Annotated in this window: 38 protein-coding genes and 2 pseudogenes; 17 read left to right on the top strand and 23 right to left on the bottom strand. The window is 54.5% G+C overall.

From position 1 onward, the window contains the following. The 3 genes and pseudogenes from VI25_RS15020 to VI25_RS15010 form a co-directional block, all read right to left on the bottom strand. Window positions 1–867, bottom strand: a pseudogene (locus tag VI25_RS15020) (hypothetical protein); the annotation flags it as partial. Between the two features lie 191 nt (window positions 868–1,058). Beyond that, window positions 1,059–1,928: an aldo/keto reductase gene (locus tag VI25_RS15015; RefSeq protein WP_045690112.1), complete on the bottom strand. Its 870-nt coding sequence runs from the start codon at window positions 1,926–1,928 to the stop codon at window positions 1,059–1,061. A 91-nt stretch (window positions 1,929–2,019) separates the two neighbouring features. Further along, complete coding sequence (locus VI25_RS15010) at window positions 2,020–2,871, bottom strand: helix-turn-helix domain-containing protein (protein ID WP_055562625.1); 852 nt, start codon at window positions 2,869–2,871, stop codon at window positions 2,020–2,022. A gap of 261 nt (window positions 2,872–3,132) precedes the next feature. Here VI25_RS15010 and hxlB point away from each other — a divergent pair, with 261 nt between their 5' ends. The 3 genes from hxlB to VI25_RS25945 are packed head-to-tail and all read left to right on the top strand — an operon-like array spanning window position 3,133 to window position 4,398. After that, on the top strand, window positions 3,133–3,717 hold the full coding sequence (gene hxlB, locus VI25_RS15005; RefSeq protein WP_045690113.1) for a 6-phospho-3-hexuloisomerase: 585 nt from the start codon (window positions 3,133–3,135) through the stop codon (window positions 3,715–3,717). Window positions 3,718–3,766: 49 nt separating this feature from the next. Beyond that, the gene (locus tag VI25_RS25950; RefSeq protein ID WP_201783316.1) at window positions 3,767–4,093 is read left to right on the top strand and encodes an orotidine 5'-phosphate decarboxylase / HUMPS family protein; all 327 of its coding nucleotides are present in this window, start codon (window positions 3,767–3,769) and stop codon (window positions 4,091–4,093) included. Then, window positions 4,084–4,398 carry a hypothetical protein gene (locus VI25_RS25945; protein WP_201783315.1) on the top strand — a complete coding sequence of 105 codons (315 nt, stop codon included), beginning with the start codon at window positions 4,084–4,086 and terminating at the stop codon, window positions 4,396–4,398. Before VI25_RS25950 ends, VI25_RS25945 begins: the two co-directional genes overlap by 10 nt. A 191-nt stretch (window positions 4,399–4,589) precedes the next feature. Here the strand turns inward: VI25_RS25945 and VI25_RS14995 are convergent, their stop codons facing one another. Continuing rightward, window positions 4,590–6,416, bottom strand: a complete 1,827-nt coding sequence (locus VI25_RS14995) for a peptidoglycan D,D-transpeptidase FtsI family protein (protein ID WP_052695533.1) — start codon at window positions 6,414–6,416, stop codon at window positions 4,590–4,592. Window positions 6,417–6,693: 277 nt separating this feature from the next. Here VI25_RS14995 and VI25_RS14990 point away from each other — a divergent pair, with 277 nt between their 5' ends. The 3 genes from VI25_RS14990 to VI25_RS14980 all read left to right on the top strand — a co-directional run bounded on the left by VI25_RS14990 (window position 6,694) and on the right by VI25_RS14980 (window position 8,663). After that, window positions 6,694–7,038, top strand: coding sequence for a hypothetical protein (locus tag VI25_RS14990; protein ID WP_045690114.1), 345 nt, complete (start codon window positions 6,694–6,696; stop codon window positions 7,036–7,038). Then, on the top strand, window positions 7,011–7,559 hold the full coding sequence (locus tag VI25_RS14985) for a helix-turn-helix transcriptional regulator (RefSeq protein WP_152981644.1): 549 nt from the start codon (window positions 7,011–7,013) through the stop codon (window positions 7,557–7,559). Before VI25_RS14990 ends, VI25_RS14985 begins: the two co-directional genes overlap by 28 nt. Before the next feature lie 129 nt (window positions 7,560–7,688). After that, window positions 7,689–8,663: an alpha/beta fold hydrolase gene (locus VI25_RS14980; protein ID WP_082455573.1), complete on the top strand. Its 975-nt coding sequence runs from the start codon at window positions 7,689–7,691 to the stop codon at window positions 8,661–8,663. A 55-nt stretch (window positions 8,664–8,718) separates the two neighbouring features. On the opposite strand, the gene VI25_RS14975 is transcribed toward VI25_RS14980, so the two are convergent. From VI25_RS14975 to VI25_RS24775, 4 genes are all read right to left on the bottom strand, one after another. Further along, window positions 8,719–10,152, bottom strand: a complete 1,434-nt coding sequence (locus VI25_RS14975; RefSeq protein ID WP_161806953.1) for an APC family permease — start codon at window positions 10,150–10,152, stop codon at window positions 8,719–8,721. A gap of 111 nt (window positions 10,153–10,263) precedes the next feature. Then, complete coding sequence (locus VI25_RS14970; protein WP_045690123.1) at window positions 10,264–10,728, bottom strand: DUF1572 family protein; 465 nt, start codon at window positions 10,726–10,728, stop codon at window positions 10,264–10,266. 144 nt (window positions 10,729–10,872) lie between these two features. Then, window positions 10,873–12,342 carry a peptidoglycan D,D-transpeptidase FtsI family protein gene (locus VI25_RS14965; RefSeq protein ID WP_410503436.1) on the bottom strand — a complete coding sequence of 490 codons (1,470 nt, stop codon included), beginning with the start codon at window positions 12,340–12,342 and terminating at the stop codon, window positions 10,873–10,875. Continuing rightward, window positions 12,293–12,670, bottom strand: a complete 378-nt coding sequence (locus VI25_RS24775) for a hypothetical protein (protein ID WP_152981643.1) — start codon at window positions 12,668–12,670, stop codon at window positions 12,293–12,295. Before VI25_RS24775 ends, VI25_RS14965 begins: the two co-directional genes overlap by 50 nt. A 704-nt stretch (window positions 12,671–13,374) precedes the next feature. Here VI25_RS24775 and VI25_RS14955 point away from each other — a divergent pair. Beyond that, window positions 13,375–13,863 (top strand): ferritin-like domain-containing protein, encoded by a 489-nt coding sequence (locus VI25_RS14955; RefSeq protein ID WP_045690118.1) that lies wholly within the window; start codon window positions 13,375–13,377, stop codon window positions 13,861–13,863. A gap of 161 nt (window positions 13,864–14,024) precedes the next feature. Here VI25_RS14955 and VI25_RS24770 read toward each other — a convergent pair whose 3' ends face one another. The 8 genes and pseudogenes from VI25_RS24770 to VI25_RS14920 form a co-directional block, all read right to left on the bottom strand. Continuing rightward, window positions 14,025–14,717 carry an MAE_28990/MAE_18760 family HEPN-like nuclease gene (locus VI25_RS24770; RefSeq protein ID WP_152981642.1) on the bottom strand — a complete coding sequence of 231 codons (693 nt, stop codon included), beginning with the start codon at window positions 14,715–14,717 and terminating at the stop codon, window positions 14,025–14,027. After that, on the bottom strand, window positions 14,714–15,763 hold the full coding sequence (locus tag VI25_RS14945; RefSeq protein WP_045690120.1) for a DUF262 domain-containing protein: 1,050 nt from the start codon (window positions 15,761–15,763) through the stop codon (window positions 14,714–14,716). The genes VI25_RS24770 and VI25_RS14945 overlap by 4 nt, the downstream gene beginning before the upstream one ends. Before the next feature lie 51 nt (window positions 15,764–15,814). Next, entirely contained in the window at window positions 15,815–18,640 is a 2,826-nt protein-coding gene (locus VI25_RS14940) for a methylmalonyl-CoA mutase family protein (protein WP_410503435.1), read from the bottom strand. Window positions 18,641–18,752: 112 nt separating this feature from the next. Further along, window positions 18,753–19,293 (bottom strand): annotated as a pseudogene (locus tag VI25_RS28925) (cobalamin B12-binding domain-containing protein); the annotation flags it as partial. 384 nt (window positions 19,294–19,677) lie between these two features. Further along, window positions 19,678–20,526 (bottom strand): carboxypeptidase-like regulatory domain-containing protein, encoded by an 849-nt coding sequence (locus tag VI25_RS14935; RefSeq protein ID WP_045688579.1) that lies wholly within the window; start codon window positions 20,524–20,526, stop codon window positions 19,678–19,680. A gap of 157 nt (window positions 20,527–20,683) precedes the next feature. Beyond that, window positions 20,684–21,037: a hypothetical protein gene (locus VI25_RS14930; RefSeq protein WP_045688580.1), complete on the bottom strand. Its 354-nt coding sequence runs from the start codon at window positions 21,035–21,037 to the stop codon at window positions 20,684–20,686. 129 nt (window positions 21,038–21,166) lie between these two features. Continuing rightward, window positions 21,167–22,012 (bottom strand): carboxypeptidase-like regulatory domain-containing protein, encoded by an 846-nt coding sequence (locus VI25_RS14925; RefSeq protein WP_161806952.1) that lies wholly within the window; start codon window positions 22,010–22,012, stop codon window positions 21,167–21,169. Between the two features lie 258 nt (window positions 22,013–22,270). Further along, entirely contained in the window at window positions 22,271–24,118 is a 1,848-nt protein-coding gene (locus VI25_RS14920) for a glycoside hydrolase family 15 protein (RefSeq protein ID WP_045688582.1), read from the bottom strand. Window positions 24,119–24,358: 240 nt separating this feature from the next. Here VI25_RS14920 and lepA point away from each other — a divergent pair, with 240 nt between their 5' ends. The 7 genes from lepA (at window position 24,359) to VI25_RS14880 (ending at window position 31,475) form a co-directional block, all read left to right on the top strand. Further along, window positions 24,359–26,146, top strand: coding sequence for a translation elongation factor 4 (gene lepA, locus VI25_RS14915; protein ID WP_045688583.1), 1,788 nt, complete (start codon window positions 24,359–24,361; stop codon window positions 26,144–26,146). 109 nt (window positions 26,147–26,255) lie between these two features. Further along, window positions 26,256–26,444 (top strand): hypothetical protein, encoded by a 189-nt coding sequence (locus VI25_RS14910; protein WP_045688584.1) that lies wholly within the window; start codon window positions 26,256–26,258, stop codon window positions 26,442–26,444. Window positions 26,445–26,456: 12 nt separating this feature from the next. Further along, complete coding sequence (locus VI25_RS14905) at window positions 26,457–27,371, top strand: bifunctional 5,10-methylenetetrahydrofolate dehydrogenase/5,10-methenyltetrahydrofolate cyclohydrolase (RefSeq protein ID WP_055562622.1); 915 nt, start codon at window positions 26,457–26,459, stop codon at window positions 27,369–27,371. A 284-nt stretch (window positions 27,372–27,655) separates the two neighbouring features. After that, a complete protein-coding gene (locus VI25_RS14900; protein WP_045688585.1) occupies window positions 27,656–28,237 on the top strand; it encodes a 7-carboxy-7-deazaguanine synthase QueE in 582 nt (193 codons plus the stop codon). Window positions 28,238–28,259: 22 nt separating this feature from the next. Beyond that, on the top strand, window positions 28,260–30,209 hold the full coding sequence (locus VI25_RS14895; protein ID WP_045688586.1) for an OmpA family protein: 1,950 nt from the start codon (window positions 28,260–28,262) through the stop codon (window positions 30,207–30,209). A gap of 244 nt (window positions 30,210–30,453) precedes the next feature. Next, complete coding sequence (locus VI25_RS14890; RefSeq protein ID WP_045688587.1) at window positions 30,454–30,888, top strand: hypothetical protein; 435 nt, start codon at window positions 30,454–30,456, stop codon at window positions 30,886–30,888. Window positions 30,889–31,115: 227 nt separating this feature from the next. Continuing rightward, complete coding sequence (locus tag VI25_RS14880; protein WP_045688588.1) at window positions 31,116–31,475, top strand: hypothetical protein; 360 nt, start codon at window positions 31,116–31,118, stop codon at window positions 31,473–31,475. Window positions 31,476–31,569: 94 nt separating this feature from the next. On the opposite strand, the gene VI25_RS14875 is transcribed toward VI25_RS14880, so the two are convergent. From VI25_RS14875 to VI25_RS14850, 5 genes are all read right to left on the bottom strand, one after another. After that, entirely contained in the window at window positions 31,570–32,856 is a 1,287-nt protein-coding gene (locus tag VI25_RS14875) for a citrate synthase (RefSeq protein WP_045688589.1), read from the bottom strand. Window positions 32,857–33,093: 237 nt separating this feature from the next. Next, the gene (gene mnmE, locus VI25_RS14870; protein ID WP_082455569.1) at window positions 33,094–34,485 is read right to left on the bottom strand and encodes a tRNA uridine-5-carboxymethylaminomethyl(34) synthesis GTPase MnmE; all 1,392 of its coding nucleotides are present in this window, start codon (window positions 34,483–34,485) and stop codon (window positions 33,094–33,096) included. Between the two features lie 135 nt (window positions 34,486–34,620). Continuing rightward, window positions 34,621–35,280, bottom strand: coding sequence for a metal-dependent transcriptional regulator (locus VI25_RS14865; protein ID WP_045688590.1), 660 nt, complete (start codon window positions 35,278–35,280; stop codon window positions 34,621–34,623). Window positions 35,281–35,390: 110 nt separating this feature from the next. Beyond that, window positions 35,391–36,404, bottom strand: a complete 1,014-nt coding sequence (locus VI25_RS14860) for a 3-oxoacyl-ACP synthase III family protein (protein ID WP_045688591.1) — start codon at window positions 36,402–36,404, stop codon at window positions 35,391–35,393. Between the two features lie 325 nt (window positions 36,405–36,729). After that, window positions 36,730–37,653, bottom strand: coding sequence for a glycosyltransferase (locus VI25_RS14850; RefSeq protein WP_152981641.1), 924 nt, complete (start codon window positions 37,651–37,653; stop codon window positions 36,730–36,732). A 76-nt stretch (window positions 37,654–37,729) separates the two neighbouring features. Between VI25_RS14850 and VI25_RS14845 the strand changes: the two genes are divergently transcribed. Together VI25_RS14845 and VI25_RS14840 are read left to right on the top strand one after the other, a co-directional pair. Then, on the top strand, window positions 37,730–38,554 hold the full coding sequence (locus tag VI25_RS14845) for a 2,3,4,5-tetrahydropyridine-2,6-dicarboxylate N-succinyltransferase (RefSeq protein WP_045688594.1): 825 nt from the start codon (window positions 37,730–37,732) through the stop codon (window positions 38,552–38,554). A 20-nt stretch (window positions 38,555–38,574) separates the two neighbouring features. After that, on the top strand, window positions 38,575–39,384 hold the full coding sequence (locus tag VI25_RS14840; RefSeq protein WP_045688595.1) for a hypothetical protein: 810 nt from the start codon (window positions 38,575–38,577) through the stop codon (window positions 39,382–39,384). Window positions 39,385–39,463: 79 nt separating this feature from the next. On the opposite strand, the gene msrA is transcribed toward VI25_RS14840, so the two are convergent. Beyond that, on the bottom strand, window positions 39,464–40,009 hold the full coding sequence (gene msrA, locus VI25_RS14835) for a peptide-methionine (S)-S-oxide reductase MsrA (RefSeq protein WP_052695209.1): 546 nt from the start codon (window positions 40,007–40,009) through the stop codon (window positions 39,464–39,466). 256 nt (window positions 40,010–40,265) lie between these two features. Then, window positions 40,266–41,156 carry a 3-hydroxyacyl-CoA dehydrogenase family protein gene (locus tag VI25_RS14830; RefSeq protein ID WP_045688597.1) on the bottom strand — a complete coding sequence of 297 codons (891 nt, stop codon included), beginning with the start codon at window positions 41,154–41,156 and terminating at the stop codon, window positions 40,266–40,268. Between the two features lie 347 nt (window positions 41,157–41,503). On the opposite strand from VI25_RS14830, the gene VI25_RS24765 reads away from it, so the two are divergent. Beyond that, the gene (locus VI25_RS24765; protein ID WP_143436961.1) at window positions 41,504–41,674 is read left to right on the top strand and encodes a lmo0937 family membrane protein; all 171 of its coding nucleotides are present in this window, start codon (window positions 41,504–41,506) and stop codon (window positions 41,672–41,674) included. The last annotated feature ends 78 nt before the right edge of the window (window positions 41,675–41,752 follow it).

Raw genomic sequence — 41,752 nt, 5'->3', positions numbered from 1 at the left:
CGTCGCTAGCTGGTTGAGGGCGGGGCGGCTTTCAGGCAGCAGATCGGCCTTGCCCTGGTGGAACAACACGGTTGGCAGTACTACCGGCGTGGGCACCACTAGGGGAGCTGGGTTGCGGCGCACAGTATCCAAGCGGGCTGTATCTGGCGGGGTGGGCAGTGGCACCTGGCGCGGCGGCACGGGCGCGGCTGGTTTGGGCGCCGCGCCGGCCCCCGTTACGTTAATTGTAATGGGCGTGACGGCCCGCTGTCGGGTGGGGTAGTAGCCCTGGGTGAGGTAATAGGTCGTAGTGGCGCGCAGCTTAGTGGCGTAGGAATTGCCGGTAGCTAGGGGCTTCTTTAGCTCGGCATCGGCATACCAGCGCACATCTCGCCCCGATACCCGAATAGTAGTGGCTGCGTTGGCGCGCACCGTAGCCGCCGACTGCAGCTTGACGCGGTAAAACGTAAACGAACCAATGTCGCAGTCGCCCACTGGCTGGTAGGTTGCCTGGCCGGTTAGCTTTTCCAGTTTGGGGTCGTAGGTGAAGCTGATGGAGCCCTCACACCAGTAGCTAACGGGGCTGCGGCCCGTTTCTGTGAGCTTGCGCACGTGGTCTAGGCGCATGCCGGCGGCTGTGCGCGTAGCCTCCACCTGAAACGTGACAGATATGTTGGGTTGCTCACCCACTTCTTGGTAGAGGATGCCGAACAGGTCCGCATCCTTGCCCTTCTGTACCCGCATCTCCGACGGCCAAGTTTGTCCCGGTTCGCGGCTGTCGGTTTCCACGCCTTGCCAAATACCCGCCAAGGATTGCGCCTGGCCTGGTTTCACAAGCAATACCCCCAGAAAGACCACTAGTATTCTATACCACGTGCTGTTCTTCATTGCCACCAAGTACTCCTCAAGTTGAAGTCGAATGATACAAACCAATCTGCTAATAACACAAGGTACTGCGTCATAGTCTGGCTCTGATCTTTCACGTAGTGAGGTGCCTCTGGTTTGACTCCGCTGGAGAAGCTTATGTGCTCAAAGCTCCTGTTCTCAATCAGCTACGCAACCAACCCAGGGGTTACTTACTAACCGAGGTACGCCATATCTGCCGCCGTTAGCTTGATGCTGGCTGCCGCCAGGTTCTCGCGCAGATGGGCCAATGACGAAGTACCCGGGATTGGCAGAATCCAAGGCGACTTGTGCAGTAGCCAGGCCAGGTTGATTTGGGCGGGCGTAGCATGGTATTGACGAGCTACCTCGGCAATTTTGTCAAGCTGTTTGGGCAAGGCGTGGAGCAGGGAGAAGAAAGGAATGAGGGGAATGCCGTGTTGTTCACAGAGGTCCAGCACTTCCTCCCCGCCTGGGTTGGCGCCGTGGGGTAGCGATACGGTGGTACGCTGGGCATAGCTGTACATGTTCTCTACCGTTGCAATGGGCCCCAACTGCAAGCCGGCTTCCAGCTCGGCCCGCGTTACGTTGCTCAAGCCCACGTGCAGGATTTTTCCCTCCCGCTGCATCTCAAATAGGGCGCCTAGCTGCTCTGCCAGTGGCACCGGGCCGGGCCCCATCAGGCGCAGGTGTACCAACTGAATTTGCTCCTGCCGCAGGGTCCGCAAGTTGTTCTCAATGCTGGTGCGCAGGTTTTCGGGTGTGTTGAAGGGCACCCAACTTTTATCGGGTCGGCGGGTGGCGCCTACCTTGGTGCAAATAACTAAGTCAGCGGGGTAGGGATGTAGGGCTTCTGCTAGCAAGCGGTTCGTGACATCCTCTCCGTAGTAATCGGCGGTGTCCAGAAAGTTAACACCCGATTGCACCGCCGTGCGCAAGATTTCCAGGGCCTCAGCGCGGTTAGCTGGCTCGCCCCACACTTCTGGGCCCGTTAGGCGCATGGTGCCGTAGCCGAAACGGTTTACAGTAAGCGGGTGGGCTGAATGTTGGGCAATAGTAATCGTCATGGGTGGTAAGGAAAGAGGTGAAAACGACCGTGGGTTGGGGTTGGGTAGCGTAGGCGGTAGGTTAGCGCATTTGCCGCCTAAGGGTAGTAACTCAGTCTACCAGCGTATTGAACCTGGAATTGATATGCTGCCGCGCTTGCTTCTGAAACTCCTCGGGCGTTTGAGTGGTGTGCTGCTTGAAAAAACGACTGAAATACGGACGATCCTTAAAGCCTAGCAAGTAGGCTATTTCCTTGATGGTGTGCTCACTATGGATGATCTGCCGCTTTGCTTCCAGAATAATACGGTCATGAATAAGCTGCATACCGGTTTTGTCCAGCTTCTCTTTTAGTATCTGGTTTAGGCGTTTGGAGCTGATGCTGAGCTTGGCGGCGTAAAAATCGGTGTTCCGAATGTGCTGGTAGTTCATTTCCAGCAGCACCATGAAATCATAAACGCGTTTCTGGTTGACATCCTGCGTGGTGAATTCCTGCTCCTTCACCCGCACCAGGGTTAGGAGTAGTACTTTTAGTAACGACTTAAGAATCAGAAGACTGCTGTCGGGCTGTTCGTATTCTGAATCAATGAGTTCGTAGATTTTGTGTAGCTGGGTGGCCGTTGAAGCGTCAATAGGTAGGCACGAAAACTCTCCTTGGATATTGAAAATCTTGAAAACGTCGAGCAGGAATTCTTTCACGTCCTCGTCCAGCACTTCGCGACGAAAGGAAATCAGCACGCCCCGTTTACCGGCCTTATTAAGCTGGTGCACCCGGTAGGGCGGTATCAGGTACATCCAGTCGCCCTTCAATGCGTGCGTGGCGTCTTTCAGGGTGTGCAGGGCATTCTCGTTCTGAAGCCAGACAATTTCGAAGAACTCCCGCCGCACGGGGTCATCAAGGTAGCTGCCTGGGCAATTAGCCAAGTTCGTAACGTAGATCAGTGTGTCGTTTAGGGTGAAGGGCATAGGATACCTAGGTAAGGACGCCAAGCGGAGAGAAGCGGCTGTAAGCGAGGAGCAACGGGCAGGGAGTTTCTACTTCATGGCACTATCACTATTCTGAAATTACTACCTATTGCTGAGAAAAAATAGCTACTAGGCATTGTAGCGTTTCCAAATAGTCCCATATGATGCGCTGATTGTATAACCTGTTCCGCACCAGTACCCGGTACCTTTGCCAGCACTTTCACCCCGGGAGTACCTGCTGTCCATTTCACCGCTACCCTGATGCCGAGCCCAACCCAACAAACGCCTGCTGCTGCTGTGCACCGCAACCTGGAACTGGTTGTGCGCGAAAATCAGGCGCTACTAGAAAAAATCAACTTTGAGCAAGTGGCTGCGCTTCTGCCGCTGATTCAACAGGCCAATCGGATTTTTGTTGTGGGCGCCGGGCGTACAGGGTTGGCCCTGAAGGCCACTGCCATGCGACTTATGCATTTGGGCCTCAGTGTATTCGTGGTTGGTGAAACCACCACGCCCGCCATTGGAGCCGGCGACTTATTGTTGGCAGGCTCCGGCTCCGGCACTACAAGCAGCATTGTGAAGGCCGCCGAAAAAACGGTAGCCGCCCAAGGGCAGGTAGTAGCACTTTCTACTACTGCTGAGTCGCCCTTGGCCAAACTCGCCACCCAGGTAGTTGTGCTGCCGGCGGCACAAAAGCAGGATCATGGGGGCACCATTTCCCAGCAGTATGCCGGGAGCCTGTTCGAGCAAGCGGTGCTGCTTCTCGGTGATGCCCTGTTCCAGACTTTGTGGGCCCAAGACGGTACACCGGCCGAAGAACTTTGGAAAAGACACGCCAACCTGGAGTAACAATCAGGTTGTAGTTAATTGATTAACAGTAGATTAAAATTTGAATAACATGGCAAAGCTGCAAGTTGCAATTGACCTTCTGACCACCAAAGATGCCCTGGAACTCGCCGGGAAAGTGGCGCCTTACATTGATATCATTGAGCTGGGTACCCCGCTGATTAAGAGCGAAGGCTTGGCGGTTATCACCGCTATGAAGCAGGCTTTCCCTGATAAGCTGGTGTTTGCTGACTTCAAGACGGCCGATGCGGGCGAACTAGAGGCTGATATGGCCTTCAAGGCAGGCGCCGACTACATCACAATTCTGGGCGCTACGGGCAATGCTACCATTGAGGGAGCGGTGAAAGCCGCCAAAGCGCACGGCAGAGCGTGGTGGTAGACACTATTGGGGTTGCCGACCGTGTAAAGCGGGCGCAGGAAGTAACCGCCCTGGGCGTTGAGTTTGTGGAATTGCACGCTGGCCTCGACGAGCAGGCGCAGCCCGGCTACTCCATTCAGGTACTCATCGACGAAGCGGCTCGGGCTGGGGTACCAGTATCTATTGCTGGTGGCGTAAACGTAAAAACTATTGCCGCCGTGAAGCAGTCGGGCGTAGTAGTGGCCGTAGCTGGTGCCGCTATTTACGGAGCCGCTGACCCTGCTGCCGCTGCTAAGGAGCTGCGCGAGGCGCTGGATGCTGCGTAGAGCTGTGCTTCTACCTTAGTAGGTATAAAGAAAAGGCTGCCTCACACACGTGAGGCAGCCTTTTTTATGGTATAGCTAGCAAAGCTCACCTGGTAGTTTCTAGTTGGTTTATACGGCTTACTACTGGCTATCCTTGCTACCGAAAGCCGCTTTGCAGCGGAAGCGTTGGTATGGGACCCGGTTAGTAATTTCTAGTACCCGTTTCGGGCGCGGCGCTGAATGCGCGCCTCCCAACGTTTGCGTTTGGGAGCAATGCTGCCGCGTAGGTATTTCTCCATTACTAGTACAGCACACGGCGCCGCGGCCGTAGCCCCGAAGCCGGCATTTTCGAGGTACACTGCCACGGCTATCTTGGGGTTGTTGGCGGGGGCAAACCCAACGAAAGCCGCGTGGTCGTCGCCTTCATCATTTTGCACGGTGCCGGTTTTGCCAGCTACTGTAATGCCCACATCGGCCAAGCTGGAGGCGTCGGCGGTGCCGCCGCGCTGCATAACGGCTACCATACCGGGCACTAGCGCGGCAAAGTGGGCGCTGTCGATAAGGGTGCGGTGCTTTTCGGTAAAGCGCGGCAGTGGCCCACCCATTCCAACCTGGCGTACCAAGTGAGGTGTGTAGTACCAGCCGCGGTTGGCAATGATGGCGGCCATGTTGGCCATTTGCAGGCCCGTCAGGTTAATTTCGCCTTGTCCAATGCTGAGTGAGTAAATAGAGCGGTACGTCCAGCGAGTAGTACGGCGGGCCTTATCATAATACGCGGCGGTAGGTAGAAAGCCAGGCGCTTCGCGGGGCACATCCACGCCCAGCACCGAATCTAACCCAAACGACCGGACATAGCGCCGCCACAGTTCTAAGTTGGCGTGGCGGGTAGCCACCGTATCCACCGCAAGGCTGTCGGGCATACGGTTAATAAGGCTCTGCATTGTTTGGTAGAAGTACGGGTTACAGCTATACTTCAGCCCTAAAGTCAGGTTATTGGCCTGGGGGTGGCGGTGCACACAGCTCACCAGCGACTGGTCGCAGCGGAAGGCCGTGGCCGGCGTGATGGCGCCAAGCTGCAACGCCACGGCAGCATTTACTAGCTTAAACACGGAGCCGGGCGGGTTGGCCAGCATGGCGGGCCGGTTCAGCAAGGGCATATCTTCGTGCCCCAGCAGCGTAGCCCGCACCCCGGCCTGGTCGGGTGCGGTGATGGTAGCCGGGTCATACACGGGCGCCGATACGTAAGCCAAAATTTCCCCGGTTAGCGGATCTAGGGCCACGAGGTAGCCCCGGCGGCCGCCCAGCAATTTCTCGGCATAGGCCTGCAGCTTCACGTCAATAGTCAGGTGGAGATCCTGGCCTTGCTGAAAGGTAGTGTCTTTGGCCCAGGTGCCGTGCTGCTGACCCTTCGCGTCTACTAAAGGGTGCAAGTAGCCGTGGCGGCCGTTGAGCAGGCCGTTGTAGTACGTTTCAACCCCACCACTGCGTAAGCGGTAGAAGCGCCCCCGCCGGTAGCGCTTCGCTTGGCGGTAGAAGGCCTGTGCCTCCGCCCCTAAGTAGCCCAGCACGGGGGCACCCGCGCTAGTTGTGTACACGCGCTGTCGGCGTTCGGTTAGAAGGAGGTTGGGCCAGTTGGCGCTGTCGCGGCGTACGCGCTTGGCCTGGGCCGCGGTAATGCGAAGCTGAACCGGGTAGCCAGCCGGCATTCCTTCGTAGGGGAGGGCATCGGCAATGCGCCGCCGGACGGTCACGGAGTCCCAGCCGAGCAATAGGCCCAGGGCCAGCGTATCGAGTGGGGGGCGGCGTGGCAGCTTCAGCAGGTATTGTAGGCGGGTGTCTACTAGCACCGAGTCGTTGCGGTCAAGCACGCGGCCCCGGATGAGCGAGTCGGAAATCACTACGCGGCGCCGAGTGTATACCTCGCCGGTTTCGGGGTCCTGTGTTGGGGTATTCGTTTTTTGTTCGGGGGACGAGCAGGATGCTAGTCCTAGCACTAGAGCTAGCAAAATATTCTCCCACCGCTTAAAAGACGTGCGCATGGGGTAAAGCTAGCCAATTGCCGGAAGTCGGTTCTGCGCTTTTCGGTGAACAGATCTAATCAGTGCTTAAACCATGATACAACTGCTGTAGGTAGCACCCGTTTGTTTCACAGAACTGCCCGTTGGACTGTTACCTTACGGCCCGGCTCATCGTTGGGCATGTTGCTGGCAAGCGGTAGCATGCGGTTGCAGAGGAGACATCCAAACCAATTAGAGCAGCGCAAAAGCAGAACATACAGCTAGTGCCAGGGTTACTCGGAACACAGACTCCATTTGCATGAACTACTCTACCTACACTTCTGAGTTGTATGATCAGCCAGCGGTGGAAACCAGCGCGGCGCAGCCGTGGCCCGGGCTGCGGGTTGAACGCTATCAGTTGGCGGCGGGGGGAGTACCGGCGCATTTTCATGCCCAACACCTGTTGCTCATTCATCAGGCAGAGCAGGCGGTGCCCTCTCACCGCTCGAGTGGGAACCGGGTTGAGGAAGGGTTGTTCCGGGCCGGCGACGCAGGGTTGTATCCTGCCGGGGAGTACGGGCCTTCTGCCTGGAACGGCCCAGCCAACATCATCAATGTACATATCGACCTGCGTGGTTGGAAAATAAAGCCCGTCAAAGTCTAGACTTGGTGCGCTTCAGCCTGCGCGAACGGTTTCGGTTTGAGGATGGCCTGCTGTCTTACCTAGGAAGTCAATTACTGGCGGCGGCCGGGCGTGAGCATGCGCTTGGTCAACTCTACGCGGAGTCGCTGGTAAACACGCTGGGGTATCATCTCATCGAGCATCATGCTTCTTTTGAGCGGCGCATTGTGGGCGTTGGCATGCGGCTGCCAGCGGCGGTACTGGCGCGCATAGATAATTACGTGGAAGCCCATGCTGAACAGACTATCACGCTAGCGGCGCTGGCTGATTTAGCTAATCTAAGCGTCTTTCACTTCGCCCGGCGTTTTAAGCTGACTACCGGACGCTCGCCGTATCAATACGTGCTGGACTGGAAAATCAAGCGGGCTCAACAGTTGCTGCACGCTGGAGAGCTGCCTGTTGCCGCCATCAGCGACGCGCTTGGCTTTGCCTCGCCTGCCCACTTTTCGGCCGCGTTCAAGCGGGCTGTGGGCCAGAACCCACGCGCGTTTCAGCACCGCTAGTCTAGTGGGTAAAGGGAGCAAGAATTTGTAAGAAGTAAGCAGTAATCAGGCAGTGCGCCGGAGTGGTTACGGGGAAATTTGCAGCATGCAACAGGCAGTTACCCGCTGCTTTTACCCCACATCATTCCTATGTATACTCCAATTGCAGTAGACAATGGCATCCTGGGTGCCCAACCCAGCGCCCCAACGCCAGCAGAAGCCTTAGGCCTCTACTCAGACGAAGAGCTGGTGAAGAAGCTACCCGGCTTCACCAATCATTACGTCACCGTCAATGACATCCACCTCCACTATGTGGAAGGGGGGAGCGGCGAGCCGCTGATTTGCCTGCCGGGCTGGCCCCAAACCTGGTGGTCCTATCACCCGGTAGCGGCTCAGCTGGCCGCGCACTACCGCGTTATCATCCTGGATATCCGGGGCATGGGTACCTCCGAGAAGCCTGCCGCGGGCTACGACAAAAAGACCATGGCCCAGGACGTGTACGCCCTGACACAACTGCTCGGCCTGTCGAGAGTAGCATTGCTGGGCCATGACATCGGGGGAATGGTAGCCCTCAGCTTTGCCTTCAACTACCCAGATGCCACAGACAAGGTAATTTTGTTAGACGGCAGTCACCCCACCGAAGGCATGCGCTACATGACTATGCTGCCCGCCCCCGGCACCTTCGAGGCCAAGATGAATGGCGACAACCCCTACATGTGGTGGATGGCGTTCAACCAGACCAAGGAGCTGCCCGAACAGCTGCTGGCCGGCCGCTTCCGCTACCTGCTCGACTGGCTCTTTGGGTACGTGATGATTGACGAGCGCCACATGACGGAATTTGACCGGGAGGTGTACGCCGCCTCTTACAACCACCCCGACAGCATCCGGGCTGCCACTGGCTGGTACCAAGCCTTTAACCAGGACATTGCCGATGCCAATACCTACTCCCGCCTGACCATGCCCGTGCTGGGCATTGCGAGCTACGTGGCCTACAACCACATGAGTATGGGCCTGCCCCACATAGCCGAAAATGTGCAGGTTATTGGGCTCCAGGATAGTGGACACTACATGTTCGAGGAAAAGCCAGCCCAGGTACTAGAGGCGGTGTTCAACTTTCTGCAGTAACCCGAGCGCGCCAACTGGCCCGCACTACCGCTACGCCCCCGCATTGTTGCATGGCCTAGGCCTCTACACTGACACTACTGGCCGATTGCATCCGGGCTTGCCGCCGGAAGTACACGAAAAACGGAAGCCCTGTCAGAATGAGGCCTAGGCCTAGCAGCGACTGAGTCGGTTGCGTAATGAGCGTGTGCCCGGTGAACGTAAGGGCGAACAGGATGAGTAGAAGCTGCACAAAGGGGTAGCCCGGCACCGGACCTGGTATGCGGCCCTGGCGCTTCATTTTTACCACGGCCACCGCCAGCAGGCCATAAAACAGGAAGGTGGCAAAAATGACCAGGTCCGTCAGCCGCTCAAAGGTGCCGGAGATAATTAGCAGGCTGCTCCAGGCAAATGTGTAGGCCAGTGCGCGGTAGGGTGTGCGGAAGCGGGGGTGCACTGCCGCCGCTGATGGAAAGAAATACCCTTCCTGGGCCATGCGGAAATGCACACGGGTGTGCGAGAGCAGCACCGAGTTGAGCGTGCCAAATACGCTCACCAGTATCAAGACCGTAACACCTGTCTTGCCCCACTTGCCCAGCAAGGCCTCCGCTACCACTGCCGCCCCAATTTCGTTTGGGCCCACGGCCGCCAACTGGCCTAGAGGCAAGGTGCGCAGGTACACGTAGTTGATCAGTACGTACAGCACAATGGCTATGCTTACGCCACCGATGATGGCGCGGGGTACGTTGCGCCGTGGGTTTTTGATTTCGCCCGTGACAAAGGAAAGGTCTACCCAGCCATCATAGGCCCAGAACACGCTAAGCAGGGCCCCAAAAAATGCACTACCCAACGACACCTCCCGTATGGGTACTACTGCCGCCGTGGTGCCGCTCGTGTCAGGAGAGGCCAGAAACAAGCCCGCGAGGATGAGCAGGAGAATGCCCCCAATTTTGGCCGCTGTAAAGACGTTGCTGAGCCGCCCGCTTTCACTCACCCCGCGGTAGTTTACCCAGGTAAGCGCGGCCGTGGTAGTAATAGCCAAGAGCTTAATGCCAGAGTCAGCAAATGGGTAAATGAGCCCGCCGATGGAGAAGTGGGCCCAGGCTTGGGCCGGGTTGGGCAGGGGTAGCAGGGCGTTAACGGATTGAGCGAAAATGAAAGCCAGAGCCGCCACCGAAGCGGAGCCAATGATGGCGAAATCTGTCCACCCAAACAGAAACGAAGCAAAATTGCCAAACGACAGCCGTAGGTACTCGTACACCCCGCCCGATTCTTCCGTGAGCGAGGCCATGCCCGACAGGTTCAGGGCCCCACAAATAGTCACTAGGCCCGCCACCACCCAAGCGGCCAAGATCCATTCCGCGCTTAGGCCACTCTGCGCCAGCGGTACAATCTTCTTGAACACGCCGGACCCAATCACAATGCCCGCTACCAGCAACGTGCCGCTTACTACCCCAAAGGCTCGAACCAAAGTAACAGGGGCGGCAACGGGTGGCTTTTCTGGATCTTTCATTTTATCAAGGTAAACGGGTTTGCTACTGAGCAGCCCGATGCTGGTTTGCAACATAGATAGCAAAGGAGGACAGCACAGGCCCCAAGTCTTAACTCCTACCTATGCGTGTAGCTAAACAGGCTGCTGCTGCCCGGAGTCGAGTAAGCGCCGGTGGTAATTAATCTGGCCCAAGTGATAGGCCAGATGAGTGGCCAGATGCACCAGGAAATATTCGGTCGATGTCTTCTGGTCAAATACCAGGATGGGGTATTCCCGCGTCAATATGTCGGGGTTTACTTGCTCTAGTGATACATCTACTTTGCAGCTGGTGTCCTGTAGCATTTCCAGCAGCTCCAGCCGAGGAATATTTTTTAGCGAAAATTCCAATTCGCGGTGCCGGGTATACGCTATACCGCCAAGTTCAGCCCCGATATAGGTGTTCAGATTGCCGACCAAATGCAGACATAGGTTGCCGGCCGAATTAGCTATACCTTTTTCAACGCGCCAGATTAGATGCTCGTCGTTGTACAAGGTGAGTTCTTGCTGCACCCGATTTAGGTCACGTTGAAACAACTGGCGGAGAGTATCAATGAGCATATATAGGGGGCGTTTGCTTGGATCAGCGCTTAGTTTTACTTCGGTAAATGGTTTAAAGGGCACACAAAGAGTGTATCTCAGCACTAACTATTTTACTTCGGTAAATGGTTTAAAGGGCACACAAAGAGTGTATCTCAGCACTAACTAGTATCCATGCCGGGCACGGCTCTGAATACGCGCTTCCCAACGTTTGCGCTTGGGGGCAATATTACCGCGTAGGTACTTCTCCATAACTAAGGCGGCGCAGGGCGCGGCAGCATCCGCTCCAAAGCCCCCATTTTCTATATACACCGCTACGGCAATCTGGGGGTTATCGGCGGGGGCAAAGCCCACGAAAGCGGCATGGTCGTCGCCTTCGTCGTTTTGCACGGTGCCGGTTTTTCCAGCCACCGTAATACCTACGTCCTCTAGGCTAGAGGCATCGGCCGTGCCGCCCTTCTGCATTACGGCTATCATGCCGGGTATGAGGGCGGCGAAATGGGCGCTATCCACTAGGGTATAACGCTTCTCGGTGAAGCGTGGCAACGGTCCATCATCGCCCACGCTTCGCACCAGGTGCGGAGGGTAATACCAGCCGCGGTTGGCAATGATGGCGGCCATGTTGGCCATTTGTAGGCCCGTCATATTGATTTCGCCCTGGCCAATGCTGAGCGAGTAGATGGAGCGGTACCGCCACCGGGTGGTGCCCCGGGCCTTATCGTAGTACTCGGGGGTAGGAAGGAAACCCGGTGCCTCGCGCGGTATGTCTACGCCCAGCACCGAGTCTAGGCCAAACGAGCGGACGTAGCGGCGCCACTCGGCTAGGTTGACGTGGCGGGCAGCTACAGTGTCCTGCACTAAACTATCGGGTACGTAGTTGATGAGTTTCCCCATTACCTGATAGAAGTAGGGGTTGCAACTGTACTTGAGCCCGGCGGTAAGGTTGCTCGGCGCCGGGTGCTTATGCACGCAGCTGACGAGTTTCTGGTCGCAACGAAAGCTGGTAGAGAGGGTGATGGCGCCCAATTGCAACGCCACGGCGGCATTCACTAGCTTGAACACGGAGCCGGGCGGATTAAAGCGCATAGCCGGCCGGTTCAGCAGCGGCATGCCTTCCTGTTGCAGCAGCTTGGCGCGTACCCCAGCCAAATCGGGAGCGGTAATGGTGGCGGGCTTGTAGATGGGCGCCGACACGTAGGCCAGTATTTCCCCGGTACGTGGGTCCAGCGCTACCAGGTACCCTTTACGGCGACCCAGGAGTTGCTCCGCGTAGGCTTGTAGCTTTATATCAAGGGTCAGGTGCAAATCCTGGCCTTGCTGAAAGGTAGTGTCGGGTGCCCAGCTGCCCTGCGTCTGGCCTTGCTCATCCACCAAGGGATGCAGCGTGCCCCGGCGCCCGTTAAGAATGCCATTATAGTAGCCTTCTATACCACTGTTGCGCAGTTGGTAGAAACGGCCCCGGCGGTAGCGCTGAGCTTGGTTATAAAATGCCTCCGCCTCGGCTGCCATGTAGCCTAGCGCATGGGCGCCCACGCTGGTGGTATAGGTGCGCTGGCGGCTTTCGGTCAGGGTGAGGATAGGCCAGTCACGGCTTTTGCGGCGTACCCGTGCCGCTTCGGCTGCGGTGAGGCGCAGCTGTACCGGGTACCCCGCAGGGGCTTCCTCGTACGGCAGGGCATCGGCAATGCGCCTGCGGATGGTAGTGGCCCCAACCCAGTAACTGGCCTAGCGCCAGCGTATCAAGCGGCGGTCGGCGCGGGAGTTTTAAGAGGTATTGCGGACGAGTGGCTACCAGTACCGAATCGTGGCGGTCCAGAATACGGCCGCGCTGCGGCACTTCGGGCAGCACGATGCGCCGCTTGGTATAAACAATGCTCGTATCAGGAGCCTGAGGTGGGATGTCAGTTTGTTGTTGAAATGAGGAACAGGTGACCAGCACCAAAAACGCAGTAAGTAAACTCATTCTCCAAGTTGCAAACAGGTAAAGCCACGGATACCCGGGGTACTCTACGCAGTTGCCGAGTTCCTAGATGTGTCGCCCAAACTAGGGAGTGCGGGTTACCTGCTGCCAATACTGAGAGGACCGCCGCCAGGCTCTCCGTAGCTTCTACTTCGCTCAGAGCTCTGTCGCAAGATCAAGCGAAACGTACCTGCTTCACTTTCAAGACGTAGATGCTTTGCTGTCGCAGAGTCACCTACAGGATCTTGTCATTTTCAGCTTACTCACTCTGGTTTGCTAGGCCTCAAAGGTGAGTTAACCAACTCTTAACACTTCTCTTTTGGCTTATCCCTAAGTGGAAGGAGAGTATTATTAAAGTGCGATTTGCATGTGAAGGCACAGCATTCTGACTCAAACTACATGCCTTTTGAAACTGATTGTATAATGCTGACAATCAGTTATATGATTGTAATAGCAGTCATGTAATAGTAGGCCAGCCTTTAGATAGAAATCGTAATTGTATTTAGGGAATAACAAGCGGTGAGTACACTACTTCGCTGCTGGCCTAAACAAGTACCCTGCCCGTGTAAAATGTTGATAATAAGTCTGTAAGGTCAAACAAATGTGCGGTGTTTGTTGATGACATCGGTGGCCAACTAACTGAGATAGAGTCCGTTGGAATAGACGAGCAAGCAAACCTTGCTCTTGACCCTTTATCCTTCTGAGCTATGAACACAGACGACCTGAAACAACTCATCAAAGACGGCCTCTCGGCCCAACGGGCCGGCAGCCAAGTGGCAGCCCAAGCCACCGACGAAATCCTCAACGATGCCAAGCACCCCGAGCTGAAAGCCGCCCTGCAGGAAGGCAACGAAACCTCCAAGAAGTGGGCCCAGCGTATTGAGGATGCCATTTCTGAAGTAGGCGGTGCCGAAAACCAGAACAACGAAATCCTGGAGGCCCACTACCGCGTGAGCAAGGAAATCCGGGCCAAAGCCACTTCCGACACCACGCGCGACCTGGGCATCATTGCCAGCGGCCAGCTGGCCCTGCACTACTGGATTGCTTCCTTCGGCACGGTAGCCTCGTATGCCTCCTCCGCCGGCCTCACCCAAACCGAGCAGAATCTGAAAGCCTGCGTGCAAGAAGCCAAGCAAGCCGACGACAAGCACACCGACATCGCCCAGCGGATTCTCGCCGAGCAAGGCCAGGAATAGGGGCAACCCTCTCTATAGCAGTCCTGCTGACCGTAACGCAACCGCGCCGCTTGGATAGCTCCAGGCGGCGCGGTTTTGCTTTGTTATTAAGGTACTAGTGGGTACTCGGCCCCGTGTGATAGTTGATCAGGTATTCTAAACTTGTGCTACATACCTAATAACTATGTTAGAGAATAATGCTTTTTTGCATATGGCTTTAGAAAAAGCTTTTTATTATAATATAACTCGAATACATCAATTAATTGATTTGAAAATTGAACAATAGATGCATGCCTTCCTCTTAAAACATCAGTCCTGAATCTCTCTCCAACAACAGATGCACTTTCTCTGCCATGCGCTACAGCATTTCTCCTTTCAACTAACTCATCAATAATAGTTCTTGTTATCGGATCTATTGTGAAATTCTTAATTCCAAAAACGTTAATAACCTCAAGTATGGTCTTTGTCCATACGTTCTGAAGATTGGAGGAAAAGATAGTTTCACTAATGGTGAGTGTGCTTTCACTCTCCATTTCGCTAAAGACTTCTGCTGATTTTGAAAGAAAATTTTCATATTTACAATCTCTTAACGCTTTTAATTTATTTATATGAGATATTGATCTAAAGGTGTTTGCATAATGAAGACTCTTAATATTATTAGAACTTATGTAAGAAAGAGTGTTTTCAATTAACTCATTCACTGTTTTTTCTAACGCAGCATAAAGATGGACTTGAAATAGTCCACGCATGATTTTTACTTCAATTGAAGTAAGATCCATTGTGTTATTCGGTTCAAGTGAGGCAATGTAATTCAGATATGTTAATGCTTCGCTAAATCGGCCTCTTGCCTTTGTTCTTACGTTTGTAAAACTCATGATATTAATTTTTCTTTAACATAATTTATTCGTTGTGTAAGTTTGCTTCTAGAGTTAGTAGCGCCAGTTGTTAATCGATTAAGCTCTTCATCATCTAGTAAAGGAATAAGCTTGCTGGCATCAATCTTTTGCTTGCTGTTTATCGCATCAGCAATACCAACAACTATAGCTTCATATAAGACTAAGGGAGTTATATTTTTTCTGGTACCTCTAACAATGCCATTTGGCAAAGAGTCATTAGCAAATTTAAATGTTTTATTAAATAATGTCTTAAGCTCATTCTTGTTCTTAAATGAAGAGGTTTTGAATGACATATAATCATTTAAAAAACCTTTTACACTATGTGTAAAAGCTTCTCTATTTTCATAATACGCAAAAAATTTCAAAACGAGTTCCTCTAGATTTCCTGTTCGCTCAGCTTTTTCCGTTAATTTTACAACGGATTTAAAATCTGTGTTCTCAGAACATGATTTGATGAAATCATTAAAATCGCCGAGATAAACACAGTTTCTTATTTCTTGTGGATGAAGTATGATTCCGCCAGTATTGAGACGCTCAAATAAATCATATCTTAAATTAAAATCACTTCTATCATTAAGAACAGTTACGCGAATAGGACGAGTTAGAAACGTAAGTTGAAATGATTTTGGCAAGTCATTATACTGTATGCCATTTAAAGTGTTTAATTTGTCTAATCCAGTTATTTTTAATTTATGACAATTCTTATTTACTTTCTTGATGGTTTCATCGTTGCCAATAAAATTAATTATTGTAGTCAAACGTTGAAGCCCATCAATAACTTCCCATGTGGCGTCTTTATTAGTAGCCATGAATAAACTAGGCACAGGTATGCCAAGAAATATAGATTCAATTAGCTGTGATTGACGGACTTCATCCCATATAAAATGTCTTTGATATTCAGGTGCAACGTCTATAGCATCCTCTGCTATCATATCATAGAGTTGTCTGACAGTTATGTCATAACTGTCAAAAGCAACTGATCGACGGTTACTATCTAACTGTTCTTGAATTTTTACAGTGTCCATTATTACTTATAATAAAAATTTTGCTGAGGAATACTGGTTTAAGTATTCCCTCTACATATTCCGGCGGTACTGTCCGCCTACTTCAAACAGCGCATTTGTAATCTGGCCGAGCGAGCAAAATTTCACGGTTTCCATCAGTTCCTCGAAGAGGTTGCCGTTGGCTACGGCTACTTGTTGCAACTGCTTCAGGCGCTGCTCTGTGGTGCCGGCGTTGCGGGCGTGCAGGTTCTGCAGCATCGTGATTTGATACTGCTTTTCCTCCTCCGTGGCGCGGATAACCTCGGCCGGGATGACTGTGGGCGAGCCTTTCGAGGAGAGGAAGGTGTTCACGCCGATGATGGGATACTCGCCCGTGTGCTTGAGCATCTCGTAGTGCATGCTTTCCTCCTGAATTTTGCCGCGCTGGTACATGGTTTCCATGGCGCCCAGCACGCCGCCGCGCTCTGTAATCCGGTCGAACTCGGCCAGTACGGCTTCCTCTACCAGATCGGTGAGTTCCTCAATGATGAAGGAGCCCTGCAGCGGATTCTCGTTTTTGGCCAGGCCTAGCTCCCGGTTGATGATGAGCTGGATAGCCATGGCTCGGCGCACCGATTCCTCCGTGGGCGTGGTGATGGCCTCATCGTAAGCGTTGGTGTGCAGAGAGTTGCAGTTGTCGTAGATGGCGTAGAGGGCCTGCAGCGTGGTGCGGATATCGTTGAAGTCGATTTCCTGGGCGTGCAAGCTTCGGCCGCTGGTCTGGATGTGGTACTTCAACATCTGCGAGCGGGCGTTGGCGCCGTACTTCAGCTTCATGGCCTTGGCCCAGATGCGGCGCGCCACGCGGCCAATTACGGCGTACTCCGGGTCGATGCCGTTGGAGAAGAAGAACGACAGGTTGGGGGCGAAGTCGTTCACGTCCATGCCCCGGCTCACGTAGTACTCCACGAAGGTGAAGCCGTTGCTGAGCGTAAGGGCCAGCTGGGTAATGGGGTTGGCACCCGCCTCGGCAATGTGGTAGCCGGAAATCGACACCGAGTAGAAGTTGCGAACCTTTTCCTTGATGAAGTACTCCTGCACGTCGCCCATGAGGCGCAGGGCAAACTCGGTGGAGAAGATGCAGGTGTTCTGGGCCTGGTCTTCCTTCAGGATGTCGGCCTGCACGGTACCGCGCACCTGGCTGAGCGTGCGCGCCTTGATGGTAGCGTACACGTCGGCGGGCAGCACCTGGTCGCCGGTCACGCCGAGCAGCATGAGGCCTAGGCCATCATTGCCGGCGGGCAGCTCGCCCTGGTAGTGGGGGCGAGCCAAGCCTTTCTCCTGATAGATATGATTGATCTTAGCGTCAACCTCTGCCTCTAGGCCATTCTCCTTTATATACAGTTCGCACTGCTGGTCGATGGCCGCGTTCATGAAGAAAGCCGCCAGCGTAGCCGCCGGACCGTTGATGGTCATAGACACCGAGGTGCTGGGATTAGCCAGGTTGAAGCCCGAATACAGCTTCTTGGCATCGTCGAGGCAAGCGATGCTCACGCCGGCATTACCGATTTTGCCGTAGATGTCGGGCCGTAGGTCGGGGTCTTCGCCGTAAAGCGTCACCGAGTCGAAGGCCGTGCTCAGGCGCTTGGCCGGCAGGCCCGCCGATACGTAGTGGAAGCGGCGGTTAGTACGTTCGGGGCCACCTTCGCCCGCAAACATGCGGGTAGGATCTTCTCCCTCGCGCTTGAAGGGAAACACACCCGCCGTGTAGGGGAACTCGCCGGGCACGTTTTCCTGGAGCTGCCAGCGCAGCAAATCACCCCACGCGGTGTAGCGCGGCAGGCTGACCTTCGGAATCTGCTGGTTGGATAGGCTGGTGGTGTGGGTCTGGATGCGGATTTCCTTGTCGCGCACCTTGAACACAAACTCCGGGGCTTTGTAGGCGGCTACCTTTTGCGGCCAGGTCTCCAGGAGTTTCCAGTTCTGTCCGTCCAGCCGAAGCTTGATCTCATCGAAGGTGCTCTCCAGGCCGGTGATGAGGTTTGCTGAGCTGGGGGCGTTGCTGCTGTTCCCGGCGCCAGGTCCTCCAGCGGTGGTGTTTCCGGGGAGGCTTTGGACGGCTCCGATGGCTTGCCGGATTCCGTAGAGTTGCTGAGCAGTGTCAGCTTGTTTTTGAACCCACTGATCATATTGGCGGTTGGTTTCGGCTATTTCAGAAAGATAACGTGTGCGGTGAGGCGGAATGATATAAATCTTTTCCGAGTCCTCTTTGCTGGTTTCAAGTTGAGAGGCAAAGGGCACCCCCGTCTTAGCTTCTACGGTACCCAGCACGGCGCGGTAGAGGCGGTTCATGCCGGGGTCGTTGAACTGGGAAGCAATGGTGCCGAACACCGGCATCTCATCTAGGGGCTTGTCCCAGAGTTGGTGGTTGCGCTGGAATTGCTTGCGCACATCGCGCAGAGCGTCGAGGGCGCCGCGCTTGTCGAACTTGTTAAGGGCAATGACGTCGGCAAAATCGAGCATGTCGATTTTCTCCAGCTGGGTGGCGGCACCGTACTCGGGCGTCATCACGTACAGGCTGGCGTCGGAGTGCTCAATGATTTCGGTGTCCGACTGGCCGATGCCCGAGGTTTCGAGGATGATCAGGTCGAAGTCGGCGGCACGCACCACGTCCACGGCATCCTGCACATACTTGCTCAGGGCCAGGTTGCTCTGGCGCGTGGCCAGGCTGCGCATGTACACCCGCGGCGAGTTGATGGCGTTCATCCGAATTCGGTCGCCGAGCAGAGCCCCGCCGGTTTTGCGCTTGCTGGGGTCTACGGAAATAATAGCAATGGTCTTCTCCGGGAAATCAAGCAGGAAGCGGCGCACCAGCTCATCTACTAAACTCGACTTACCCGCGCCACCCGTACCGGTGATACCGAGGATGGGCGCTTTCTTGGCTGCGGCCGGAGTAGGTCGATACGCTGGTCGTTGCCCGCTTCCGACTTCTGAAAATCAGCAATCAGCTGGCCTTTTACGCGCTCAAACTCCTGGGGGAAGTTTTCGGCGGCAGAAATCAGGCGGCCAATGCTACGGGCGTCTTTCTCCTTTATGTGGCCGGCCTCGCCGTTGAGGTTCTGGCCGGTGGGGAAGTCCGACTTTTGGAGCAGGTCGTTGATCATGCCCTGCAGGCCCATGGCGCGGCCGTGGTCGGGGGAGTAGATGCGAGTGATGCCGTAAGCCTCGAGCTCCTCAATCTCGGAAGGCAGAATTACGCCGCCGCCGCCGCCGAAGATCTTCACGTGGCCGGCGCCGCGTTCCTTCAGCAGGTCAAACATGTACTTGAAGTACTCGTTGTGGCCGCCCTGGTAGGAAGTAATGGCAATGGCCTGGGCATCTTCCTGAATGGCGCAGTCCACGATTTCCTGCACCGAGCGGTTGTGACCCAGGTGAATTACCTCGGCGCCGCTGCTCTGAATAATGCGGCGCATGATATTGATGGCGGCGTCGTGCCCATCAAACAGGGCCGCCGCCGTTACGATACGAACGTGGTTCTGGGGCTTATACGGAGCTACGGGAGCTGCTTGCATAGCGAGGTCGGAATTGGGTGGAATTTGGGGTAACGAAGGTACGAAAAAAGCCCCGGCGGGGGAGGCGGGGGCTTTTTGGAAATAGTCCTACTAATCCATTTCTACTTTCAAGCTTCATTTATCGACACCTAACTAATGGAGGAAATTTTAGGTGCAGTAATCGTTAAAAGCTTTTTCGCCTTGTTAGGCAGATCGGTCCGCTGGGTATTTTTTCGAGGTTCCTTAGGGCCTCACGAAACGCTCGTATTCCGATTATCTAGAAGATGCCTTTAGCAATGTATCTATTACTCTTGCCCTGGTAGTTCTGTTGGGACTTATGGTAAGCTCGCGGTAAGCTATTGCAGTTCTAACCAACCTGTTGAATAGACAAGTAACTATAAAAACTTATTCCGTCATCACGGTGAAGTAGAGGCTGGGCTGCATGGGGTGGAGGGTCCAGGCGGCTTCGCTGTTCTCGCGTTCTACTACCACCTGCTTGGCTTGGCGGGTGACGGGGATAGAGAAGTACTTGTCCCACGGGTCCGTCTTCTCACTTTGCAGCCATTGAATGGTAGCCACCACCGGCTGAGCATCTAGCTGAATTTCGTAGGGCCGCAAGTCTACTGTAAGCCAGCCGCGCTGCTTGTTGGTGCAGATTAGCTGAACGTCTTTCGAGAGTAGCGCACGGCCAGGCTTGCCCTGCTCTAGGGTATACAGGTTCAGGCGGAAGCGGAGTTGCTCGTAGTTGTTGGTGGCGAGGAAGACATGAAACTCCTCTAGGTAGGTATGATGCGTGGGCCGCAGCACGGTGCCAAATTCCCAGCCCCACTCATCATCCACGGTTTCTTTGCCGCTAGAACCGCCCATCCAGAAAACATCGGCCTTTTCCTTATTACGACCTAACAAACCAGGGTGAACCCGGCGGTGCTCTACCACTACATCGCGTAATGCTTGTTCTTGGGGAGCCAGCCGAAACTCGCGCTGGCCAGCGGCCAGCGCTGCCGGCACTACCACGTGCCGGGTGAAGCCTACGCACGAAACAACGAGGGTATCGCGCAAGTCGGGTAGGCGTAGTAGGTAGTGGCCGTGCTCATCGGCTACGGTGCCCAGCCCCCGGCCCGGTACCCCCAGCGTGGCGAAAGGCACTGGTGCGCCGGTTTGAGCGTGTACAACTCGGCCTTCAATGATGGTTTGGGCCCTTACGCTGGTAGCTAGCAGCCACAGCAGCAGGAAAACAAGAACACTACGAAACATTAGATGAATAAAGGCAGCACGACCCTCTAGCTAAAATCGGCGCAATATAGGCGCCGTATGGGCGGGAGCGGAGAGAATGTAGGCGGGAATAAAAAAACAGCTGAGCCACCATGTAAGTGACTCAGCTGTTTTTCGGGGTAGCGAAAAGAGCACTAAGCTATTTTGCGGCTTGCTTCTCTAAAGCCTGTAGGAGGTCATCGGCAGCTTTTTCAATATCAGCATAGCCTTGCTGCGCGGCGCGCTCCTTGGCCGCAATAAGGCCATCGCGATGCACCGTTTTGAAGTCGCCGTAGGGGAAGTGGTAGCGACCTTTGGTGTCTTCGCCCTTGCTTTCGTCAAGGCCGAGGTGCCATTGGCCATACTCAGCTACTTCGTGCTTTTCCAGAAACTTGTTTTCCTGGCTGGAGTCGGGGTTGTGCTGGCCCCAATGGCCTTCATCGTTTTTGAGTTTGCCCTCCTGAATAAGCTGCTTAGCAAACTTGACGGCTTCAGGATTCAGTTTCATGCTCATGAGGGGAGAAGTTGGGTGAACGGAAAGTGTAGGGCGGATAGTCCGCTTCCCATATGGGTACGCGCCCACTATGCTTTCCGTTAAGGTTGAGCTGTAGCTCGCTAAGGTGTCAGAGGAAGGTTATGCTATCTAGTCTTGGTATGACTGCACGCTAAGATTCATGCTGGGACTAACTGGATACAGCTGCCACTGTGCCTGACTTTTGTCGCGAACGTAGGCGCGGTGGAATGGGTCGGGGAAGGCGGCAGGTACGCTCAGGTGCTTACCCTTCGTCATGGGCTCGTCGTTATCAAGCCATTGTAGGGCTAAGGCAATTTTTTGATCCTTTTTCAGGTGCAGGTTGTATGGCCGCAAATCAACCTTAACCCAGCCAGTGTGCTGGTCACCGAGTACAAACTGCATATCTTGGTTGGTGAGCGGGGTGGTGGGGCGGTTCTCCTCCACGGCATAGAGCATCACCCGAAAGCGCACGAATCGGAAGTTATTGAGCTCTACGTACAGCGAAAAAGCATCCACGAAACAATTGTCGGAAGGAGTAAGGAAAGTGCCGACTTCCCACCCGCGTTTGTCCTTGGGCAAGCTGTCTTTGGGGGCCCAGTTGCTCCAGTGCGCCATGCCCCCCGTGCCTTCCCGGCCCAGCACCTGCGGCCGGAGCTTGCCGTGGCGGACGGCTACTTCCGTAAGCTGGGTGGCTTGCGGAGTAAGGAGTATAGCCGGGTGTTGCCTCAGTTCCGCTGCAAGCCGCTTTTGAGCCATGAACCCCACGCACGATATTATTACAGTATCAGTAGGCAAAGCCTGCTCCAAGGGCTGTAACCGAAACAGTCCGACCTCATTGGCTACCGTGCCTAAAGGCTTGCCTTTCACCCCCACGGAGGCATACGGAACCGGCTCATGAGTGTCGGCTCGGACAATGGTACCCTGCGTAATTCCCTGCCCAAGAACTGGAGTAGGATAGCCAAGCCAACTCAGCAACACAAGTAAAATACTACCTAATGGAAGTATACCAGGAAATAGGGTAGTGGTAGAAGCCTTGTGGCCCTGTGTAAGTGGATAGGGATGGTAATAAGCAGGTGCCATAGCTCAAGCAGGTGTTGGATTGCTAGCAAGAGCAAGCCGCATGGGCAGGAGTTGCATGAGTGACCCGGTAAGAGCGCATTAAAAGCACGACTCCCCGCTGACAAACTATGCCAGCGGGGAGTCGTGGACCTGCCTGCTACTACCTCACAGAGGCTACACAAATTGGTGGCCGCCGTGTTGTCCGTTGTGCCGAGCATCTAGGTCGCGGTTGAGCTGAAAGGCGGCGCTGATAAGTGCTAAGTGAGTAAAGGCCTGGGGATAATTGCCAATCTGCTCGCCTTGGGGGCCAATCTGCTCGGAGTAGAGGCCTAAAGGGCTAGCAAAGCCTAATAGCTTCTCAAACAGCAGGCGCGCCTTGTCTAGCTCGCCGCCCCGCGAAAGGTTTTCGATGTACCAAAACGAGCACATAGTGAAGGTGCCCTCTTCACCGGCCAAGCCGTCGGTAGCACCGTCCTTGGCATGGTAGCGGAACATCAGGGAGTCAAGTGCCAATTCCTGCTCAATGGTGCGCATGGTGGCTTGCCAGCGCGGTTCGGCGGGGCTGAACATGCGAATCAAGGGTAGTAGTAGGACGGTGGCGTCGAGCACGTGCCCACCTTTGTACTGCACAAAGGCCTGCTTCTTCTCGCTCCAATAGTGGGTGTACACTTCCTCGTAAATTTCGTCGCGGGTGCGGATCCATTCCACCAGCGGCGCTGGAAACGACCGGTCGCGGGCAATGCGAATGGCGCGGTCGAGGGCAACCCAGCACATCATCTTGCCCGATAGGAACTGCCGCTCCTCGTCCCGAACTTCCCAGATGCCATGGTCGGGCCGTTGCCAGTTTTGCGTCACAAAGTCTACAAGGCGGCATACGTGTTGCCAGAAATCGTAGGTAATGGCCCCACCATACTTATTATAGAGGTAGATGGTATCGAGCAGTTCCCCGTAAATATCGAGCTGAAACTGTTGGGCGGCCCCATTGCCAATGCGCACAGGGCGGGAGCCACGGTAGCCCTCTAGGTGTGTAAGCTCTTTCTCGGGTAGGTCGGAAGTGCCATCTACGGCGTACATTAGCTGCAAGTCCTCGGCCCGCTCCAGGCCTTCAAGCCGCTCCATAATCCAGCGCAGGAACGACTTCGATTCTTCGGTGAAGCCCAGGCGCAGAAAGGCGTACATAGTAAAGGCCGCATCCCGAATCCAGGTGTAGCGGTAGTCCCAATTGCGGTTGCCGCCTACGCATTCGGGCAGGCTGAAGGTGGCGGCTGCCACCGTAGAGCCGTGCTGCAGGGAAGTCAGCAGCTTAAGGGTAATGGCCGAGCGCAAAACCGTTTCGCGCCAGCGCCCCGTGTACGTGCTGCTTTCCACCCATTCCCGCCAGAAGCTCAGCGTGTCGTGGAAGGCGGCTTGGGTATAGTGGGCTAGGTCTCGGGCAATGAAGGTGGGGTCCTCAATGGGGGTAGCCTCAATCACAAAGCCTGCCGTGTCGCCGGCCTGTAGCGTCCAGCTGCCAGCAGCATCGTCCTGCTCCGCGGCAAAGGGCTGGTTGCCCAGCAGTCGGAACTGAAAACCATCGGGGCCCGTGCTACGAAACAACAGGCTTCCGTCGTCCTGAGCCTGCACTTCGTGGGCGGTGCGCGCGTAGTCGAAGCGGGGGGCGCACCGCATTTGGAATTCCATAGTACCCTTCACTACCCGCAGTATTCGAACCACGGCGCAGTTCTGCTCGTGGCGCTTCACGGGCATGAAGTCCGTTAGCTCGGCAATACCATCATCGGTGAAGAAGCGGGTAAGTAGGATGCCGGTATCGGGGAGGTAGAGTTGCTTGCTGCGGACGGCCTCGCCCACGGGCTGCAGAAGCCAGGAACCGCCTTTTTCTACATCTAGCAGTGCGGCAAAAATGGTGGGCGAATCAAAGCGCGTAAAGGGCAGATAGTCCAGGGAGCCAGCCTTCGAAACCAGGGCCACCGTGTGCAGGTTACCAATAAGGCCATAGTCTTCTAGGGGGGTAGCTTGGGTCATACAGGATAGGTGTTTGTCGTGCTTAACGCAGAATAGTCCATGCCTGCCGAGTTCGGGGGCAAAAACGCCAAAAAATAGAACGGTTTAGGGTAGTACTAAAGGCTGGCTCAGCTGGCCAGCGCCCGTACGTTGTTGCTTTCTGAGCTTGCCAGGGCCAGTGCCCTGCACGAGGAGCCTCCAAGCACTTTAGCTTTTCCGGGCCTAATCTGCTACCTTCGCGGTTGGAAAAAACCGCCTCTAGTGAAGAACATTCGCAATTTCTGCATCATTGCTCATATCGACCACGGCAAAAGCACCCTGGCCGACCGCCTGCTGGAATTCACCCAGACTGTGGCTAAGCGCGATATGCAAGCCCAGCTGCTCGACAACATGGACTTGGAGCGGGAGCGGGGCATTACTATCAAGAGCCACGCCATCCAGATGCAGTATCAGTACAAAGGTGAGCAGTACACGCTCAACCTGATTGATACGCCTGGCCACGTCGATTTTAGTTACGAAGTATCCCGTTCCATTGCCGCCTGCGAAGGCGCTCTGCTGATTGTGGATTCTTCCCAGGGCATTGAAGCCCAAACCATCTCGAACCTTTACCTGGCTATTGGCTCCGATTTGACCATCATCCCGGTTCTCAATAAGATCGATCTGCCGCACTCCATGCCGGAGGAGGTATCCGATGAAATTGTGGACCTGATTGGCTGCGACCGGGACGAAATCATTCACGCCTCGGGTAAGGCAGGTATCGGTATTGAAGATATTCTGAACGCCATCTGTGAGCGTATTCCGGCCCCCCAGGGAGACCCGGAGGCTCCGCTACAGGCGCTTATCTTCGACTCGGTGTTCAACTCGTACCGGGGTATTGAGGTGCTGTTCCGCATTAAAAATGGCACCATGCGCAAGGGCGACAAGCTCCGTTTCATGGCCACTGGTAAGGAATACGGCGCCGACGAAATCGGTATTCTGGGCCTCAACCAGGAGCCCCGCCCCGAAATGCGCGCTGGCAACGTAGGCTACCTTATCTCAGGCATCAAAGAAGCCCGGGAGGTAAAAGTAGGCGACACCATTACGCACGTTACGAATCCGACTAAGGAAGCCATTCAGGGCTTTGCCGACGTAAAGCCCATGGTATTTGCGGGTATCTACCCCGTTGATACCACCGAGTATGAGGAATTGCGCTCGTGCATGGAAAAGCTTCAGCTCAACGACGCCTCCTTGGTTTGGGAGCCCGAAACGTCGGTGGCGCTGGGCTTCGGCTTCCGGTGCGGCTTCCTGGGCATGCTGCACATGGAAATTGTGCAGGAGCGCCTGGAGCGCGAGTTCAATATGACGGTGATTACCACCGTGCCTTCGGTACAGTTCCACGCCACTGGCACCAAAGATCAGCTGCTGACCATCAACGCCCCGTCGGAAATGCCGGAGCCGAACATGATCAAACTGATTGAGGAGCCGTACATCAAGGCGCAGATTATCACCGCTTCTGACTATGTGGGGCCCATCATCACCCTGTGCATGGAGAAGCGTGGCATCATTAAGGGCCAAAGCTACCTGACTTCTGAGCGGGTAGAAATGAGCTTCGAACTGCCACTGTCAGAAATCGTGTTCGACTTCTTCGACAAGCTCAAGACCATTTCCCGCGGGTATGCTTCTCTCGACTACGAGCTGATCGGCTTCCGGGAGTCTGACATGGTGAAGCTCGACATCATGCTCAACGGGGAGAAAGTAGATGCCCTGTCGGCCATTGTGCACCGTTCCAAGAGCTACGAGTGGGGCAAGCGCCTCTGCGAAAAACTACGGGAACTGTTGCCACGTCAGCAATTTGAAATTGCCATCCAGGCTAGCATAGGGCAGAAGATTGTAGCCCGTGAAACGGTGAAGGCCCTACGCAAAAACGTAATTGCCAAATGCTACGGCGGCGACATTTCGCGGAAGCGGAAGCTGCTGGAGAAGCAAAAAGAAGGTAAAAAGCGGATGCGCCAAGTGGGCTCCGTAGAAATTCCTCAAGAGGCCTTCCTGGCTGTCCTGAAAATCGATTAATGAAAAAAACGCGCCCCATTGAGGCGCGTTTTTTTTTGCGTCTGCTTTACCTGTTTTTTCACCTCATACACTTCTTGACACGGCGTGGTATGACTTATTCACCCAACACATGTCTGACAACCTCACCAAGAACTGTACGAGCCAAGAGCAGTTAGAAAAGATCCGTAAAGGGCAGGAGCGCAAGTTCCGCTGGCGCGATGATTGGCCTGCTATGGAAGCTACGCTGGTAGCCAACGGCAACGCCGCCATTCGTGAGTACAACCGCACGCATCAAGTTGATAGCATTCTTCCCGAATAACCCTAACTCCGCATGAACACCGCTTCTGAGCAGACTACCACCTACCAACTCATCGACGGCAAGAAAACAGCCGAAGACATCAAAATCGAAATTGCCGCTGAAGTAGAGAAACTCAAAGCCAGTGGCCAGAAAGTGCCGCACTTGGCCGCCATCTTGGTAGGCCATGACGGCGGCTCTGAAACGTATGTGCGCAACAAGGTGCTGGCCTGTGAGCGGGTAGGATACGGTAGCACACTGCTGCGCTATGAAGATACTATCACGGAAGCCGAACTGCTGGCTAAGGTTGAAGAGCTGAACCAGGACCCCGAAATTGATGGCTTTATCGTGCAGCTTCCCTTACCCCGCCACATCGACCCCGAAAAGGTGATTGAGGCTATTCGGCCCGAGAAGGATGTGGACGGTTTCCATCCCATGAACATTGGTCGCATGGTGACGGGGTTGCCCGCCTTGCTCCCCGCTACCCCTTCGGGTATTGTGGAGCTTTTAAAGCGCTATCAGATTAAGACCAGCGGCAAGCACTGCGTGGTTATCGGTCGATCCAACATTGTGGGCACACCCGTTAGTATCTTGCTGGCTAAGAACTTAGAGCCTGGCAACTGCACGGTTACTTTATGTCATTCGCGTACTGCAAACCTGGCCGAAATCACGCGTCAGGCTGACATCGTGGTAGCGGCGCTTGGCCGACCAGAATTCGTGACAGGCGACATGGTGAAGCCAGGCGCAGTAGTAATTGACGTGGGTACTACGCGGGTAGAAGATGCCAGCCGTAAGTCTGGTTTCGTGCTGAAGGGCGACGTAAATTTTGCGGAGGTGGCACCGCTAGCCTCCTACATTACGCCTGTACCCGGCGGCGTTGGTCCCATGACCATTGCCATGTTGCTGCTAAACACCCTGCGGGCAGCCAAGGGGGAGGTCTATCCGAAGTAAGAAACGGACGGGATATGCTAGTGGGAAACGATGAGGTAGCTCAGCAGAGCGAGTTCAAGCGCCACTTCGCCCGTCAAAATCCAATATATACCGTCTCAGCCTTTTAGAAGTCGGAACGGTGTACTACTTTTAAAGTCGGACTGTTGGAAAGGGCAGGGCGCGCAGGCGTTCTGTCTCTCATCCAGCGGCCCGACTTACTTTTAGAATACCAGAGTTTTGCTGCACGAACTTCCCGTTACGTCGGCTGCCCCGACCAGTGGGGCCCGGCGCTTGCCCTGCCCCTCATGGAGCAGTTTTACACCATTCAAGGCGAAGGCTACAACACTGGCCGCGCCGCCTACTTTGTGCGCCTTGGCGGCTGCGATGTTGGTTGCGTGTGGTGCGATGTGAAAGAGTCGTGGGACGCTGACGCTCATCCCCGAGTAGCTGTTGCTGATATTGTGACCATGGCTACGGCTCATGCCGGGCGCAATGTGGTGATTACCGGGGGCGAGCCCCTCATGCACAACCTTGGGCCGCTCACAACTGCCCTTCAAACGGCCGGCTGCCAAACCTGGATTGAAACGAGCGGTGCCTACCCGCTGAGTGGTCAGTGGGATTGGATTTGCGTTTCGCCCAAGAAATTTAAGGCGCCGCTGCCCGAAGTGCTGGCTGCGGCGCACGAGCTAAAGATCATCATCTTCAACAAGTCTGACTTTGCTTGGGCCGAGCAACATGCCGCCCAGGTGAGTCCAACGTGTCGACTTTACTTGCAGCCCGAGTGGAGCAAGGCTCCCCAGATGATGCCCCTGATTGTGGACTATGTGAAGGAGAATCCTAAGTGGCAAGTATCGCTGCAAACGCACAAATTTCTCGACATCCCGTAGCCTATATCTCGCCCCACCCCATATGCGTCTTTTGTTGCCCGCTTCGTTAGTCGTGCTGTTATCGTGCGGTATGCTGTTGCCCTTGGCCGCTCCCGCTCAGACCAAACCCATAACTACCAACACCAAAGCCCGCAACTTGTGGGAAAAGGCGCAGGCCCAAGCCAAGGACCGGGATTTTACCAAGGCTATTGAAACGCTCACCCAACTTAACCAGAAGTTTCCGTCGCTGGGGGAGCCTTATCTGCTGAAAGGCTCCTTGCTGAAAGCCATGGGCGACAATCGTCCGGCGTTTGAGGCCTACCGTATGGGGATCAGCAAAATACCCCTCGACCCCACTCGTGCTAGCGACTACTACGCATTGGGTGAGCTAGCTATGAGCTTCGGAGAGTACGCTACCGCCGCCGATAGCTACCGAAAGTACCTTAAGACGGCCCCTAAGAGCAACCGCAATGGCCCGCGTGTGCAACGGCAACTGCTCAACTGTGAGTTTGCTCAGAAAGCAATGGCGTCGCCCACCGGACCTCAGCCAGAGCGCCTGGGTGAGCCGCTGAACACCTTCCGGTTTCAGTATTTTCCCGCCCTCACTGCGGATAGTCGTTTCCTGTTGTTCACGGGGCGCCCAGCAGCCGATAGTGGGGAGGACCTGTTTATCAGCCGATTTGCCAAGGAGGGCACAATTGGAGCGCCAGTTCCTATCTCACCAGCCATCAATACGCCCTACAATGAAGGAGCCGGCACCATTGCCGGCGACGGCAAGACGCTGGTATTTGCTTCCTGCGACCGGCCCAACTCCGTTGGTAACTGCGACCTATACATCTCGCGGCGCACGGGCAACTCCTGGAGCAAGCCGCAAAACCTGGGTCGCAATGTAAACTCCCCGGAGTGGGATTCTCAGCCGACGCTGTCCGCCGACGGGCGTACCCTGTACTTCACCAGTACTCGCCGGGGCGGGCGAGGCCAGGAGGATATTTACGTTACTACTCTTGGGGCCGATGGCAACTGGAGCCCCGCCCGCAACTTGGGCGAGCCGGTAAATACCTCGGGTAAGGATATGGCTCCTTTCATTCACGCTAGCGGTACTACCCTCTACTACGTCACCGATGGTCTAGTAGGCATGGGCGGGCTAGATGTGTACCGATGTGAGCAGCAGGCAGCAAACAAGTGGAGTATTCCCCAAAACTTGGGCTATCCGCTCAATACCTTCGAAAATGAAGCCTCTTTATTTATCAGCTCCGACAATCGGCGGGGCTTTTGCTCCCGCTCCCGGGCGGCCGAAGCGGGCGTCAAGCAAGAACGAGACCGTCCTGTAGAGCTATTCAGCTTCGAAGTACCCCAGGCTGTACGGGCACGAGAAACCAGCACCTACACCCAAGGGCGGGTGTTCGATGCCATCACCAAAAAGCCTATTGCTGCTGATGTGCAGCTCTACGACCTCAATACAGATGAGCTGGTACAATACGTTGCCTCGGATAGTGAGAACGGCGAGTATACCGTAGTCTTGAATGAAGGACGGCAGTACGCCATGTACGCGGCTGCAAATAAGTACCTCATGAAAAGCCTGAGCTTTGACTACAGTGATAAGCGTGCCTTCGACCCACTTACCCTAGACATTTACTTGGAACCCGTACGGTCAGGTCGTAGCATTGTACTTAACAACTTGTTTTTCGACACCAACCAGTTTGAGCTCAAGCCCAAGTCCCGAACCGAACTCAACCGGCTGATTGCCTTTATGAAGCAGTACCCGGATGTGCAGGTAGAAATCTCGGGCCATACCGATGATGTCGGGTCGGATGAGGACAACTTGACCTTGTCTCAGAACCGGGCAAAAGCAGTGTACAGCTACTTGGTAGGACAAGGCGTAAAAGCCCCACGCTTGCGCTTTCGCGGCTATGGCGAAACCAAACCGCTCAATCCGAACGACTCAGATCAGCACCGTCAGCAGAACAGACGAATAGAGTTTCGCATTCTTTAGCATCAAACCCGCTTTGTCCGCTATAAAAGCCTTGTCTACTGCTGTAGGCAAGCTTTTATGCATTGTAGTATTTGTTTTTAATAGCACTATTAGAAGTCTGATAATGAGATGTGTCTAATTCTATAGTAAAAGTGATGGAATATAATAGTTATAAAATTTCTTTTTATTATTAAATATTTAAGGGCTACGTTTGATCAGTTGCTAACTCATCGGTACAGGACATAATCCTCTTTTGCTGCCGTCGATGAAAATAGCTGCCAAACTGATTCACACTTATTTAGTCATTTTGCCAATGTTAATCCACATGAAAAAAGCTTACTTTCTTGCATGCGCACTTTTAGGGCTACAGAGCACCACATCTGCACTGCCAGTATCCGCTGGAGATGGCTCATCGGGAGTGCATGCGCGTGCCACCGCTCTTACTCGCTCTATTGCCGAAAAGGCCCACCTCGACGAAGGCCAGTACTTGCGCGTGAAGCAGCTGAACACCAAAATGTTAACGGAAATGGATGAGATTAAATCCCGTTATACTGCTGATCAAGCAATGCTCGATCAACACTTGGCCGAAATTCAAGCCAGATACGAAGCTGATTTGATGGCTTTGCTGCGTCCGGCACAAGTGGCAGTATACCAGCAGGCTCGAACTAGCATGACAGCATTGGGACGTTCGCCCCGATAAAAACCCGCTACCCATTGTCCTGGGGGGAGTAATGAATGTCTCCCTCCAGGCAACGGGAAAGATAATGCTTGAGAAAAATTATATTATTGCAACAATATATTGACTTTGTTATAAATATATAGTAAATTAATTCTTTCAATATCTGCATTAGCACCAGCCTTTTCACTCGGTGCTCATACTCTCGTGCTGCACTCTCCATTTTCCATCTTAACACCCACTACACGGTTATGAAAAAAGTATTGACTCTACTTGCGCTGGCCTGCATGTGTGCTGCCGGCCACGATAGCCAAGCTGGCCCAGGCGATGGTGCCCGGCTTCGGGAGCGAGCCACCGAACTCACGCGTAACCTCGCCGCCAAAACTGCCCTCAACGAAGGCCAGTACGTGAAGGTGCGCCAACTCAATCTGCGCCTACTGACCGAGATGAACGAAGCGCGTAAGATTACTAATGATGCAGCTGCCATGGACGCTGCCGTAGCTGATATTCAACTCCGTTACGAGTGGGACTTGGCTACTATTCTACGGCCCCGCCAGATGGCCGTGTATGACCAGACAAAACAGAACATGACTGCGCTAAGCACCCGTTAGAAACAGCTTGAACTAGGTAAAGCAAAGACGTATGTAATCAACTAGTTACTCCATAAAAAAAGCCCGCATTACGCGCTTTATGGAGGGAGTGCGTCTAGCGCTGATCAATGCTTACGTAATCACGCTCGGTTTCGCCAGTGTAAATCTGGCGGGGACGACCAATGGGTTCCTTGTTTTCGCGCATTTCTTTCCACTGGGCAATCCAGCCGGGAAGACGGCCTAGGGCAAACATCACTGTGAACATTTCGGTAGGAATACCGATGGCGCGGTAAATGATGCCGGAATAGAAGTCAACGTTGGGGTACAGCTTACGGTCTACGAAGTACTGGTCCGTAAGAGCGGCCTGCTCCAACTCCTGAGCAATCTTCAGGAGAGGGTCATCAATACCCAAGGCAGCTAGTACTTCATCGGCGGCCTTCTTGATGATTTTGGCGCGGGGGTCAAAGTTCTTGTACACGCGGTGACCAAAGCCCATCAGACGGAACGAGTCGTTTTTGTCTTTAGCCTTTGCAATAAATTTGCTCGTGTCTCCGCCGTCGCGCTGAATAGCTTGCAGCATCTCCAATACTTCCTGGTTGGCACCACCGTGCAGGGGACCCCACAGGGCGTTGATGCCAGCTGAAACCGAGCCGTACAAGGAAGCGTTGGCCGAGCCAACCAAGCGCACCGTGGAGGTAGAGCAGTTCTGCTCGTGGTCGGCGTGCAGAATGAGCAGCTTGTTGAGGGCGCTCACAATGCGTGGGTCGATTTCATACTTCTCCGTGGGGAAGCTGAACATCATGTACAGGAAGTTCGAGCAGTAGTCGAGGTCATTGCGCGGGTAATTCAGCGGATGACCCATGTTGTTCTTGTACGTCCAAGCCGCAATGGTCGAAATCTTGGCCATGAGACGAATTACGTTCAGGTCGATTTCCTCCTTGCTCAGGTCGGGCGATACGCTTTCGGGGTAGAAAGCCGTGAGCGAGCAAATCAGGCTGCTCAGAATAGCCATTGGATGGGCTGCCGAGGGAAAGCCGTCGAAAATCTTGCGCACGTCCTCGTGCACCAAAGTATGCTTGGTGATTTGGAGGCTGAAGTTGTCAAGCTCAGCCTGGTTGGGCAGCTTGCCATAGATCAGGAGGTAGGCAACCTCAATAAACGTAGACTTCTCTGCCAGTTGCTCAATGGGGTAGCCGCGGTAGCGTAGAATGCCTTCTTCACCATCAAGGAAGGTGATGGCGCTCTTGGTAGCACCGGTGTTTTTGTAACCAGAATCCAGGGTTACGTAGCCAGTCTGGTCGCGCAGTTTGCCGATGTCGAAAGCTTTTTCGTGTTCGGAGCCTTCAATGACGGGTAAGGAATAGGTTTTGCCGTCAAGGGTAAGTTCAGCAGATTCTGCCATAAGCGTAGAGTAAGGGGGTGGGGTTACGGGGCGAAACTAAAGAATTACGGACAAGGCCGAAAGCCCCATGAGCGTTGAGATCTATACTACAAAACCCAAGCGGTTGTTGTTTGCCGCAGGCTCTGCCACAAATAAACATCCGCCAGTCCATATGTGCAGTATGAACTTCACTTTTTGATACAAGCATAATGGGGAAGATGCTGGTAGTCTGTTAGTAAAAACTAGGTTGCTGGCAATCTACTTGCCGATGCAAAACTGGGTAAAGATGCTCGTCAGCAAGTCATCGTTGCTGATTTCGCCAGTTATCTGCCCTAGGGCGGCCAGTGCATGGCGTAAATCGGCAGCTAGCAATTCCGTACCCGTACCGGCTTCCAAACCGAGTACTACTGCATCAAGGTGCTGCAAGGCTTGCTCCAAGCTGCGGGCATGCCGCACGTTGGTAACGATGGTACTGCTACCCGTCCGGTCGAGTCCTTCGCCCCGCACTAGAGCCAGCAAGGTTTCACGAAGTTCATCTAGTCCATCGCCCCGGGAAGCCGCAATGAGTACAGTGCTGGGGCGGTGCTGGAAAGAGGATAGCTCGGCATCGGAAGCTACATCCAGCTTGTTTCCAACGGCCAGTACTGGAACGCCTGCTGGAGCATGTAGTACCTCAATCTCTGCTTCAAGCTGCTGGGGGGTAGTATTTGTTATATCAAATAGATATAAAACCAAAGCGGCCTGCTGAACCCGCTTTAGGGTGCGCTCTACCCCAATAGATTCTACTACATCTGTGGTGTCGCGCAAGCCAGCCGTATCCACGAACCGGAACCGAATCCCGTCGATGCTTACTTCATCTTCAATTAAGTCCCGGGTAGTACCAGCAATGTCGGAAACGATGGCCCGCTCCTCATTAAGCAGGGCATTGAGCAGGGTGCTTTTACCCGCATTAGGACGCCCCGCAATGACTGAGGTAACCCCATGCTTGATGACATTGCCCAATGCAAATGAACGTAGTAAGCGTCGCACTAGGCCTTGTACCTCTTGCAACAAGATTACTAGGCCAGTGCGGTCGGCAAACTCTACATCTTCCTCTCCGAAATCCAGTTCCAACTCTAGGAGGGCCGCGAAATGTATTAACCGGCTGCGGAGTTCTTTCAGCTCTTGTGAGAAGCCGCCCCGCATCTGGCGCATGGCTACTTGGTGTGAAAGCTGAGAATCCGAAGCAATAAGGTCGGCTACAGCTTCGGCCTGAGCCAAGTCGAAGGCGCCGTGTAGGAAAGCACGTTTGGTAAACTCCCCGGCCTCGGCTAAGCGGGCGCCCCGCCGCACAAAAAGACTTAGTAACTCCTGCACAATGTAGTCGGAGCCGTGGGCACTGATTTCAACTACATCCTCGCGGGTATAGGAGTGAGGAGAACGGTACAGAGAAACGACTACTTCGTCAATAATTCGCTCGCCCTCCCGAATGGTGCCGTAGTGCAAGGTATGGCCTGCCTGGTCGCGCAGACGCTTGCCAATGAATACGCCATCCGTGATGCTGATTGCCTGCGGTCCAGAAAGACGGACAAGCGCAATGGCACCTGCACCCGGCGGCGTGGACAGGGCAACAATGGTATCGGAAAGCGAAGGAGGGAGCAAGGAAGCCACGGGGGAGAGGGCTAAGGGTGTTGAAACAGTCAGTGGCCGTGAGGGTGAATTGACTCCCTAGCGTACCTGCCTGATGGCGGTGGAGAGGGGCCAGCGGGCCACTAAGCGTAAGCTACAAAAGGGTACTGCAACGAGTTAGTCCGTCACGAAAAGGTTGCGGCTAACTTCTGCCGATACGAGGTATTTATCAGAGTTGTTGACTCTGATTTCAAGAGAGTTGTCAAATACTATCTTATCCAGTACTTCAATATGCGCACCCAAATTCAGGCCTACCTTGTCGAGGTACTGTAGGAAGGGAACGGACGTATTCTTGACGGCCGTTACGGTACCTTGGTCACCAGGGTACAGGTCGGCTAGCAGGCGGTGCTGGGGCCGGAGGATGGCGCCCTCTGCGGTGGGGATGGGGTCGCCGTGCGGGTCGAGCTGAGGGAAACCCAAAAACTCATCCAGCCGGCGAATCAGCAGGTCAGAGTCGATGTGTTCCATCTGCTCGGCCACATCATGGACCTCATCCCAACTGAAGTTCAGCTGCTGCACCAGAAACACTTCCCAGAGACGATGCTTCCGGATGGTGAGGAGTGCCAACCGCCGGCCCTCGGCTGTTAGCGATACTCCGCGGTACCGGGTGTAATGCAAGAGGCCCTTCTCGCCGAGGCGACGCAACATATCCGTGACGGAGGCCGCCCGGGTTTGCAATTCCTCCGCAACACGGTTGGTGCTGACCTCAACGCCGGGCTGGGCTTCTGCAAGCTTAAAAATGGCCTTTAGATAGTTTTCCTCGGTGTAGCTAGGCATGAGTGTCAAGTAAGAAGTAAAAAAGAAGAAGTAAAAACCGGGGCGGCCAACTAGACGATAATGTCCGGCTGGCCGCCCGTATAGTTACCTCTTGCTTTCTAGCCGGTTTACTACCATTTGATGAGCGCGGAAGCCCAAGTAAAGCCCGAGCCAAAGGCGGCCAAGCATACCAAGTCGCCGCGCTTAATGCGGCCTTCCTGAACAGCTTCACTTAGGGCAATGGGCACGGAGGCTGCCGTAGTGTTACCGTAGCGCTGGATGTTGCTGAAAATTTTGCTGTCTGGCAGACCCATCTTCTGCTGCACGTACTGCGTGATACGCAGATTTGCTTGGTGCGGAATCAGCATATCGAGGTCCTGGGGTTGGTAGCCGTTTTGGTCTAGGGCCTCTTTGATTACCTGCGGGAAGCGTACCACTGCGTGCTTGAACACGTTCTGGCCGTTCATGTAGGGGTACATATCCAGCTCGTTGGCTACCACGTACTCCACGCGATTATTGCGGTTAGAGCCGGGCTCCTTCACAATAAGCTCCTCGGCATGCTCTCCTTGAGAATGCAGGTGGGTGCTTAGAATGCCGTGTTCGGCGCGGGTGCTGGGGCGCAGTACCACCGCGCCGGCGCCATCCCCGAAAATAACCGATACGGCCCGCCCGCGGGTGCTGATGTCGAGGCCCGACGAGTGAATCTCGGAGCCAACAACTAGTACCGTATCGTACATGCCCGTCTTAATGAACTGGTCGGCCATTGATAAGGCATACACAAAGCCCGAGCACTGGTTACGTACGTCAAAAGCCGGAATGGGTGCCTGAATGCCAAGCTCACGCTGCAGTAGTACGCCCGAGCCTGGGAAGAAGTAGTCGGGCGAGAGCGTAGCGAAGACAATGAGTTGCACGTCATCAGGAGTGAGGCCGGCCATTTCCAAGGCCTTGCGAGCGGCGTTGGCGCCCATGTTGGCCGTGGTGTCTTTGCCTTCTTCAAACCAGCGACGCTCCCGGATGCCGGTGCGCTCCTGAATCCACTCATCGGTGGTATCCATTAGGCCGGTTAGGTCTGCGTTGGTGACCACACGGTTGGGCACGTAGTGGCCCACACCAGCAATTTCAGAGAGTCGGAGAGTATTGTTCATCGAGGTGGGTTTGCGAGGCAGATAGGTCGAAATACAAAATCGAAGGTAGTAAGATTCAGCATCCCGCCCCGTAAACGGGCCGCAAAGGTCGGTAGTTACTGGATAGAATCCATTAGGCGATGCAATTTTTCGGCTTCTGAAGCCCAAAAAGCTTCTTCGGGGACGCCGAGTGGGTAGAATGGACGCCGAAGCTGCACCAAAAAGTCAGCCGTCAACGTATGGCTACTGCCCAGCTGCTGAAAGTCAAGACAGACGCCTGCCTCGTAACGTTCCACCAGTTGTTGCCACAGCGGATTGGGCGGCACTACCATTGGTAGGCCATGCGCTAAGTACTCAAATAGTTTGGTGGGTACGCACCTAGCCGTGCTAGGATGGGGGCGGTAAGGCAGCAAGCCAGATGGCTACGTTCAATTTCCTGCACTACCTGAGCATGAGGCACCAGTGTGCCGCCACCAATAAGAGAGACCCCTCCGCTAGCCGCGGCTACTGCCGTGCGTAAGCGGGCTAATTGGGCGGGCTGTTGGCAAAACCCGATGATGGTGAGGTGCACACTAGGCCACAGCTGCCGGAGCTGCCGCGCAAATTCAAGGGCCTCAAACACGCCGTTCAGCTCCGATATGGTCCCGGAGTACAAAAGGCGCAGAGGCTCATTAGGAACGGGTAGCCGGTGGGTGGGTAGTGCTGGTGTTTCGTCGGTGCGGGGTTGATATTTGTTTTCGAGAAGTATCGTCCGGGCCGGGGTAGCAAAGGGTAGCTCGTCGGCGTAGCTACGTTCGGCTAGGATCAGTCCCGCCGCCTTAGTAGCGGCCAAGGTTTCTAGTTGCCGCACCAAGCTAGCCAACAGACCCCGCGCCCAGGCGGGGTACACGCGCTGAGTTTGGATGTTGAGCGCATAGTTTTCGCGCACATCGTACACAAACTGCCGCCCACGGCCTACAGCGCGCCAGAGTACCGTAAGGGGGAGTAGCTCCGGAGCATGCACAATTACTACGTTGGGATTCAACTGCCGCAATAGCTGCCAATAGCGCCATTGCGCGCCCACGCGGGCCATACTAAAACGAGCGCCCGCCAGCAATGCGTGCGTGTGCAGGTTTGGCGGCAGGTTTGGTGGGGTGGGTGCCAAGCGGCCGGCTACGTGCACGTGAGTGCTCAGCCGTGACGCTAGCGCACGCCCAAATTTGCCCAGCATACGGGTGTCATCGAGGGGCTTGAGCACCGAGGCAAGCAAAACAGTGGTCGGAAGCGGCATATTGGCCGTGAAGATGGTAAGTTTGTGGTTCTGGTGCGCAACCCTCCGCGCATTGGCCATTTGAAAATCAACCCCAATGACTGACCTCCAATCTTTGATTGAAGCTGCCTGGAACGACCGGAGCCTCCTGCAGCAGACTGCTACCACCGATGCCATCAACCACGTAATTGAAGAGCTGGACAAGGGCCGCCTGCGCGTGGCCCAGCCTGGCGCTACCGAAGGAGCCGACTGGCAAGTGAATGACTGGGTAAAGAAAGCCGTTATCCTGTACTTCCCCATCCGCCAGATGGAAACTATTGAGGTAGGCCCCTTTGAGTTTCGTGACAAGATGCGCCTGAAGACTAACTACGAGCAGCAAGGTGTGCGCGTAGTGCCGCCCGCCGTGGCTCGGTATGGTTCTTACCTGGCTGCGGGCGTAATCATGATGCCGAGCTACGTGAACATTGGCGCATGGGTAGGCGAAGGCACCATGGTAGATACCTGGGCCACGGTAGGTTCCTGCGCCCAAATTGGAGCTGGGGTACACTTGAGCGGCGGCGTTGGAATTGGCGGCGTGCTGGAGCCCGTGCAGGCTGCTCCCGTAATTGTAGAGGATGGCGCTTTCGTGGGCTCGCGCAGCATCTTGGTTGAAGGCTGCTTTGTGGGTAAGGAAGCCGTTATTGGCGCTGGCGTTACCATTACGGGTAGCACCCGCATTATCGACGTAACAGGCGCCGAGCCGAAGGAATACCGCGGGTATGTGCCAGCGCGTTCCGTTGTAATTCCTGGCTCCCTGCCCAAGCAGTTCCCGGCGGGTGAGTACCACGTGCCCTGCGCCCTTATCATCGGCCAACGCAAGCCTAGCACCGACCTCAAAACTTCCCTCAACGACGCCCTGCGCGAGCATAACGTGGCCGTTTAACGGCCGGACCCTTTCCACTGATGAGTACTCCGAAATCTGTAGTATCGGCGGCCCAGGCCCGCGATGAAGTACGCGACTATCTAGCGCAGGAGTTGGGCATAGCGCCAGATGAAGTGCAAACCCGAGTGGCGTTCAACCGAGAACTACCGTGGGTTGATGGCCGCACGCGCCCGTGCTTTCTGGTGGAGTGGGCCGCTCCCAACGGACGCGATGGGGTGGCTATTGCCGGGCCCTACACGTACAACTTCTTTGAGCTAACCCGGCCCGAAGCCTACGAGCTAGGCACGGCCAATGCCTGGCGCCAGCAGCTCCTAAACCTATACGCCGGGTGCGAACTGGCGGCCCGTTCGCGGCTCACGGAGCCCTTCACGGAAACCCCCGACCCCACCCGGTTGTCGGTTATCCAGAACGCTTTGCAAGACCGCGCCAACTGGCGTATTGCTGTCAATGTATCGTTGCGGGAGTTTCTGCGCGTCGGCACCGAGGAGTACTACATCTTTAATGGTAGCTGGTTGTGGAATCCCAACTTTCGTTATTCTCAGCTGAAAGGCTTTATGCCCATTGGCGAGACAACGTTGTTTGAGCTACCCAAGCTGTCTTTCATCCCTGTGAAGTCACACTCGCCCTTCGAGCCCATTCCACCCGTGGGAGAGGACGGAGCCTACCCTGGAGAGATTGGCGGATTCATTATCGTGAAGAACAACCAAATTGTAGAGGTAGACCGCCTACCCTTGTACGTACGTACCTTGGTGAATCAACTGGCGTTGTTCTACGCCATTGGCCGCGACTACGGTCCGTTCCAGATTGATTTCTCTCAGCAGCACGTGTAAGCTTTCAAACACTTACTAACGGTACGAAAAAGCCCGCTTTGCTAATGCAAAGCGGGCTTTTTCGTATAAGAAGCTTCTGCTATTTCGCTAGGGCTTCGGCTTTCAGCTTGTTGCCAAATACTTCACGTACTTTATCAACCTTTGGCTTCACCACAAATTGGCAGTAGGGCTGACGGCCGTTCTGGTTGTAGTAATTCTGGTGGTAGTTCTCGGCAGCGTAAAACGTAACCGTCGGTACTATCTCCGTCACAATGGGGTTGGGGAAGGCGTGGGCTTCGTTAAGCTTCTGCTTATACTCTTCGGCTAGGCGACGCTGCTCTTCATTGTGGTAGAAGATGGCCGAGCGATACTGAGTCCCGGTATCCGCCCCTTGGCGATTTAGCGTGGTTGGATCGTGCGTCTTCCAGAATATTTCCAGTAGCTCGGAAAAGCTAATTTGAGCAGGGTCGTACGTAATCTGAATAACCTCAGCGTGACCTGTCAGGCCGCTGCAAACTTCTTTATAAGTAGGGTTGGCGATACGCCCACCTGTGTAGCCCGAAACGACTTTCTCAACGCCCTTAAGATTTTGAAATACGGCCTCGACGCACCAAAAGCAGCCGGCACCAAATGTTGCCTGTTCCATTCGTAGGGAAGTGTTAGTAGATGGTAAGTTGGTAGCTGGCTGGGCAACTATAGTGGATAGAAAGCCCATCCAAACCAAGAAGGTTAGAATCGTTCTAACCATACGTATAAAATGATTTTTTGACAATAAAAGTTTAGTGACAGCGACGAGCTTAGTGAAAAATACTATCCATCGAAAAAAGGCCCTCTTTCCGCAGAAAAAGGGCCTTTGAGTAGCAAGTAGTTAGCTAATAAGCTAGGCGGTTACTACCTGAGAGTTATTTGCGGAAGCGTTCTGCTAGCACCAATTCTTTGGTGCCATGCCCCCAGCTATAGAATCCCTCGCCCGACTTCACCCCGAGGCGGCCGGCCGTTACCATGTTCACAAGCAAAGGGCACGGGGCGTACTTCTGGTTGCCAAGGCCTTCGTGCAGTACCCGCAGAATGGCTAGGCACACGTCGAGGCCGATGAAATCAGCTAGTTGCAAGGGCCCCATAGGGTGCGCCATTCCCAGCTTCATCACCGTATCAATTTCTTCTACGCCTGCCACGCCTTCGTAGAGGCTATAAATAGCCTCGTTAATCATCGGCATCAGAATGCGGTTGGCCACGAAACCGGGGTAGTCGTTTACTTCGGTGGGTGTTTTGCCTAGCTCACGCGACAAATCCATTACGCGTTGAGTTACGGCATCCGAAGTGGCATACCCCCGAATTACTTCTACCAGCCTCATTACCGGTACGGGGTTCATGAAGTGCATGCCAATCACCTGCTCGGGGCGCTTGGTTACGGCCGCAATTTTGGTGATGGAGATAGACGACGTGTTAGAGGCCAGAATGGCTCCTGCGTGCGCGTGCGCGTCAAGCTCCCGAAAGATGTTGAGCTTCAGGTCTACGTTCTCCGTGGCAGCTTCTACCACTAGGTCAGCCGCGCGTACGCCTTCGGCCAAGCTAGTGTAAGTAGTCAAACGAGCTAGCGTAGCCGTCTTGTCGTCCTCAGTGAGGGCACCCTTTGCTACCTGGCGGTCGATGTTTTTGCCAATAGTAGCAAGCGCCTTGTCAAGAGCAGGCTGACTAATGTCAATCAGAGCAACGGGAAATCCATACTGGGCAAAAACGTGCGCAATACCATTGCCCATCGTGCCGGAGCCAATTACGGCGATGTTCATCATGCGGAAATAAGAAAATTGGGTGGGATGAAGTAGGGGCAGTACCCCAGTGCAGACCGCAAAGCTAACCTGAAAACTGGCCTCGCTCACTCTCGGGTGCTTAACTATAACAACAACTAAGTGGTTTTTTTTCCAAGGCAAAAAAGCCACTTACAGCCTGCAAAGGCACATTTCATTGGAATATATATCGATGTAGTTGAATTTTTTTAACGGAATAATATCCTTTTGAAAATCCTCGCCGTACAAATCCGCAAATCGCCTCTTCAACTTTCAGAAGTTATATTCTGCTTGCTGGGTAGGCGGTCTTAGGATTCCTTTTCCACTCTCTCCACCTCACACTTTCAATCATCATGGGAAATCTGCTGTATATCATCGCCGTCATTCTGATCATCATCTGGGCTTTAGGCTTCTTCGGCGTACTGGGTGCCGGTATTCAGGGCAATAGCCTAATCCACATCCTGTTGGTAATTGCCATTATCGCCATCCTGCTGCGTGTGATTCGCGGCGGTCGGGTAGTCTAACTACCGCCTAGTTCCATTGGTAGTGGAACGAGACAGTAAACCCCGAAAAACACAAAAAAGCCCTTCTCATATGAGAAG

Origin of the sequence: Hymenobacter sp. AT01-02, assembly GCF_000961955.2 — a bacterium.
GTDB lineage: Bacteria > Bacteroidota > Bacteroidia > Cytophagales > Hymenobacteraceae > Hymenobacter > Hymenobacter mucosus.
This window is presented reverse-complemented; position numbering and strand designations above follow the sequence as displayed.

Bases quoted from the DNA above. Each gene is read 5' to 3' on its own strand.
- VI25_RS14905 (WP_055562622.1), top strand. From the start codon at position 26,457: ATGAACACCGCTTCTGAGCAGACTACCACCTACCAACTCATCGACGGC.
- VI25_RS14995 (WP_052695533.1), bottom strand. From the start codon at position 6,416: ATGCGCACGTCTTTTAAGCGGTGGGAGAATATTTTGCTAGCTCTAGTG.
- VI25_RS14930 (WP_045688580.1), bottom strand. From the start codon at position 21,037: ATGAGCATGAAACTGAATCCTGAAGCCGTCAAGTTTGCTAAGCAGCTT.
- VI25_RS14970 (WP_045690123.1), bottom strand. From the start codon at position 10,728: ATGCTCATTGATACTCTCCGCCAGTTGTTTCAACGTGACCTAAATCGG.
- VI25_RS14945 (WP_045690120.1), bottom strand. From the start codon at position 15,763: ATGGACACTGTAAAAATTCAAGAACAGTTAGATAGTAACCGTCGATCA.
- hxlB (WP_045690113.1), top strand. From the start codon at position 3,133: ATGCCGAGCCCAACCCAACAAACGCCTGCTGCTGCTGTGCACCGCAAC.
- VI25_RS14955 (WP_045690118.1), top strand. From the start codon at position 13,375: ATGAACACAGACGACCTGAAACAACTCATCAAAGACGGCCTCTCGGCC.
- VI25_RS14990 (WP_045690114.1), top strand. From the start codon at position 6,694: ATGAACTACTCTACCTACACTTCTGAGTTGTATGATCAGCCAGCGGTG.
- VI25_RS14840 (WP_045688595.1), top strand. From the start codon at position 38,575: ATGAGTACTCCGAAATCTGTAGTATCGGCGGCCCAGGCCCGCGATGAA.
- VI25_RS14920 (WP_045688582.1), bottom strand. From the start codon at position 24,118: ATGACCCAAGCTACCCCCCTAGAAGACTATGGCCTTATTGGTAACCTG.
- VI25_RS14880 (WP_045688588.1), top strand. From the start codon at position 31,116: ATGAAAAAAGTATTGACTCTACTTGCGCTGGCCTGCATGTGTGCTGCC.
- msrA (WP_052695209.1), bottom strand. From the start codon at position 40,009: ATGGAACAGGCAACATTTGGTGCCGGCTGCTTTTGGTGCGTCGAGGCC.
- VI25_RS14975 (WP_161806953.1), bottom strand. From the start codon at position 10,152: ATGAAAGATCCAGAAAAGCCACCCGTTGCCGCCCCTGTTACTTTGGTT.
- VI25_RS14830 (WP_045688597.1), bottom strand. From the start codon at position 41,156: ATGATGAACATCGCCGTAATTGGCTCCGGCACGATGGGCAATGGTATT.
- VI25_RS14875 (WP_045688589.1), bottom strand. From the start codon at position 32,856: ATGGCAGAATCTGCTGAACTTACCCTTGACGGCAAAACCTATTCCTTA.
- VI25_RS24765 (WP_143436961.1), top strand. From the start codon at position 41,504: ATGGGAAATCTGCTGTATATCATCGCCGTCATTCTGATCATCATCTGG.
- VI25_RS14910 (WP_045688584.1), top strand. From the start codon at position 26,256: ATGTCTGACAACCTCACCAAGAACTGTACGAGCCAAGAGCAGTTAGAA.
- VI25_RS15010 (WP_055562625.1), bottom strand. From the start codon at position 2,871: ATGCCCTTCACCCTAAACGACACACTGATCTACGTTACGAACTTGGCT.
- VI25_RS25950 (WP_201783316.1), top strand. From the start codon at position 3,767: ATGGCAAAGCTGCAAGTTGCAATTGACCTTCTGACCACCAAAGATGCC.
- VI25_RS14895 (WP_045688586.1), top strand. From the start codon at position 28,260: ATGCGTCTTTTGTTGCCCGCTTCGTTAGTCGTGCTGTTATCGTGCGGT.
- VI25_RS14900 (WP_045688585.1), top strand. From the start codon at position 27,656: ATGGAGCAGTTTTACACCATTCAAGGCGAAGGCTACAACACTGGCCGC.
- VI25_RS14980 (WP_082455573.1), top strand. From the start codon at position 7,689: ATGTATACTCCAATTGCAGTAGACAATGGCATCCTGGGTGCCCAACCC.
- VI25_RS15015 (WP_045690112.1), bottom strand. From the start codon at position 1,928: ATGACGATTACTATTGCCCAACATTCAGCCCACCCGCTTACTGTAAAC.
- VI25_RS14865 (WP_045688590.1), bottom strand. From the start codon at position 35,280: ATGCCTAGCTACACCGAGGAAAACTATCTAAAGGCCATTTTTAAGCTT.
- VI25_RS14890 (WP_045688587.1), top strand. From the start codon at position 30,454: ATGAAAATAGCTGCCAAACTGATTCACACTTATTTAGTCATTTTGCCA.
- VI25_RS24770 (WP_152981642.1), bottom strand. From the start codon at position 14,717: ATGAGTTTTACAAACGTAAGAACAAAGGCAAGAGGCCGATTTAGCGAA.
- VI25_RS14860 (WP_045688591.1), bottom strand. From the start codon at position 36,404: ATGAACAATACTCTCCGACTCTCTGAAATTGCTGGTGTGGGCCACTAC.
- VI25_RS14850 (WP_152981641.1), bottom strand. From the start codon at position 37,653: ATGCCGCTTCCGACCACTGTTTTGCTTGCCTCGGTGCTCAAGCCCCTC.
- VI25_RS14935 (WP_045688579.1), bottom strand. From the start codon at position 20,526: ATGTTTCGTAGTGTTCTTGTTTTCCTGCTGCTGTGGCTGCTAGCTACC.
- VI25_RS14845 (WP_045688594.1), top strand. From the start codon at position 37,730: ATGACTGACCTCCAATCTTTGATTGAAGCTGCCTGGAACGACCGGAGC.
- VI25_RS24775 (WP_152981643.1), bottom strand. From the start codon at position 12,670: ATGAGTTTACTTACTGCGTTTTTGGTGCTGGTCACCTGTTCCTCATTT.